This is a genomic window from Bradyrhizobium neotropicale (assembly GCF_001641695.1).
GTDB classification, from domain to species: Bacteria; Pseudomonadota; Alphaproteobacteria; order Rhizobiales; family Xanthobacteraceae; genus Bradyrhizobium; species Bradyrhizobium neotropicale.
On record NZ_LSEF01000064.1, the window covers coordinates 30,336 to 87,221 of the forward strand.

At 64.6% G+C, this 56,886-nt stretch carries 52 protein-coding genes, 2 pseudogenes and 1 riboswitch (1 of these 55 cut by a window edge); of the genes and pseudogenes, 17 read left to right on the top strand and 37 right to left on the bottom strand.

The window, feature by feature from the left end; genetic code table 11:
* The 7 genes and pseudogenes from AXW67_RS44870 to AXW67_RS22540 all read right to left on the bottom strand — a co-directional run.
* A pseudogene (locus AXW67_RS44870) lies at positions 1-591 on the bottom strand (TonB-dependent receptor); the annotation flags it as partial.
* A gap of 110 nt (positions 592-701) precedes the next feature.
* Positions 702-898, bottom strand: a riboswitch (cobalamin riboswitch).
* Between the two features lie 66 nt (positions 899-964).
* Positions 965-1,387 carry a response regulator gene (locus tag AXW67_RS22515; RefSeq protein WP_347336756.1) on the bottom strand — a complete coding sequence of 141 codons (423 nt, stop codon included), beginning with the start codon at positions 1,385-1,387 and terminating at the stop codon, positions 965-967.
* Positions 1,380-4,742: a response regulator gene (locus tag AXW67_RS22520; protein ID WP_145927786.1), complete on the bottom strand. Its 3,363-nt coding sequence runs from the start codon at positions 4,740-4,742 to the stop codon at positions 1,380-1,382. The genes AXW67_RS22515 and AXW67_RS22520 overlap by 8 nt, the downstream gene beginning before the upstream one ends.
* A gap of 137 nt (positions 4,743-4,879) precedes the next feature.
* Positions 4,880-5,101 (bottom strand): hypothetical protein, encoded by a 222-nt coding sequence (locus tag AXW67_RS22525; protein WP_063679613.1) that lies wholly within the window; start codon positions 5,099-5,101, stop codon positions 4,880-4,882.
* Positions 5,102-5,570: 469 nt separating this feature from the next.
* A complete protein-coding gene (locus AXW67_RS22530) occupies positions 5,571-5,780 on the bottom strand; it encodes a hypothetical protein (RefSeq protein ID WP_063679614.1) in 210 nt (69 codons plus the stop codon).
* A gap of 157 nt (positions 5,781-5,937) precedes the next feature.
* A complete protein-coding gene (locus AXW67_RS22535; protein WP_027550763.1) occupies positions 5,938-6,117 on the bottom strand; it encodes a hypothetical protein in 180 nt (59 codons plus the stop codon).
* 125 nt (positions 6,118-6,242) lie between these two features.
* Positions 6,243-7,979 (bottom strand): adenylate/guanylate cyclase domain-containing protein, encoded by a 1,737-nt coding sequence (locus tag AXW67_RS22540; RefSeq protein ID WP_063679615.1) that lies wholly within the window; start codon positions 7,977-7,979, stop codon positions 6,243-6,245.
* A 337-nt stretch (positions 7,980-8,316) separates the two neighbouring features.
* On the opposite strand from AXW67_RS22540, the gene AXW67_RS22545 reads away from it, so the two are divergent.
* On the top strand, positions 8,317-10,521 hold the full coding sequence (locus AXW67_RS22545) for a transglycosylase SLT domain-containing protein (protein ID WP_063679616.1): 2,205 nt from the start codon (positions 8,317-8,319) through the stop codon (positions 10,519-10,521).
* Between the two features lie 83 nt (positions 10,522-10,604).
* Here the strand turns inward: AXW67_RS22545 and AXW67_RS22550 are convergent, their stop codons facing one another.
* The 3 genes from AXW67_RS22550 to AXW67_RS22555 all read right to left on the bottom strand — a co-directional run bounded on the left by AXW67_RS22550 (position 10,605) and on the right by AXW67_RS22555 (position 11,569).
* On the bottom strand, positions 10,605-10,919 hold the full coding sequence (locus tag AXW67_RS22550) for a hypothetical protein (protein ID WP_245315679.1): 315 nt from the start codon (positions 10,917-10,919) through the stop codon (positions 10,605-10,607).
* Positions 10,920-10,985: 66 nt separating this feature from the next.
* Positions 10,986-11,174 carry a hypothetical protein gene (locus AXW67_RS40700; RefSeq protein WP_082907978.1) on the bottom strand — a complete coding sequence of 63 codons (189 nt, stop codon included), beginning with the start codon at positions 11,172-11,174 and terminating at the stop codon, positions 10,986-10,988.
* Positions 11,171-11,569, bottom strand: a complete 399-nt coding sequence (locus AXW67_RS22555) for a hypothetical protein (protein WP_027550760.1) — start codon at positions 11,567-11,569, stop codon at positions 11,171-11,173. The genes AXW67_RS40700 and AXW67_RS22555 overlap by 4 nt, the downstream gene beginning before the upstream one ends.
* A gap of 718 nt (positions 11,570-12,287) precedes the next feature.
* Between AXW67_RS22555 and AXW67_RS22560 the strand changes: the two genes are divergently transcribed.
* From AXW67_RS22560 to AXW67_RS22570, 3 genes are all read left to right on the top strand, one after another.
* Positions 12,288-14,717, top strand: a complete 2,430-nt coding sequence (locus AXW67_RS22560) for a PAS domain S-box protein (RefSeq protein ID WP_063679618.1) — start codon at positions 12,288-12,290, stop codon at positions 14,715-14,717.
* Positions 14,714-15,385 (top strand): response regulator transcription factor, encoded by a 672-nt coding sequence (locus tag AXW67_RS22565; protein ID WP_063679619.1) that lies wholly within the window; start codon positions 14,714-14,716, stop codon positions 15,383-15,385. Before AXW67_RS22560 ends, AXW67_RS22565 begins: the two co-directional genes overlap by 4 nt.
* A 95-nt stretch (positions 15,386-15,480) precedes the next feature.
* Positions 15,481-15,861, top strand: coding sequence for a response regulator transcription factor (locus AXW67_RS22570; RefSeq protein WP_145927800.1), 381 nt, complete (start codon positions 15,481-15,483; stop codon positions 15,859-15,861).
* 71 nt (positions 15,862-15,932) lie between these two features.
* Here the strand turns inward: AXW67_RS22570 and AXW67_RS44215 are convergent.
* The 18 genes and pseudogenes from AXW67_RS44215 to eno all read right to left on the bottom strand — a co-directional run.
* A partial coding sequence (locus tag AXW67_RS44215) for a tripartite tricarboxylate transporter substrate-binding protein (protein ID WP_249762077.1) occupies positions 15,933-16,440 on the bottom strand: 508 nt, incomplete at its 5' end.
* A 4-nt stretch (positions 16,441-16,444) separates the two neighbouring features.
* Positions 16,445-16,903 (bottom strand): annotated as a pseudogene (locus AXW67_RS44220) (tripartite tricarboxylate transporter substrate-binding protein); the annotation flags it as partial.
* Between the two features lie 84 nt (positions 16,904-16,987).
* On the bottom strand, positions 16,988-18,229 hold the full coding sequence (locus AXW67_RS22580; RefSeq protein WP_063679621.1) for a threonine synthase: 1,242 nt from the start codon (positions 18,227-18,229) through the stop codon (positions 16,988-16,990).
* A 230-nt stretch (positions 18,230-18,459) separates the two neighbouring features.
* Positions 18,460-19,881 (bottom strand): dihydrolipoyl dehydrogenase, encoded by a 1,422-nt coding sequence (gene lpdA, locus AXW67_RS22585; RefSeq protein WP_063679622.1) that lies wholly within the window; start codon positions 19,879-19,881, stop codon positions 18,460-18,462.
* Positions 19,882-20,523 carry a hypothetical protein gene (locus tag AXW67_RS22590; protein ID WP_145927789.1) on the bottom strand — a complete coding sequence of 214 codons (642 nt, stop codon included), beginning with the start codon at positions 20,521-20,523 and terminating at the stop codon, positions 19,882-19,884.
* A 16-nt stretch (positions 20,524-20,539) separates the two neighbouring features.
* Complete coding sequence (locus tag AXW67_RS22595; RefSeq protein ID WP_063679624.1) at positions 20,540-21,895, bottom strand: pyruvate dehydrogenase complex dihydrolipoamide acetyltransferase; 1,356 nt, start codon at positions 21,893-21,895, stop codon at positions 20,540-20,542.
* A 63-nt stretch (positions 21,896-21,958) separates the two neighbouring features.
* Positions 21,959-22,411 (bottom strand): nucleoside deaminase, encoded by a 453-nt coding sequence (locus tag AXW67_RS22600; RefSeq protein ID WP_082907980.1) that lies wholly within the window; start codon positions 22,409-22,411, stop codon positions 21,959-21,961.
* Between the two features lie 2 nt (positions 22,412-22,413).
* Positions 22,414-22,719 carry a DUF5076 domain-containing protein gene (locus AXW67_RS22605; RefSeq protein WP_063679625.1) on the bottom strand — a complete coding sequence of 102 codons (306 nt, stop codon included), beginning with the start codon at positions 22,717-22,719 and terminating at the stop codon, positions 22,414-22,416.
* Positions 22,720-22,722: 3 nt separating this feature from the next.
* Positions 22,723-24,099, bottom strand: coding sequence for a pyruvate dehydrogenase complex E1 component subunit beta (locus AXW67_RS22610; protein ID WP_063679626.1), 1,377 nt, complete (start codon positions 24,097-24,099; stop codon positions 22,723-22,725).
* A 29-nt stretch (positions 24,100-24,128) separates the two neighbouring features.
* The gene (gene pdhA, locus AXW67_RS22615) at positions 24,129-25,151 is read right to left on the bottom strand and encodes a pyruvate dehydrogenase (acetyl-transferring) E1 component subunit alpha (RefSeq protein WP_027550748.1); all 1,023 of its coding nucleotides are present in this window, start codon (positions 25,149-25,151) and stop codon (positions 24,129-24,131) included.
* 170 nt (positions 25,152-25,321) lie between these two features.
* Positions 25,322-26,719 carry a glycerophosphodiester phosphodiesterase family protein gene (locus tag AXW67_RS22620; protein ID WP_245315681.1) on the bottom strand — a complete coding sequence of 466 codons (1,398 nt, stop codon included), beginning with the start codon at positions 26,717-26,719 and terminating at the stop codon, positions 25,322-25,324.
* A gap of 229 nt (positions 26,720-26,948) precedes the next feature.
* Positions 26,949-28,466, bottom strand: coding sequence for an aldehyde dehydrogenase (gene adh, locus AXW67_RS22625; RefSeq protein ID WP_063679627.1), 1,518 nt, complete (start codon positions 28,464-28,466; stop codon positions 26,949-26,951).
* A gap of 301 nt (positions 28,467-28,767) precedes the next feature.
* Positions 28,768-29,727 carry a helix-turn-helix domain-containing protein gene (locus AXW67_RS22630; RefSeq protein WP_063679628.1) on the bottom strand — a complete coding sequence of 320 codons (960 nt, stop codon included), beginning with the start codon at positions 29,725-29,727 and terminating at the stop codon, positions 28,768-28,770.
* A gap of 209 nt (positions 29,728-29,936) precedes the next feature.
* On the bottom strand, positions 29,937-30,254 hold the full coding sequence (locus AXW67_RS22635; RefSeq protein ID WP_027550744.1) for an FtsB family cell division protein: 318 nt from the start codon (positions 30,252-30,254) through the stop codon (positions 29,937-29,939).
* A 209-nt stretch (positions 30,255-30,463) separates the two neighbouring features.
* Positions 30,464-31,015 (bottom strand): NADPH-dependent FMN reductase, encoded by a 552-nt coding sequence (locus AXW67_RS22640; protein WP_027550743.1) that lies wholly within the window; start codon positions 31,013-31,015, stop codon positions 30,464-30,466.
* A gap of 183 nt (positions 31,016-31,198) precedes the next feature.
* Positions 31,199-32,194 (bottom strand): MBL fold metallo-hydrolase, encoded by a 996-nt coding sequence (locus tag AXW67_RS22645; protein WP_063679629.1) that lies wholly within the window; start codon positions 32,192-32,194, stop codon positions 31,199-31,201.
* Positions 32,195-32,306: 112 nt separating this feature from the next.
* On the bottom strand, positions 32,307-33,446 hold the full coding sequence (locus AXW67_RS22650; protein ID WP_063679630.1) for a zinc-binding dehydrogenase: 1,140 nt from the start codon (positions 33,444-33,446) through the stop codon (positions 32,307-32,309).
* Positions 33,447-33,479: 33 nt separating this feature from the next.
* The gene (eno, locus tag AXW67_RS22655; RefSeq protein WP_063679631.1) at positions 33,480-34,763 is read right to left on the bottom strand and encodes a phosphopyruvate hydratase; all 1,284 of its coding nucleotides are present in this window, start codon (positions 34,761-34,763) and stop codon (positions 33,480-33,482) included.
* 176 nt (positions 34,764-34,939) lie between these two features.
* Between eno and AXW67_RS22660 the strand changes: the two genes are divergently transcribed.
* The 3 genes from AXW67_RS22660 (at position 34,940) to AXW67_RS22670 (ending at position 37,340) form a co-directional block, all read left to right on the top strand.
* Positions 34,940-35,917, top strand: a complete 978-nt coding sequence (locus tag AXW67_RS22660; protein WP_063679632.1) for a Vgb family protein — start codon at positions 34,940-34,942, stop codon at positions 35,915-35,917.
* 147 nt (positions 35,918-36,064) lie between these two features.
* Complete coding sequence (gene queF / locus AXW67_RS22665) at positions 36,065-36,526, top strand: preQ(1) synthase (protein ID WP_145927801.1); 462 nt, start codon at positions 36,065-36,067, stop codon at positions 36,524-36,526.
* Positions 36,527-36,542: 16 nt separating this feature from the next.
* Positions 36,543-37,340 carry a substrate-binding domain-containing protein gene (locus tag AXW67_RS22670; protein WP_063679633.1) on the top strand — a complete coding sequence of 266 codons (798 nt, stop codon included), beginning with the start codon at positions 36,543-36,545 and terminating at the stop codon, positions 37,338-37,340.
* A 25-nt stretch (positions 37,341-37,365) separates the two neighbouring features.
* Here AXW67_RS22670 and AXW67_RS40710 read toward each other — a convergent pair whose 3' ends face one another.
* The 4 genes from AXW67_RS40710 to AXW67_RS22690 all read right to left on the bottom strand — a co-directional run bounded on the left by AXW67_RS40710 (position 37,366) and on the right by AXW67_RS22690 (position 40,397).
* Positions 37,366-37,860: a GNAT family N-acetyltransferase gene (locus AXW67_RS40710; RefSeq protein WP_082907982.1), complete on the bottom strand. Its 495-nt coding sequence runs from the start codon at positions 37,858-37,860 to the stop codon at positions 37,366-37,368.
* Positions 37,861-37,884: 24 nt separating this feature from the next.
* Positions 37,885-39,096: an MFS transporter gene (locus AXW67_RS22680; RefSeq protein ID WP_027550735.1), complete on the bottom strand. Its 1,212-nt coding sequence runs from the start codon at positions 39,094-39,096 to the stop codon at positions 37,885-37,887.
* On the bottom strand, positions 39,096-39,947 hold the full coding sequence (gene kdsA / locus AXW67_RS22685) for a 3-deoxy-8-phosphooctulonate synthase (RefSeq protein WP_063679635.1): 852 nt from the start codon (positions 39,945-39,947) through the stop codon (positions 39,096-39,098). Before kdsA ends, AXW67_RS22680 begins: the two co-directional genes overlap by 1 nt.
* Before the next feature lie 123 nt (positions 39,948-40,070).
* Positions 40,071-40,397 carry an NIPSNAP family protein gene (locus AXW67_RS22690; RefSeq protein WP_027550733.1) on the bottom strand — a complete coding sequence of 109 codons (327 nt, stop codon included), beginning with the start codon at positions 40,395-40,397 and terminating at the stop codon, positions 40,071-40,073.
* Between the two features lie 197 nt (positions 40,398-40,594).
* Between AXW67_RS22690 and AXW67_RS22695 the strand changes: the two genes are divergently transcribed.
* The 3 genes from AXW67_RS22695 to AXW67_RS22705 all read left to right on the top strand — a co-directional run bounded on the left by AXW67_RS22695 (position 40,595) and on the right by AXW67_RS22705 (position 43,404).
* Entirely contained in the window at positions 40,595-41,269 is a 675-nt protein-coding gene (locus AXW67_RS22695) for a response regulator transcription factor (protein ID WP_027550732.1), read from the top strand.
* Positions 41,266-42,642 carry a sensor histidine kinase gene (locus tag AXW67_RS22700; protein WP_063679636.1) on the top strand — a complete coding sequence of 459 codons (1,377 nt, stop codon included), beginning with the start codon at positions 41,266-41,268 and terminating at the stop codon, positions 42,640-42,642. Before AXW67_RS22695 ends, AXW67_RS22700 begins: the two co-directional genes overlap by 4 nt.
* Before the next feature lie 102 nt (positions 42,643-42,744).
* Positions 42,745-43,404, top strand: coding sequence for a class I SAM-dependent methyltransferase (locus tag AXW67_RS22705; protein ID WP_063679637.1), 660 nt, complete (start codon positions 42,745-42,747; stop codon positions 43,402-43,404).
* On the opposite strand, the gene pyrG is transcribed toward AXW67_RS22705, so the two are convergent.
* The 3 genes from pyrG to tpiA form a co-directional block, all read right to left on the bottom strand.
* A complete protein-coding gene (gene pyrG / locus AXW67_RS22710) occupies positions 43,371-45,002 on the bottom strand; it encodes a CTP synthase (RefSeq protein WP_027550729.1) in 1,632 nt (543 codons plus the stop codon). The two genes, AXW67_RS22705 and pyrG, sit on opposite strands and share 34 nt — an antisense overlap.
* A gap of 166 nt (positions 45,003-45,168) precedes the next feature.
* Positions 45,169-45,555: a preprotein translocase subunit SecG gene (gene secG / locus AXW67_RS22715; protein WP_063679638.1), complete on the bottom strand. Its 387-nt coding sequence runs from the start codon at positions 45,553-45,555 to the stop codon at positions 45,169-45,171.
* 140 nt (positions 45,556-45,695) lie between these two features.
* On the bottom strand, positions 45,696-46,451 hold the full coding sequence (tpiA, locus tag AXW67_RS22720) for a triose-phosphate isomerase (protein ID WP_063679639.1): 756 nt from the start codon (positions 46,449-46,451) through the stop codon (positions 45,696-45,698).
* Between the two features lie 212 nt (positions 46,452-46,663).
* Here tpiA and AXW67_RS22725 point away from each other — a divergent pair, with 212 nt between their 5' ends.
* From AXW67_RS22725 to moaC, 4 genes are read left to right on the top strand one after another with little or no spacing between them, the layout of a single operon-like run.
* Positions 46,664-48,562 (top strand): SurA N-terminal domain-containing protein, encoded by a 1,899-nt coding sequence (locus AXW67_RS22725; RefSeq protein ID WP_063679640.1) that lies wholly within the window; start codon positions 46,664-46,666, stop codon positions 48,560-48,562.
* 16 nt (positions 48,563-48,578) lie between these two features.
* Positions 48,579-49,592, top strand: a complete 1,014-nt coding sequence (gene trpD, locus AXW67_RS22730; protein WP_027550725.1) for an anthranilate phosphoribosyltransferase — start codon at positions 48,579-48,581, stop codon at positions 49,590-49,592.
* A 7-nt stretch (positions 49,593-49,599) separates the two neighbouring features.
* Positions 49,600-50,421 carry an indole-3-glycerol phosphate synthase TrpC gene (trpC, locus tag AXW67_RS22735; protein ID WP_063679641.1) on the top strand — a complete coding sequence of 274 codons (822 nt, stop codon included), beginning with the start codon at positions 49,600-49,602 and terminating at the stop codon, positions 50,419-50,421.
* Between the two features lies 1 nt (position 50,422).
* Positions 50,423-50,962, top strand: coding sequence for a cyclic pyranopterin monophosphate synthase MoaC (gene moaC, locus AXW67_RS22740; protein WP_063679642.1), 540 nt, complete (start codon positions 50,423-50,425; stop codon positions 50,960-50,962).
* A gap of 1 nt (position 50,963) precedes the next feature.
* On the opposite strand, the gene AXW67_RS22745 is transcribed toward moaC, so the two are convergent.
* Entirely contained in the window at positions 50,964-51,557 is a 594-nt protein-coding gene (locus AXW67_RS22745; RefSeq protein WP_063679643.1) for a CGNR zinc finger domain-containing protein, read from the bottom strand.
* 134 nt (positions 51,558-51,691) lie between these two features.
* Here AXW67_RS22745 and AXW67_RS22750 point away from each other — a divergent pair, with 134 nt between their 5' ends.
* Complete coding sequence (locus AXW67_RS22750; protein ID WP_082907987.1) at positions 51,692-53,107, top strand: amidase; 1,416 nt, start codon at positions 51,692-51,694, stop codon at positions 53,105-53,107.
* Positions 53,104-54,360, top strand: coding sequence for an MFS transporter (locus tag AXW67_RS22755; RefSeq protein ID WP_063679645.1), 1,257 nt, complete (start codon positions 53,104-53,106; stop codon positions 54,358-54,360). The genes AXW67_RS22750 and AXW67_RS22755 overlap by 4 nt, the downstream gene beginning before the upstream one ends.
* Here the strand turns inward: AXW67_RS22755 and AXW67_RS22760 are convergent.
* The gene (locus AXW67_RS22760) at positions 54,341-54,505 is read right to left on the bottom strand and encodes a Flp family type IVb pilin (RefSeq protein WP_027550719.1); all 165 of its coding nucleotides are present in this window, start codon (positions 54,503-54,505) and stop codon (positions 54,341-54,343) included. The two genes, AXW67_RS22755 and AXW67_RS22760, sit on opposite strands and share 20 nt — an antisense overlap.
* A gap of 315 nt (positions 54,506-54,820) precedes the next feature.
* On the opposite strand from AXW67_RS22760, the gene AXW67_RS22765 reads away from it, so the two are divergent.
* Positions 54,821-56,886: the 5' portion of a bifunctional diguanylate cyclase/phosphodiesterase gene (locus tag AXW67_RS22765; RefSeq protein WP_063679682.1), read on the top strand. 652 nt of this gene lie beyond the right edge of the window; 2,066 of the gene's 2,718 nt are visible here — the first part of the coding sequence; its start codon is at positions 54,821-54,823; its stop codon lies beyond the right edge, outside the window.

The window sequence follows — 56,886 nt, forward strand, 5'->3', positions numbered from 1 at the left end:
GCCGTAGAGACCGCTCTGCGGCCCGCGCAGCACTTCGAGCTGCTGGATGTCGGCGGTCAACAGATGCGCGAAGTCGAAGGCGCCGTTCGGCGTCGAGGGATCGCCGACATCGATGCCGTCGACGAACACCTTGGTGTGGTTGGAGTTGGTGCCGCGCATGAACACCGAGGTCTGTCCGCCCGGCCCGCCGGTCTGGACAACGTTCAATCCCGGTACCGTGTTCAGCACGTCGGGCACGGTGCGGTACTGCTGGGTCTGGATATCACTATCAGTGACCACGGTGACCGAACTCGCCACCTGCCCTGCCGGGGTTGCAATGCCGGCCGGGCTGATGACCAGAGGCGATGCGGTGATTGCAGGCGCTTGTGGCGGCTTGCGCGCCTCGCGCCGCGGGCGCGACTGCGGTTGATCCGGCGCCGGTGATTGCGCGGTGCCCGCGACTGGCCTGGACGGCGCGATCTCGACCGGAGGCAACAGATCGGGCGAGGCCGATTGCTGCGCGAGAGCAGCGGGCGGGCTCAGTGAAATCAGGGAAACGGACGCGAGAAGGCCGGCGCGCAGGCGCCTGGCGGCAAAGACAATACGGGACACAGTTAGAACCTCGGCGAGACGTCAGTGGCACGTCACAGCGAACGAGGTTTCACGACGGAGCTATTGCCCCGGTGAAGCTAATGTCTGTACTCCCCGACCGACATCTTCGCGTGTGACCACGGCTGACGGCAGGTCTCCTGGCTCGCGGGTCGCTACCTTGCGTCGCCTTCCCAGGACCGAGATTCCCAGTGGCATATGACGAAAGATTCGCCGCTTACAGTTGCGGGGGCAGCCGTGGCGTTGGGACAACCCCGCACCACGTTCCCTTTTGATCTCCGTGAGGAGAACCGTCGGCGAGAATGTTACCGGCTCTCCAGAGCCGGAGTCAATCCGATCGTCGCATGGCGCCGTTGTCGCACGTTACTGACGAGGCTCAATCGATCGAATGAAGGTCCTCCCAGGGCGCGACGACATTGCCCTCGCCCGTTCGCCTCGAGAGCGCAAGACGTAGCGCGGCCTCAAGATCCTGTTGCTGGAACGGCTTCTGCAGGATCGGAACGTTGTGAAAATTCGCGAGCAGGCTCGCAGCGCCGTAGCCGGTTGCGAAGACGAGGGGAATGCCGCGCTCCGCAATGCGGCGCGCCACGTCGAAGGTCTGCCGTCCGTTGAGATTGACGTCGAGGACGGCGACGTCAAAGCTGAACGAGGTGGCCTTCTCGAGCGCATCGTCGACGCGCGCGGCGACGCCGGCGATCTCGCACCCGGCGTCGAGAAGGCTGTCCTCAAGCAACATCATGACCAACGCCTCGTCTTCGATGACGAGGATCCGCTGACCGGCGAGATCGATTTCAGACATCGTCATTCCCTCCGTCAGCGGTGGCTTCATCATGCGCGGCAAAATTGGCGCGGATTTCGTGCAGCGGCGCGCGAATGACGCAGACGACGCCCTCGCGCTCGAACCCCAGCTCGACCTGCGCGCCGCCGAATTCGTGGGGAAGGCCCTGCTGTATCAATCGCGTACCGAAGCCGCGTCGCGACGGGACCACAACGGTGGGACCGCCGCGCTCGATCCAGCGCAGCTCGAAATGCTCGCCGACGTCCCATCCGACCTGGATCTTTCCAGAGCCTCGGGACAACGCGCCGTACTTCACCGCATTGGTCGCGAGCTCATGCAGCGCCATCGAGATCGCGAGCGCCGCCGTAGGCTTGATCCGCAAGTCGGGACCGGCGATCGCGATCCTGCCGTCGGCCCCCTCGGCGTAGGCGCCGAGGGCCTCGATCACGACCTCGCGCAATTCCGCCGACTCCCAGTTTTCCCGCACCAGTACGTCGTGTGCCTTCGAGAGCGCGATCAGGCGGGCGTCGAAGGCCCTGCGCCCCTCGCCGAGGCTCGGCGCATTGCGCAGGGTCTGGAGCGCAAACGACTGCACGGTGGTCAGCGTGTTCTTGACGCGGTGATTGAGCTCGTTGACGAGCAACTCGCGATGGCGTTCCTGGCGCTTGCGCTCGGAAATGTCGATGGCTGCGCAGACCGCGCCCTGAAACTGTCCGGTCACATCCACGATCGGCGAGGCCTGGAAGATCGCGGTTGCGGACCCGCCGTCGGCGAAGCGGATCTCCAGCTCCTCGTTGCCGACCTCCTCGCCGCGCGCGGCGCGCTGCAACGGCAACTCGGACGCCGCAACCTCGCGGCCGTCGCGAAAGATGCGGCAGGCCGGACGCTCGGGCGGCGGTGCCGACAGCGACATGTTCGCATCGGGCCGGACCCGCAGCAGGCGCGCACCATAGGCATTGCCGAAGATGTGCTCGGCGCTCCGATCGTGCGTGAACCACACTGCCGTTGGCACCGTGTTGACCACGGCTTCCAGCCGCGCCGCCTGCTGGCGCTGCGTCTCTTCGGCCTCTCGCCGGATCCGCGCCAGCTGCAGATTGGCGCGCACGCGTGCCAGCAATTCGCGCGCCGAAAACGGCTTGTTGACGTAGTCGTCGGCCCCGGCCTCGAGGCCCTCGACACGCGCCTCCTCGCCGGCCCGCGCCGACAACAGGATGACGGGCAATCCCCGCAGCTGATCATCGCCGCGCAGTTCGGCGAGCAGCCCGATGCCGTCGAGACGCGGCATCATCACATCGGAAAGAACGAGGTCGGGCCGCTGCCGCCGAGCGGCCTCGAGGGCCCCCCGCCCGTCGGAAAATACCTCGACCCGATAGCCCTGCGCGTCGAGCAGGCGTTTGACGTAGTCGCGCAGGTCGGCATTGTCGTCGGCCAGGATGATCCGCTCGCCACCGTCGCTCGTCAACGCGTCCGGCGTCTCCGATGCGCTCTCGACGGCGAGGTCGCCACGCAGATCCGTCTCGGTCGCGTCGTGCGGAAGCCAACGCAGCGCCTCCTGGACATAGGCCTCGACGCGGCTTCCGATCGGCAGCGACGCGATCGCGCATTCGGCGACCTGCTCGGCGGCAAGATGCGCGCGCCCGAACGGGATGGTCACAGTGAAGGTGCTGCCGCGGCCGAAATCGCTGTCGACCATGATGGCGCCGCCGTGCTGCTTCACCAGCTCGTGAACCAGCGCAAGGCCGATGCCGCTGCCCTCGAACGTCCGTCCCCTCGCCCCCTCGATACGATGGAAGCGCTCGAACAGATGCGGCAGCTCATGAGTGGGGATGCCCGTTCCGGTGTCGAGCACCCTGAACTCGGCCGCAGTCCCGTCGGCGCTTGCGCGCATCCCCACCGTGATCTCGCCCTCGAACGTGAACTTGAACGCGTTCGAGATCAGGTTGAGGACGATCTTCTCCCACATCTCGCGATCGACGTAGACCGGCTGCGGCAGCGTCGGACAGGCGATGGTCAGGCGCAGGCCTGCCCGATCAGTCGCCGAGCGGAAATTGGAAGCGAGCTCCGCGGTGAAGGCGGCAAGATCGCTCGGCGCGAAACTGGCACGTACCCGACCCGCCTCGATACGGGAGAAATCGAGGAGGCTGTTCACGAGTCTCAAGAGCCGCAGCGAATTGCGATGCGCGGTGTCGAGGCGCTCGCGCTGGACCGGATGCAGCACCGTCTGCGAGGTGTCGTTGAGCGCATCCTCGATCGGTCCCAGCATCAGGGTCAGGGGCGTGCGGAATTCGTGGCTGATGTTGGAGAAGAATGCAGTCTTGGCGCGATCGATCTCGGCCAGCGCCTCGGCCCGCCGACGCTCCTCCTCATAGGCCTGCGCGTTGGCGAGGCTCGCGCCGATCTCGCCGGCGGCGAGCTCGAGGAAACGGCGGTAATCGTCGTCGAACAGGCGGAACGGATTGAGGCCCGCGACAAGCACGCCCTTGCGTGCAGTCTCGCCGCGCGCCGGGATCGGGATCACGGCCGCCTGCCGCGGGCTCTGGTCCCAGACGCCGCGCGGAAACTCGGCCCCGAACCGCGACGCAAGGTGAGACACCACCTGCGACTTCTGCTCGCGAATGACTTCAGCGAGCGGCCAGGGCGACGGCGCGTCGAGCGACAGCCTGGTGATTGCAGCGGGATGGTCGCCGGCAAAGCCGGACGAGCCGACCAGCGCGATGTCGCGGCCGTCGGGCTCGACAATATAGATCAGGGCGAACGGCAGGTCCTTGGCGTCGGTTGCAAGCGCAAGACCGGCGCGACGGCAGGCGCCCCGGAGCGTGCGGGCCTCCGCGGTCGCTACCGCAAGCTCGCGCAGCAGCGCAAGCTGCCGATCGCCGATGACGCGCCGCGTATCGTCGGTGTTGGCGCAGATGATGCCCCCGGTCGTGCCGTCATCGTCGGGAACGGGGCTGTAGGAGAACGTGTAGTAGGTCTCCTCCTGGTAGCCGCTCCGCTCCATGATCAGGAGTTGCTCCTCGACGTAAGTGCCCTCGTCGCCGTGCATCGCTGTCGCGAGCATCGGCTCGATTTCAGTCCAGATCTCGCGCCAGATCTCCGCCGTCGGCCGGCCGAGAGCCCAGGGATGCTTGCCGCCGATGATCGATTTGTAGGCATCGTTGTAGAGATAGATCAGCTCGCGCCCCCAGCCGATCCAGATCGGCTGGCGCGACGTCAGCATGATACGCACGGCGGTCTTCAGGCTGCGCGGCCAGGACGACGGTTCGCCGAGCGGACCTTTGGTCCAGTCGTGAGCGCGCAAGCGCGCGCCCATCTCCCCTCCGCCGGACAGGAAATCTGCGGGAGCCCGGGCCTTCGTTAGCTCGTAGACGCTGCTCAAATGAGGCTCCGATGCCGACAACAAGCCGAAGCGAACGTCACTCCACCGCGTTCGCGGTGCATCAACACCGCGCTCGGGACTTCCTGATCGTGCATGATCCTCTGGGCGAGCCGCCGCACACTCTTTTGGACCATGCGCTAGGCGGACTTCCTTTCCGTGCCCATCTGGACAACGGCCCGCTCGCCGGCATCGACGAGTTGACCGAAGCCGGTGCGTCCCGTCAGCGCGCAGCGAATGATGTTCTCGGCAATCGCCTTGCGGAAACGGTGGCTCTCGCCATCGGGGCGATTGCGGCAAATCCGATCCAGCGCCAGCTTCATGTTGATCCGTGTACGGGTATCGAAATGCTCGCCGATCATTCGCCCGGCCTCACTCAATTGTTGTCCGGGCACAAACGTCCGACGACCCGGCCGAGTTCCTGAGAACGGAAAAGTGCAGGCGCGCGCGAAGCTCGATGCGCCACAGAGAGCGCGGCGCAGCTTACGTCCGCCCTCTTATGCGCTGCGCCTGCGCCCACGCCATCTCACCCCCCCGAGGCGGAGCATCCAGCCGCCGGATCGGGGTCAGCTCGCCGGATGCCGAGATGATCGCGGTCTCCTCGCTGCGGCAGCGCGGGCAGACGAAGCGAACCTCATGCGGGGATGCGGACCGACCGGAACGTTTGACGTTGGCCGCCATCGGCCAAGTCTCGCAATGCGAGCAGGATACCAGGAACCGACCGGGATCGAGCATACCCATCTCCAACGGCCTCCGGCCCTGCCCGCCTCCTCAATGATTAACCCATGTGAATCGTTCCGGAGCCTGATACCGCCGCGAGAGGCTCGCGCTTCAGTGCGCGCCCTTGAGCGTGCAAGAGGTCGTGCAAGTGACCGTGGTGCCGTGATCGCACGTCTTGCAGGCGTTGACACATTGGTTCATGTCGCGCGGATTGTAGCTGTAATTCCGCACCGGGCAGGCCGCGGTCGAGCCGGTAATGTCCTGCTCCGGCTCGCCGGCCGCTGTCATGAGCGCAAGCAAGATGACCGCAAGAACCCGCATGGGATCGCCCTGTAAGACACTGGCGCAAGCAACGTCCGCGGGGCGCGCGTCGCACCGGCAACCGACCCCGGCATTCCCATTGGAAGCAATCGCAAATCACGACGCTCCACATCCATGAGGATGCGCGCGAAATATTAAGAACGGATTGCAGCGGGCGTCAGGCCGCGGCCTTGTTGCTTGCAATCACCTGCCGCATATCGGCCGCGAGCTGGTAATAGTGGCCGGCAAGCTTGAGATAAAATTCCCGCTTGGCGGTATCGGTGGCGAGCTTGGCGATCAACTCGCATTCGGCGGTGAGTGTCTCGAAGCGTTCCAGCCTGTCCTGATGCTCTGTCATCGCCGTGTCCCCATTTTACGCAACAAGGACGATCAACCTAAGCCCAGGAAATAGGTCACGGCCAACATCGTTATTTGATAGCATCAATTTTTGCCGGCGCGGGCAGCGCCGGCCGTCGCGAACAGCTATTTGCTGTCCATTCGCCACGCGCCGTCCCAATCGGCCGCCGGCGGATTTACCTCGAGCTGCGCGATGCGGGCAAGCATCGTGCGCGACGGCCCATCGCCGGGTACGCTCTCCAAGGCAGCGTTGAACGCGGCGCCTGCAGCGCCGAAGCTGCGCGCGCGATAGGCGGCAAGGCCCTCGGCATAATGCTTGCGCAGGGTCTCCTGCGCTACGGTCAGCGCGCCGGCCCTTCCCAGCACTTCGAATACGGGCTGCGGCACGCTCTGCCCCACGACAGCGAGACGATCGATCTCGCGCAACTCGAAGCGCGGTCCGATCGCATCCGCGGTCGCCTGCGCGATCAGGATGCGAGTACCGTAAGCCTTGTTGACCGCCTCCAGCCGCGAGGCGAGGTTCACCGCGTCGCCCATCACGGTGAAGCTCATCATCAGATCGGAGCCGATGCTGCCGGTCAAAACCTCGCCGGTGGCGATGCCGATCCGCAAATCGCACGGCGCCGGCATGGCGCGAATGCCGAGAAGGTCCGGCAGCTGCTTCTGCAGCTCGGGCACCTGATCGGCCATGTCGATGGCGGCCAGACATGCAAGTTCGGCCTGCTCCGCCTCCTCAATGAAGGGCGGGCCCCAATAGGACATGATGGCGTCGCCGATATATTTGTCGATGACGCCCCGATTGTTCCTGATCGGACCGGACATCACCGTGAAATAGTGGTTCATCACCTTGACGAGGCCGCGCGGGGTCATGCCCTCGCTCATCGAGGTGAAGCCGCTCATGTCGCAGAACATGATGGTCATCACCCGGCGCTGGCCGTCAATGGCGACCTCCGGCCGATCGATCAGTCCCTGCACCACCTTGGGATCGATGTAGCGGCCGAAGGTCTCGCGGATACGCTCGTTCTGGCGGAGCTGCTCGACCATGCGGTTGAAGGCGGAGGCGAGCTCACCGATCTCGTCCTGGGTCGAGACGGTGATGGGCTTGTCGAAGCGGCCCGCCTCAACCTCGCGCGTGCCGGCGAGCAACAGCCGCACTGGCCGCGTGATACCGCTGGACACAAGCAGCGCAAAGGTAAACCCCACGACTGCTGCGAGAACGGTGACGACCCCTGAGATGATGATCGCCTGGTGCTGGTGGCGGATCACCTGCGACGTGCTGGCGTAGACCTGCTTCAGCATGTCGGCGCGGATCACATCGATCTTCTGGTTGAACTGGTCGCGTATCGCGTCGAGGTGCTCCAGCGTGCTGCGAGCCTCCGCCGCCTGCTTGGCGTCGACTTGCTTGAGGAGCTTCGCGTGGTCCTCGTTCATATCGCGGCGCAGCTCGGTGACGGCGGTTTCGATGCGGGTCTCGATCCGCGCCAGCGTGGCATTGTCCGAAGGCGTCCTGGGATCGTCGATGATCGCGTTGATGAACGCGCGTGCGCGCTCGGCCTCTTCCTCGATCTTCCGGTCCGCTTCCTCGAACTCGCGCAGGCGCGCTGCATAGGCCTCCTCGTCCGAGGGCGACTGCATCTTGGTCATCACCATTCGCCGCAGCGCCACCGCCCGTTCCAGCGACCGGATATTGGCGCGCGCCAAGTCTCCGTAGGCCGGGATGTAGCGGTTGGTCAGTTCGTCGAGCAGGACACCGACCTGGCTGGACATCACCATCGACAGAATCGCGGTGACCAGCATCAGGACGATCAGTCCGAGGGCGATGCCGACAATCTTGCGCCGGATCGACTGGTTGAAAATCGGCATTGGTGCGGGCAAAGGGTGAGTGTAACGGCTCGGGAACCTCCATACACCGGTTTTGGCCGCGGGAACACGCGCAATCTGGGCTTCTCGAGGGTGGTGGGTCGTCCTGAGCCGGCGTAACCGACGTGCCAGCCCTATTCCTTAACGAGAATTAAACGAGACGCCCTGTACTCTCGCCGGAAAGTTCCCGTCCGTTCCATTCCGTATTTTGCCGCATTGTTGCGAGAGCGTGACCAATGCGAAGCGTTGCCATATCATCACTGCCGCATCGCTTCTGAGTCTCAAGCCGCATTCGGATCGCGGACCTTGGTTTGTAGTGGTTTCGCAGGGGGACCATGGAATGAACCAGTGCCTACGCTCGCTCGCGTGTGTCATCACCGTTGCCGCACTCGCCCTCCTCTCGACAGAAGCGGCGGCGAAAAGCGGTCACAAATCATCCGCACCGAAGAAGACGCATGAGGCCAAGGCTGGCAACAAGGCTGGCAAGCAGCGTCACGCCGCAGCCGCCAAGGCGCGGCACGGAAAACATGCCGAAGCCAAACGCAAGTCGAAGAAGCCGGACGACGAGTCCTCGGACAAGCCGGCGCCACCGCCGCTGACCGGCGACCTCGCCGTGCTGAAGGACGCAATCGACCTTGCGCGCAAGGGCAAGACTGCCGATGCCACCGCGGCGCGCGATCGGATCACCGACCCCGCCGGACAGAAGCTTGCCGAATGGTTCATCCTGCGCCACTCCGAGACCACGGCAGATTTCGAACGCTACGCGGCCTTCATTGCGGCCAATCCGGACTGGCCGAGCCGCGCGCTCTTGCGCCGCCGCGCAGAAGCGCGGCTCTGGCAGGACAAGAGCGATGCGGCTACCGTGCACAAATTCACGATGGACCGGCCGACCACGGCCAAGGGCAAGCTTGCGCTCGCCCGCGTGCTGCTCACTGAGGGCGATCGCGGCCGCGCGCAAATCCTCGTCCGCAATACCTGGCGCACCGAGGAACTGTCGGAGCGCAGCGAGGAGGACGCCTATGAAGCGTTCCGCGATCTCCTGACCGCGGACGACCATCGCGCGCGCATGGACAAGCGCCTGGGGGTCAAGGACTACGCCGGAGCGAAGCGCGCGGCCAAGCGGCTCGGCGACGACGAGCTTGCGATCGTCAAGGCCTGTGCCGCGGTCACCGGCAAGGCCAACAAAGCCAAGGATTATCTCGACGACGTGTCGACTGAAGCGCGCCGCGATCTCGGCTATGTCCTGTGCCGCGCGCAGTGGCACCTCCAGAAGGACCGCATCGATGATGCGGCCGAGGTGATCCTCGCCGCCGCGCCCGATACCATGGCGGCCCAGGACACCGACGCCTGGTGGCGCGAACGGCGCCTGCTCGCGCGCAAGCTGCTCGACCAGGGCAAGTCCAGGACCGCCTATGACGTGGTGCGGGCGGCCGCAGTGCCGGAAAAGGAGGTCTATCGCGTAGACTACCACTTCATGTGCGGCTGGATCGCGCTGCGCTATCTCGACGATCCCAAGACCGCGATGATGCACTTCGCCTCGATCGACGAGGGCTCGGCCAATCCGATCGCATTGTCGCGGGCCCATTACTGGCGCGGTCGCGCCGCCGAGGCGATGGGCGCGACGGCTGATGCCCGCCTGAGCTATCAGGCGGCGGCACGCTATTCAACGGCCTACTACGGCCAGCTCGCCCGCGCCAGGCTCGGCCTCGACCGGATCGAGCTACGCGCACCCTCGCCCGTAGTGCTGGCCTCGGCCGACGCGCCGCCTGCGGACGAGCGCGTGCGCGCGGCCGACATGCTCTACGCCGTCGGCGAGCGCGACGTTGTCTTCTATTACGCCGAGGATTTTGCCGAGCAGAGCAGCGATGTCGCCGCCCTCGAAGCGCTCGGCGAGCTCGCGGGCCGGCGCAACGATGCCCGTACGATGCTCGAGATCGGCAAGTCGGCGCTGGCGCGCGGACTCGCGCTCGACCATTACGCCTTCCCGACCATCGGGATTCCGGCTCACAAGCAGGTCGCGCCCGAGATCGAGCAGAGCGTAATCTATTCAGTGGCGCGCACCGAAAGCTCCTTCGACCAGCGCGACAAGTCGCCCGCCAACGCCGTCGGGCTGATGCAGGTGACGCCGGAAGCGGGACGCGACACGGCCAAGCGCTTCGGCGTGCCCTATGATTGGGACCGTATGGTCTCCGATCCCGTCTACAACACGCAGATGGGCGCGGCCGAGTTGAGCGCGCTTCTATCGGAATACCGCGGCAACCAGATCATGACCTTTGCCGGCTACAATGCCGGCCGCGGCCGGGTGCGCGAATGGGTGCAGGCGCATGGCGATCCCCGCGATCCCAAGGTCGATCCCGTCGACTGGGTCGAGCGCATTCCGCTGTCGGAGACGCGCAACTACGTGCAGCGCGTGATGGAGAATGTGCTGGTCTACCGCGCGCGCTTCGAGGGCAGCGGATTGGTCACGGCGAAGTCCGAGCAGCGTGTCCCGACGCACGAAGTGAGCGCGGCACCGACGGCATCGGCCGCAGCCCCGGCGCCCTAGGTTCGCACCGCCGGGGCTGGACACGGCGCGAAGCGGGACGCGGTGACTGCGGCCGACGGTTCTGCGCGGCCTGCATCATTCAGCTAGCCGTCACCTCCTTCCGCTTCCGCGGTCAGAAGGTCGTGCGCGCGCAGATATGCCTCGGTCAGCGAGCGCGAGAGCGCGCCCATCTGCATCATCAAGCTCCAGCTCGAAATGGCCGCCAGCACAGTGACCGCCTCGAGCGAACTTTGGTAAGGCCAGAGCATTCCCATGGCCGTCTGCTGATACCGACGGTAGCAATCGTAGTCGCAATACCGCTCTTGCTTGGATACGTGCCGGACATAACTCGAGCCAAGCGGCCGGGCGCAGGCGCTGCAGGAGGCGCCGTGGCGGGGTCGTTCCTGATTGACCAGCATGAACCTCAACGCCGTTTCCTCTCCTGCCGAAGGCACATCCGCCCGATCACCTCGACCGCCTGTCGCTCAAGACGCTGCTCGCGCGCGCCCACCGATCGACGACACAGCGTCGTGATGACGCGCGTAGCACTCGTGGTCGCAATAGGGCAGCAGCGTCCTGACGTCGCGCAGATAGCCGCCGCGGATCTCCTCACAGCACCACAGACAAAACGTCTTGCGGAAGGGGGTCCTTCCGTTCACCAATATAAATTTCACGTGGCTCCTCCCAGCGCGAAGCAGTAAACCGTGTCGACCAGAGAAGCGGACGGCGGAGGCGCGCAGAGATGGTTGCGGCCGTCGGGATTGTCTCTGTTGCGCTCGACTTTCTGGGACGGGATCAGGATGTACTTCCCGTCTTCCCGCCGCCGCGCGTAGATCCTGCCGTCGATGTAGCGTACCTCGGTCGGGTAACAATCTGCGCTGTTGCAGCAGCTCAGCACCGGATTGTCCGGCATGTGCCAGCTCGAGTAGAACTTCTCGTGCAACAGCTGATCCTGGGGCGGATGGTGACGATGTGCAGCATCCTGGCCAGCCTCCTCGGCCTCCACGCCCGTCATCAGCGGAAGCGGCAGCGCGATCGCCAAGAGGAGCTTGCAAGCACGGTTCGACACGCAGCCTCCTGATTCAGAAATTGCCTGACGGGGCGGATGCGGCGGTTGATCCTCACGCCGCCTGGAATCGGAACAGCCAGCGGCGGTCGCGCTCGCGACGGGCCCTGAAATGGTCGAGACATTTCCTCGAGCAGAGCGGGCTTTTCCACGAATAGTATCGGATCAGGCCAAACTTCCCGCCGCAGACTGCACAGCCTTTGGAGTCACTGTCGGGGCGGCGCTCGGAGCACTCGGACCTATCGCACATAATCCTCTCCTCTTGACCTCTTAGGGGGCCTGGCTTCCTTTGCACAAATGCACGGTCACCATGGTCGTCATGGAAAATGCGGCTTCTCAAGCGTGACTCGCCAATTCATCCGGCAAGTCAGGGCGGCGGACGCAGAGCTTGGCTCTTTGTGGGCTGCCCGCGGAGCTTCTCGGCTATTTGTGCTCCGCAATCGACTCTCCCCGATTGGCCGCAAGACTAGTCCTCGCGCAACGGCTCGCTCAATTGTACGGAGGTAAATGCGCGCTAGAACTAGGGATGCGCGAGCTATACGTAGGTTTGTCCCGTAGTTTTCCGGACCTTCGCCGACCTGCGCAACGAGACGGCGCAACGCTCGCAAGCTGCACGGCGACCGCGAGTTTCGCGCGGAATCCTACTTTGGTCAGAGGGAATTGCCCCTGTTATTGCAAAGTGCTCTACTCGCCACGACGCCAGCGAGCCGGGACGCTTGCGATGATGCCTGGCCAGATTGCAAAATTTGGGAATTCGGCCGCACAATTTCTGCTCGGCGGCCTTGCGGCGCTTCGGTCATTTGGCAACGGAGAGAAGAATCGGTCCGCGGTCAGAGACGACTTGCGGGAGGACACCGATCTGCGCGATGCCGTGAAGCAATGGCGCGAGGTGTTCGAGCACAATCCGGTCATGTACTTCATGGTCGATCCGGCCGGAACGGTGCTCAACGTGAATACATTTGGCGCCGCACAACTGGGCTACACGGCGGCCGAACTGATCGGCAAATCAGTGCTGAACGTCTTCTTCGAGGAGGACCACGACGCCGTCCGTCGGTGCGTCGCGTTGTGCCTTAAGACCTTGGACCAGTCGCACACTTGGGAGATTCGCAAATTCCGGAAGGACGGCTCGGTACTCTGGGTCCGCGAAAACGCCAAGGCGATGCTGCGCGGCGACGGAACGCCGATCGTGCTAATCGCCTGCGAAAACATCACCCAGCGCAAGGAGACGGAGGATGCGCTGCGGCAGAGCGAGGCCTACCTCGCCCAGGCGCAGGAGTTGAGTCACACCGGCAGCTTCGGCTTGAGCCTCGCGACGGGCGAGGCCGTCTGGTCAAGGGAGACCTTTCGCATCTTCCAATGTGACCCGGCGACGAAGCCGACCCTCAACTTCGTTTTTCAGCGCATCCATCCGGAAGATCGCGAGACGGTCAGAAGGACTCTGGATCGGGCTTACCGCGAAGCTGAGGATTTCGACCACGAATATCGCCTGCTGATGCCGGATGGATCCGTCAAATATCTCCATTCCGTGGCGCGCGCGGTACGACGCGCATCTGGGCGCATCGAGTTTGTCGGGGCCGTGACCGATGTCACGGTTGCAAAGGAGGCTGAGCAGAGGCTGCGGCGCAGCGAGGCCTACCTGGCCGAAGCTCAGCGCCTCAGCCATACGAGCAGCTGGGCCTGGGACGTGCATCGTCAGGAATTCGCATACCGATCGGCCGAGCTCTACCGCCTATTCGGGTTTGAGCCGGACCAGATTGATGTACCGGCGCGGGCGTTCCAGCAACGAATCCTGCCCGAAGACTTTCGACGGATTGCTGAAGTGGAACGTGAAGCGGTCCGGCAGAAGGGAGCCTTCCAGATCGACTTTCGGATTGCGCGTCCTGACGGCTCGATCACACGTGTCCATACGGAAGGACATCCCGTCATAGGCAGCGACGGCGAGGTGATCGAAATCATCGGCACCCACATCGACGTCACCGAGCAGTTCGCGGCAAAAGAGGCGCTGCAAAAAGCATTCGACGAGCTCAAGACATCGGAGCAGCGGTTTCGCGACTATGCCGAAACCGCATCGGACTGGTTCTGGGAGACCGGTCCGGATCACCGCATCACGCGGATATCGGAACACGCCGATACGTCCACTGCTCCGCCAACGGGCTTGATCGGCCTGTCCCGTTGGGACATTCCGCCTGATGCCGAGTTCGAGCCAGAGAAATGGGAGCAGCATCGTGCGGCGCTCGATGCCCACCTTCCCTTCCGCGATCTCGTCTACCACAGCCGGGATCGCAACGGACATCCAATTTATGTGCGCACCAGCGGCAAGCCCTTCCATGACGGAAACGGCAATTTTCTCGGCTATCGCGGCGTCAGCAGCGACGTGACGGCGGCGATCCGCGCCGAGCAGGCGGAAGAGGCGCTACGCAAAGCGCAAGGCGAGCTTGCCCATGTCACGCGCGTCACGACGCTCGGCGAACTCACCGCCTCGATCGCCCATGAAATCACCCAGCCCCTTGCCGCCGTGATCTCCAATGCGGACGCCTGCATCGGCTGGCTCGACCGCGAACCTGCCGACCAAAAGGCCGCGCGCCGTTCAGCTGAATGGATTGTCGAGGACGCCAATCGGGCCAGCGAGGTGATCCGCCGGATCAGGGCGCTGGCGAAGAAGACCGAGATCGAGGTAGTTTCACTCGACATCAATGAGGTCGTCAGGGAAGCGGTGGCCCTCGTTCGGCGCGAGCTCGCAACCCATGCGGTGTCGGTGCGAATGGAGTTGGCGTCCAACCTGCCCAGGATTTGCGGCGACCGGATCCAGCTCCAGCAGGTGCTGATCAACCTGGTGATGAACGGCATCGAGGCCATGCAGGCCAATGTCGACCGCCCGCGTGAGCTCGCGATCCGCTCCAGCCAGGCGGACGAAGACGGCGACGGCCTGCTCCTCACCGTGACGGATCGCGGTGTCGGCCTTGGCAAGGAGGTGACGCAGCGCATTTTCACACCTTTCTTCACCACTAAATCGGGCGGCCTGGGGATGGGGCTGTCGATCTGCCGATCGATCATCGAGGCGCACGCGGGCCGGCTTTCGGCCTTTCCCAATGACGGCGGCGGTGCGACATTCCAGATCGCCCTGCCCTTGCCGCACAAGGACACCTCGTGACCGACCACGCCAAGCCGACCCAAGCGCAGGCGAGCGCCGATGATCCGATCGTCCTGATCGTCGATGACGATCCGTCGATGCGCCGAGCGCTCACCAATCTCTTCCAATCGGTCGGCCTTAAGGTCGAGGCCTTCGGCTCGGCGGCGGAGATCATGGAGGCCAAGCCGCCGGCGGCCCCCAGTTGCCTTGTGCTCGATATTCGCCTGCCGGGCTCGAGCGGCCTCGACCTCCAGGCGGATCTCGCCAAGGCCAATATTCACACGCCCGTCATCTTCATCACCGGTCATGGCGATATTCCCATGACCGTCAGGGCCATGAAGAGCGGCGCCGTCGATTTTCTGACCAAGCCGGTGCGCGACCAGGACATGCTGGATGCGGTCCAGGCTGCGATCGAACGGGATCGTAAGCGGCGCGATGCGGAGAAGTCGGTCTCGGGCGTGCGGTCTCGCTTCGAGAGCCTGAGCGCGCGCCAGCGCGACGTCCTCAGCCTTGTCGCATCCGGCCTGATGAACAAGCAGGTCGCCGCCGAGCTCGGATTGGCCGAGATCACCGTGAAAATCTACCGCGGGCAAATCATGCGAAAAATGGGCGCTAAGTCATTGGCCGATCTCGTCAGAATGACCGACGCGCTCGGAATCCCGCGCGCCAGGGGAAACCTGCAAACCTAAGTATGCTTTCCAATCTCGCTCCGGGGGCCCACCTTCCCGATGGGCGGCTGCGCCGCAGCCCGTGGCTCCCCCGATCAGGAGCGATCATATTGTCAGTGTCTTCGATTGTTTCCGTCATTGATGATGATCCGTCCGTTCGCCTTGCGACGAACAACCTCCTGACGTCGCGGGGATACACGGTCTACACCTTTGGCTCCGCTCACGAATTTCTCCAATCCAGCGAACTCAACACGACCTCCTGCGTGATCGCGGATGTGCAGATGGCGGTCATGAGCGGCGTTGATTTGTTGATGCATATGCGCGGCCTCGGGCACCTCACGCCCTTCATCTTCATGACGGCTTTTCCCGACGACGCCGTGCGCGAGCGTGCGCTGAGAGCCGGCGCGATCTGCTTTCTCGCCAAGCCGTTTTCCACACCGGCCCTGATTCAATGCCTGGAGGCGGCGCTGTCCGAGCCCGGTGAAGCCACGATGTGATACGGCCGCGCCGAGCCTTCGCCGCTCCTCAAGGCGAGGCGGCTTTCGCATTGCGGCCGCGGCAAAGCGCCTCAATCCACCTTGATGTTGGCGGCCTTGATGATCGGCCACCATTTTGCGATCTCGGCTTTCTGACGCGCGCCGAGGGCTTCGGGAGTGAGCAGGTCCTTGGGCGTCATCTCCAGGCCCTGGCTTTCGAGCTGCTTCTTCACCGCGGGATCGTTCAGTGCTTCCACGGCCGCGGCGTTGAGCTTGGTCACGATCTCCTTCGGCGTGCCCTTGGGCACCCACATGCCCGACCAGAGCGTCATGTTGAAGCCTTTCAGCCCCGCCTCCTCCGCGGTCGGAATCTCCGATGCCGAGGACAGGCGCTTGTCATCGCTGATCGCATAGGCGCGGATGGTGCCGGCGCGGACCTGGTTGATGGAGTTGGAGGTCTGGTCGACGATGATGTCGATCTGCCCGGCGATGAGATCGTTCAGCGCGGGGCCAGTGCCGCGATAAGGCACGTATTGCAACTTGATGCCGGTGACGCTCTCGAAATAGACGCCGGCGATGTGGCTGCCGGAGCCCGCGCCTNNNNGCCGGCGGTCGCCGGCGACGGCCGCGACTTGAGCCACGCCAGCAGATCCTTCAGCGAGGTCGCGGGCACCGCGTTCTTGCTGACGACGATCATCGGGTTGCTTGGCAGCAGCACCACCGGCTCGAGATCTGCGACGAGATCGTAATTGAGCTTGTAGACGGCGCCGTTGGCGACATGGGTGCCGAGATGGCCGAACGAGATGGTGTAGCCGTCCGGCGACGAATGCACCGCACGGCCGACGCCGATCGAGCCGCCGGCACCGGTGACGTTCTCGATCACCACGGCCTGCCCGAGCGTCACCCGCATCCGCTCCGCCAGCACCCGCGCCATCGCGTCCGACGGACCGCCGGCCGCAAACGGCACGATGATGGTGATGGGGTGTGAGGGAAAATCGTCGGCGAACGCAACACCAGTGAACGCGAGAATCCCGATCAGCCCGGCCCAGACGGCCTTCTTCATTGCCTTCTCCCCAGCGATGTCATCGTTATTCTTTGCCCTCTGCCCGCGTACGGGAAGAGGGATCGTTCGTGACGAAATGACGCGCTAGAACTGCGAAAAGTCGATCGGCTTGTGGCGATCGAGCGTGCGGGTGACCGGCGGCAGCGGATATTTCAGGCCGGTCGCGCAATTGAACAGCATCACGCGGTCGCTCTTGCTGACGCGGCCGTCGGCGAGGCTTTCCTTATAGGCGGCGTAGGTGGCGGCGCCTTCGGGGCACAGCAAGAGCCCCTCCTCGCGCGCGACCTCGCTCAGCGCCGACGAAATCTTGTCGTCGTCGACTGCGATGGCAAAGCCCTTGCTTTCGCGCACGGCGCGCAGGATCAGGAAATCGCCGATCGCCTGCGGCACGCGGATGCCGGAGGCGATGGTGTGGGCGTCCTCCCAGCGCGTCGCATGCTCGGTGCCGGCCTCGTAGGCGCGCACCATCGGCGCGCAACCGGACGCCTGCACCGCGACCATGCGCGGACGTTTGCTTCCGATGAACCCAATCCTCTCGAGCTCATCGAACGCCTTCCACATGCCAATCAGGCCGGTGCCGCCGCCGGTCGGATAGAAGATCACGTCGGGCACGTGCCAGCCGAGCTGTTCGGCGAGTTCGAGGCCCATGGTCTTCTTGCCTTCGATCCGGTACGGCTCCTTCAGCGTGGAGGTATCGAACCAGCCGACCTTCGCCTTGCCCTCGCCGACGATCTTGCCGCAATCGTCGATATAGCCGTTGACGCGGTAGACGGTCGCGCCCTGGAGTTCGATCTCACTGACATTCACCTCAGGCGTATCGGCCGGGCAGAAGATCGTGGTCTTGATGCCACAGGCCGTAGCATAGGCCGCGAGTGCCGCACCGGCATTGCCGTTGGTCGGCATCGCCATGTGCTTGATGCCAAGCGCCTTGCCCATCGACACGGCCATCACGAGCCCGCGCGCCTTGAACGAGCCGGTCGGCAAGCGTCCCTCGTCCTTCACGATGATCTCGCCGCCGCCGAGCTTTGCCCCAAGCTTCGGCAGCCGGATCAGCGGCGTGGTCACCTCGCCGAGCGAGACGATGTCCTTGCATTTGCGCACCGGCAACAGCTCGCGGTAGCGCCACATGTCGGCGGGACGTTGGCTCAGCGCGTCCTTGGTCAGCGCCTTCTTCACCCCGGTGAGGTCGTAGCGAACAAGCAGCGGCTTGCCGGCCTTGGAGAGGTTGTGGACCTCATCGGCCGGATAATGGTCGCCTTCCATCGCGCATTCGAGATGGGTGACGAAGGTCGGGCGTTCGATGGTGAGGTTGTCGTTGTCTCGCATGGGTTTGTCCCTCTTGTTGTTCTGGTCTTTTCAGTATTTGGTCCCGTCACCCCCGCGCAATGGTGAAGCCATTGTCGCTGGAGGTGCCGGAGCGAAGCGGAGGCCTCGAAGGGCGACGGGCCCGGCTGCTGCATCCCGGCCGTTCATCCTTGGAGACTCCCTGCGCGGTGCGATGCACCGCGCAGCTCGCGCCTCAGGATGACGGGTCGGCGGGTGCCGCCGCTCAATCGTCAAATATTCAGCACCCGCCCGTAGGCATCGAGCACGGCTTCCTTCATCATTTCCGACAGGGTTGGATGTGGGAAGACCGTGTGAATCAGTTCTTCCTCCGTCGTCTCCAGGTTCATGGCGACGACGTAGCCCTGGATCAGCTCGGTGACCTCCGCGCCGATCATGTGGGCGCCCAGGAGCTGGCCGGTCTTCTTGTCGAAGATCACCTTGACCAGACCCTGGTCCTCGCCGAGTGCGATCGCCTTGCCATTGCCAACGAAGGGGAAGCGGCCGACGCGGATCTCGCGACCGTTCTCCTTGGCCTTGGCTTCGGTCAGACCGACCGACGCGACCTGCGGATGGCAATAGGTGCAGCCCGGAATCATGTTCTTGTCCATGGCGTGCGGATGCAGGCCCTTGATCGCTTCGACGCAGATCACACCCTCATGCTCGGCCTTATGAGCGAGCATGGGCGGACCGGAGACATCGCCGATGGCATAGATGCCGGGAACGTTGGTTTTGCCGTAGCCGTCGATCACGATGCAGCCGCGGTCGGTTTTGACGCCGAGCTTCTCCAGGCCGAGATTCTCGATGTTGCCGACGACGCCGACCGCCGAAATCACGCGCTCGAACTCAGTGGTGACGGGCTTGCCCTTGCCATCGTCGATGGTGGCGACAACGCTGTCGGCCTTCTTCTCCAGCTTCGTGACCTTGGTCGAGGACATGATCTTGATGCCCATCTTCTCGAAGCGCTTTCGCGCAAGGCCTGCGATCTCTGCATCCTCGACGGGCAGGATCTGCGGCAGCACCTCGACCACGGTCACGTCGGAGCCCATGGTGTGGAAGAAGGAGGCGAACTCGATGCCGATCGCGCCGGAGCCAACGACGAGGAGCGACTTCGGAATCCGCTCTGGCACCATCGCCTCAAAATAGGTCCAGACCAGCTTCTTGTCGGGCTCGAGCCCCGGCAGCACGCGCGGCCGCGCGCCGGTCGCGACGATGATGTGCTTGGCTTGATAGGTCCCCTCGCCGAGCGCGCCCTTCGGGCCCTCGACGTCGGACTTCTTCACGGTGACCTTTCCGGGCGCATCGATCGAAGCGGCGCCCCAGATGATGCTGACCTTGTTTTTCTTCATCAGGAAGCCGACGCCGTCGTTCAGCCGCTTCGAGACGCCGCGCGAGCGCTGCACCACGGCCTTCGGATCGAACGACACCTTCTCCGCCGACAGACCGTAATCCTTGGCATGCTGCATGTAGTGGTAGATCTCGGCCGAACGCAGCAGCGCTTTCGTCGGAATGCAGCCCCAGTTCAGGCAGATGCCGCCGAGATACGATTTCTCGACGATCGCGGTCTTGAAGCCGAGCTGAGCGGCGCGGATGGCGGTGACATAGCCGCCCGGGCCGGAGCCGATGATGATGATATCGAAAGACGTGTCGGCCACTCAAACCTCCGCCTGAACCGGTAAACGTAAACGACGCGCGCGCAGCGCGAACTCGATGACAGCAAGAACGACGAGAACCGCAGCAGCGACCACGGCCACGAAACGCCAGAGGCTGGCCAGCCAATCAGTCGCCGAGGGGGCGATCGCTGAACCGACGACCTCGATGCCGAGCGGATTGAACACCAGCACGAGGCCCGCGCCGATCGTGAACCAGGGCCACAGCGTTCGCGCATCCTGCCCCAGCGCCTTGCGATATGCGCGGACCAGAAGGCGCCACAGCACGACCAATCCGGCAAGGCACGGCGCTAGAAATTCGAGCACGATCTGCGCATCGCGATGGCTGCTCGGATAGGGATTGCTCGAGCGCGCCTCGACCGCATCCATCCAGACCGGCCAGCCCGAGAACATCAGCGTGGCAAGTGCGACCCCCAGCACGCTCAGCGTCATCACGCGCTCGCTCCCGAGCTTCGAGACGACGAACACCAGAATTGCAAAGCCGATTGCGAGATCGGCTGTGATCGCGCCCATGACCAACCCAAACTCGTCCGAGGTCCGAAAGGTCAGCACCATCTGCACAGCAATCAACCACGCCACGCCAAGCGCTGCGATACCGGCAGCAGCAAAGGCTTGGGTGTGCGGCATCGCCACGCTCCGCGGCTTAGACCATCATCATGACGGGGTTTTCGATCAGTTGCTTGAAGGCCCCGATCAGCTCGGCGCCGAGCGCGCCGTCGATGGCACGGTGATCGCAAGACAAGGTCACGCTCATCATCTGCGCGATCTCGATCTTGCCATTGCGCACAACCGGGCGTTCTTCGCTGGTGCCGACCGCGAGGATGGTGGCGTGCGGCGGGTTGATCACGGCGGTGAAATCCTTGATGCCGAACATGCCGAGGTTCGACACCGCGGTGGTGCCGCCCTGGTACTCCTCCGGCTTCAGCTTGCGCGAGCGGGCGCGGGTCGCAAAGTCCTTCATCTCGTTGGAGATGGTCGAGAGCGTCTTGGTCTCGGCCTTGCGGATGATCGGCGTGATCAGGCCGCCCGGCATCGCCACGGCGACGCCGACGTCGGAATGGTGATGCTTGACCATGCCGGATTCGGTCCAGCTCACATTGCAGTTCGGGATCTTCTGCAGGGCGACCGCCATCGCCTTGATGACGAAGTCGTTGACCGAGATCTTGTAGAGCGGCTTCTTCTCCTTGTCCTTCGGAGCCGCCGCATTGATCTCCTCACGCGCGACGAGCAGTTTGCCGATGTCGCAGTCGATGGTGAGGTAGAAGTGCGGGACATTCTGGATCGACGCGGTCAGGCGCTGCGCGATGGTGCGACGCATGCCGTCATGCGGGACGATGTCGTAGGAGCCAGGTTCGAACAGCGCCAGGATCTGCTTGTCCGACATGGTCGGCGCAATCGAAGGTCCGGCGGACGGCGCGGCTGCCGGCGCCTTCAGGCCCTTGCCAGACTTGGCCTGCTCGACGTCGCGCGCGACCACGCGGCCGTGCGGGCCAGTGCCGGTGACCATCGCAATCTCGATGCCGGCGTCCTTGGCGAGACGGCGCGCCAGCGGCGATGAGAACACGCGGCCGCCCTGGCCGTTGCCCTGCACGGCGGGAGCCGCGGCCTGCGGCGCCGGTGCGGCGGCAGGCGGTGCAGCCTTCGGCGCGGCAGGAGCTGGTGCAGCCGGCGCTGCAGCGGGGACTTCGGTGGCTTTCGGTGGCGCAGCAGAGGCGCTGGGCTTCGCAGCGCCTGCGCTCGCGGCCTTCACGTCCTCGCCCTCGCCGGCGAGCACCGCGATGACATCGTTGACCGCGACGTCCTGCGTGCCCTCGGGCACGAGGATCTTGGCGATCGTGCCTTCGTCGATGGCCTCGACCTCCATGGTGGCCTTGTCGGTCTCGATCTCGGCGATGACGTCGCCGGATTTGACCTTGTCGCCCTCTTTCTTCAGCCACTTGGCGAGGTTGCCCTTCTCCATCGTCGGCGAGAGAGCTGGCATCAGGATGTTGATGGGCATGCTGACCTCACGAAGAACTTCTCAAAATGTCGTCTCCCACACTGAAAGACGAACAGACCAGGTTTAGTTGCCGATGTCGCCTTGCCACAGGCGCTCATTGGCGGGATTGGAACGCCACGTCTTCATCATGGTGATGGAGCGGTCGTCGGCAAGATCGATCCAGGGGATGCCGAACTTGTCGAGGATGTCCTTGGAGCCCGGGAACGTGACGGACTCCCCGATCAGCACCAGCGAGACCTTGAACAGGCCGAGCGCGCCGGCACACATCGAGCATGGCGACAGCGTGGTGTACATGACGGTGTCGTGGAACGAGATCACGCCGGCGTCGCGCAGGCAACTCATCTCGCCATGCAGGATGACGTTCTTTTCCTGCACGCGATTGTTGTGGCCGCGGGCGATGACCTTCTTCTCGCGCGTCAGCACGGCGCCGATCGGCAGGCCGCCCTGCGCGATCGAAGCCTCCGCCTCGCGGATCGCCTCCAGCATGAAATCGTAATGATAGGATTCCACCGCCACGCTCAGTGCCCCTTCTGCCCGCGTGGCGTGGTGGTGCCGATGTCGGTCGGCCGTTCGATCTCGGCCCGGAACATCTCGAGGATCCGGTCCAGCGCCTCTTCCTCGGTGTATTCGCTCTCGCGAGCATAGGCGCGCGCGGCGTGGCGGGCGAGATCGACAAGCAGCAGGCCCCACATGTCTGGCTCTTCGAAGGCGCGCTGGAACGCCATCGACAGCCCGCCGTCCAGCACGAACACGCGCAGGATCTCGACCGCGTCCTCGCGGGCGATGACGTCGGGCGGCAATGGCTGCTCCTTCGGGCCTGCCATGGTCTACCTGTAGCAGACGGCTTTGGCGGCCTCGACCACTTCAGCCGCCGAGGGCAGCGCGAGCTTCTCCAGGTTCGCGGCATAGGGCATCGGCACGTCCTTGCCGGAGACGCGCGTCACCGGCGCGTCGAGATAGTCGAAGGCATGCTCCATGATGCGCGCGGCGATCTCGGCGCCGACGCCGCTCTGCGCCCAGCCCTCCTCCACCGTCACGGCACGGCCGGTCTTCTTCACCGAGTTGACGATGGTCTCGGTGTCCATCGGCCGCAGCGTGCGCAGGTCGATGACCTCCGCCTCGATGCCGTCCTTGGCAAGCTCGTCGGCGGCCTTGAGCGCGTAGGTCATGCCGTTCGACCAGGAGATGATGGTGACGTGGCTGCCCGAACGCACGATGCGCGCCTTGCCGATCGGGATCACGTAGTCGTCCAGCTTCGGCACCTCGCCGGTGTGGCCGTAGAGCACCTCGTTCTCGAGGAAGATCACCGGATTGGGATCGCGGATCGCGGCCTTCAGCAGGCCCTTGGCGTCGGCCGCCGAATACGGCGCAACGACCTTCAGGCCCGGGATATGCGAGTACCAGGAGGAGTAATCCTGGCTGTGCTGGGCGGCGACGCGTGCGGCAGCGCCGTTCGGCCCGCGGAACACGATCGAGCAGCCCATCTGGCCACCGGACATATAGAGCGTCTTGGCGGCGGAGTTGATGATCTGGTCCATCGCCTGCATGGCGAAGTTGAAGGTCATGAACTCGACGATCGGCTTCAGACCCGCCATCGCGGCGCCGACGCCGATACCGGCAAAGCCGTGCTCGGTGATCGGCGTGTCGATCACGCGCCTGGCGCCGAATTCCTGCAGCAGACCCTGGGTGACCTTGTAGGCGCCCTGATATTCGGCAACTTCTTCGCCCATCACGAAGACGTCGGCATCGCGACGCATCTCCTCGGCCATGGCGTCGCGCAGCGCTTCGCGGATGGTCTGCGTCACCATCTCGGTGCCGGCGGGCACTTCCGGATCAGGCTCGGCAACGGCCTGCGGCGCAGCAGACTTCGGCTGCGGCGCCTCGGCCTTCGCGGCGGCAGGCGGCGCTTCCGCCGCAGGCTTGGCGGGCGCGGGCGCCTTCGCAAGATCGGCAGCGCTCTCGCCGTCGGCGAGGATCGTCGCGATCGGCGTGTTGACGGCAACGTCGGTGGTGCCTTCGGGGATCAGGATCTTGCCGAGCGTCCCCTCGTCGGTCGCCTCGACCTCCATGGTCGCCTTGTCGGTCTCGATCTCGGCGATCACGTCACCCGACTTGATCTGCTCGCCCTCTTTTTTCAACCATTTGGCGAGGTTGCCCTTTTCCATCGTGGGCGACAGCGCGGGCATCAGCACTTGAATTGGCATATCGGCTCCAAAAGAAAGCTTGCGCGCGTTCAGCGATAAACGTCGGTCCAGAGCTCGGACGCATCCGGCTCGGGATCATGCTGGGCAAAGTCGGCAGAGGCGTTGACGATGTCGCGAACCTCGGCATCGATCGCCTTGAGATCCTGTTCGCTCACCTTCGCCGCGAGCAGGCGGTTACGCACCTGCTCGATCGGGTCCTGGTCATGACGGACCTTCTCGACCTCCTCCCGCGTGCGGTATTTTGCGGGATCGGACATCGAGTGGCCGCGATAGCGGTAGGTCTGCATTTCCAGGATGACCGGGCCCTTGCCCGCGCGACACCAGGCGACCGCCTCGTCGGCGGCGGCCTTCACTGCGCGGACGTCCATGCCGTCGACCTGATGACCGGGGATGTTGAAGGAGAGACCGCGCTTGGAAAAATCCTGCTGCGCCGAGGCGCGCGAAACCGCCGTACCCATGGCGTAGCGGTTGTTCTCGATGACGAAGATCACCGGCAGCTTCCAGAGCTCCGCCATGTTAAAGCTCTCATAGACTTGGCCCTGATTGGCCGCGCCGTCGCCGAAATAGGTGACGGCGACGTTGTCATTGCCGCGATAGTGATTGGCGAAGGCGAGCCCGGCGCCGAGCGAAACCTGGGCGCCGACGATGCCGTGGCCGCCGTAAAACTTCTTCTCCACGCTGAACATATGCATGGAGCCGCCCTTGCCCTTGGAATAACCACCGCGACGTCCAGTGAGCTCGGCCATCACGCCGTTGGCTTCCATGCCGGTGGCGAGCATGTGGCCGTGGTCGCGGTAGCCGGTGATGACCTGATCGCCCTCTTTCAGGGCCATCTGCATGCCGACCACCACGGCCTCCTGGCCGATATAGAGATGGCAGAACCCGCCGATCGCACCCATGCCGTAGAGCTGGCCGGCTTTCTCCTCGAACCGCCGAATCAGGAGCATGTCGCGGAGCGCCTTGAGCTCCTGCTCCTTGGTGAATTCCGGGGGCGAGCCGCCGTTGGTCTTGTCTTGTGGAGCGCTTGCGGCGGCTTTCTTGGGTGCGGCCATGGGAATTCCGGGTCAGAGAAAACTTCAGCCCTCTCTAACCCAAGTCAAACGCGTGTGAAAGCGCTGGGGTGCCATGCCACGACTTTCATTATGCCGCACTGCAACGTGGCCGAAATATTGCAAAATCTTTGCCACCGATCAGGCAACATTTGCTCGCCGCGAAGCCGGCCTCACCAGCCCAGCTCGCGCAGATAGGCTGCGCGGGCGCCAACTCCGGTATGCGTGAAGTCGGTAAACACCCCATCGACGCCGAGACGGAAGAACTTGAGATATTCCAGGCTTGGATCGCCGTGATAGTCCGCAGCCAGATATTTCTTCTCGTTCCGGAACGTGAAGACATGCACGAACAGGCCGAGCTTGTGCGCGTCGGCAACGAGGCTGGTTGCTTCCTGCGTCGATGCCTCAGGCGTCGATCCCTTGAAGGGCGTGCCATCGGCGTTGCTGTCCCTCCAGGGAGAGATCTTGAGCGGAACGATGTAAGCCTTCCACGGACCAATGCCGTCGGCATAGGTCTTGATCTCCGCGAGGCCCTCGGGGGTTAGCATCGCATCATACAAGCGTTGGTCACCCGAAACGGTCCAGTCGAACGGACGCGAATTGGTGATGTTGTTGAGGAGCACCTTACCCGTCTTGAAGTCGATACCGTTGCCATCGATGAGCTGGACCTGCCGCGTCTCCAGGCCATGGCTGCGCATGTATTTCAGGCTGCCGGGCTCGAAGCTCTGCACAAAGATGGGAGCGTCCTTCGCATTGAGGCCGTTGTCCTTGATGATCTTGATCAGGGCATCCTCGAGCGGGTGGCTGCCGGGCGCGCCACAGCCATTTGCGATCGCCTGCGCATTGTTCCAGGTCGGATTCTTGGTTTCCGGATAGACGGCGATGGGACGCCCCGTCTCCTTGCTCTTGGCCTTGGCGATGTCGATGACGTCCTGAAAGCTGATGATCGGGAACTTGCCGTTGAATATCTTCGGCCTTTCGTTGGCCGCATCATAGGCGGTGCCGGCGATCCAGTCCTTCAGCTCGGCCATGGTGAAGTCGGTGATCGACCAATCATTGGTATGATCTTCGCCGTCCACGATCAGCGATTTCAGCACCGATTTGGGGTCGGCCGGATCGGTGAGATCAGTGAGGTATTCAGCAGGCCCGCTGGTGGGAGACTGGGCCCATTTCACTTTGACCTTCACACCAGGCACCGTGCGCTTGCGGGCCGCAACCACCGCATTGGTTTTCGCCACCTCGGCAATGTTGGTATTGTCACTCAGCCACGGGTTGTGACGTGCGACCAATACGCAATCCCTGGTCAGGTGCAGGTCCTCTTCGAGCGCGTCGGTCCCGAGGGCTGCGGCAAGGTCATACGATGCCTCGGTCTCTTCAGCCACCAGCCCCGGCACGCCGCGATGCCCGAGGATCAGTGGCGGCTTTCCGTCAAGGGTCAGGAAGTGCTTGGCGCCGGCGGGAGTCGACCCGGTCTGTGCGAAGGTTATCGATTGCGGGAAGAACGCCAAGGCTGCCGCGCCGAGCATCATCGCTCCAGCACGCATCTTCCGCCGTGAACGACTGTTCTTCATGACAAGCCTCCGTCATTTGGCGAGCATCGCTTCGAATGCCACAAGGGCCGAACCGAATAGTGTCGGCGCTTCTTGTCTCAATTCTCTGACAGATGGATGACGGCAGGCCGGTTAGACAAAAGCTCCCGAGATGCAGGGGACAAGTGCGGATTGGAGAACGCTTCCAGGCGTCCGCGCCTTCGCATTGGGCGGAACGGGCGGCGCGAGGTTGCGCCGCCCTCTCCGCCGATCAGAAGAAGCCGAGCTTCTTCGGGCTGTAGCTGACCAGGAGGTTCTTGGTCTGCTGATAGTGATCGAGCATCATCTTGTGGGTCTCGCGTCCCACGCCCGATTGCTTGTAGCCGCCGAACGCCGCGTGCGCAGGATAGGCGTGGTAGCAGTTGGTCCAGACCCGGCCCGCCTGGATGGCACGACCGAAGCGGTAGCAGCGATTGGCATCGCGGCTCCAGACGCCGGCACCGAGGCCATAGAGCGTGTCGTTGGCGATCGCGAGTGCCTCATCGTCGGTCTTGAAGGTCGTGACCGAAACCACGGGTCCGAAGATCTCCTCCTGGAAGATCCGCATCTTATTGTGGCCCTCGAACACGGTCGGCTGAACATAGAAGCCGCCGGCCAGATCGCCGCTCAGGCTCGCGCGCCCGCCGCCGGCCAGGACCTTCGCGCCTTCTTTCCTGCCGATGTCGATATAGGACAGAATTTTCTCCAGCTGCTCACCGGAGGCCTGGGCGCCGATCATGGTGTCGGCCTCGCGCGGATCGCCCTGCTTGATGGCGGCGACGCGCTTCAGCGCCCGCTCCATGAAGCGGTCGTAGATGTCCTCGTGAACCAGCGCGCGGCTCGGACAGGTGCAGACCTCGCCCTGGTTCAACGCAAACATGACGAAGCCTTCGATCGCCTTGTCGAAGAAGTCGTCATCTTCCGCCGTGACGTCCTTGAAGAAGATGTTCGGCGACTTGCCGCCGAGCTCGAGCGTGACGGGAATGAGGTTCTGGCTGGCATATTGCATAATCAGGCGGCCCGTCGAGGTCTCACCGGTGAAGGCGACCTTGGCGATCCGCGGGCTCGAGGCGAGCGGCTTGCCGGCCTCGATACCGAAACCGTTGACGATGTTGAGGACGCCGGGCGGCAAGAGATCACCGACGATCTCGGCCCAGACCATGATCGAGGCCGGTGTCTGCTCGGCGGGCTTGAGCACCACGCAATTGCCGGCGGCGAGCGCAGGCGCAAGCTTCCAACACGCCATCAGCAGCGGGAAATTCCAGGGAATGATCTGACCGACCACGCCGAGCGGTTCATGGAAATGGTAGGCGATGGTGTCGTGATCGATCTCGCCGATCGAACCTTCCTGGCCGCGCACGACGCCGGCGAAATAGCGGAAGTGATCGATCGCGAGCGGCAGGTCGGCGGCACGGGTTTCGCGGATCGGCTTGCCGTTGTCCCAGGTCTCGGCAATCGCAAGGCGCTCCAGATTCTCTTCCATGCGGTCCGCTATCTTGTTCAGGATCGCGGCACGCTCGGCGACGCTGGTGCGTCCCCAGGCGGCCTTGGCGGCGTGCGCGGCGTCGAGCGCGGCCTCGACGTCCTGATGGTCGGAGCGCGCGATCTTGCAGACGATCTGGCCATTCACCGGCGAGGCATTGTCGAAGTATTTGCCGGAGATCGGCGCAACAAACTTGCCGCCGATGAAATTGTCATAGCGTGCGGCGAACGGAACTTGGGTGACGTTGAGGAATTCCACCTTGTTCATTGATCACTCCCGATGTTGCTGTTTGCGCAATTCGTCGCGTGCGTTTGCGCCTGTGCGACTTGCGCCAACGATGTCGCGGGAGTGTTTTTCTGTCAGCCCGGGCGGAAGCGATGGTCAGACCGACCTGTCGCAGTTCTGCGACAGCTGACGCGGCCACCACGCATTCCGACCTCATCCTGAGGGAGAGCGCTCGCGCCGCACCGTCATTGCGAGCGTAGCGAAGCAATCCAGAGTCCCTCCGCGGAAAGATTCTGGATTGCTTCGCTACGCTCGCAACGACGATTGAGAAAAAAATCGAAGCTCAGTGCTTCAGCTCAAAACGCTTGAGCTTCCTGTGCAGCGTGGCGCGGCTGACGCCGAGGGCCTTGGCGGCGGCCGAAACATTGCCGCCTGCGCGCAAGAGCGCCCGCTGCAACACCGCACGCTGACCGCCGGCAAGGTGATCGTGCGCTGCATCGCCGCCGAGAAGATCGGCCGCAGGCACCGGCTGCAATGGGCGCCCGGGCGCGATCCCGAGTCCCACCCGGGCGGACCGGGTCGCGCCTATCACGAGATCATCCGCATCGACCGCGACAAGGCCACTGCATTGGCCGTCCGATGCAGGCGTCAGCACGATGCGGGCATGGGCAAAGGCGCGGCGAAACAGATCGGCTTCGATACGCTTTGCGGCTTCGCCAGCCGCAAGCGCGATCAGACTGGAGAAGGCGTCGGTCCGGTCGGCGCGGCAGGAGGAGACGTCGAGCACACCGGCAAGCATCCCGTCATGGTCGTAGATCGGAACGGCCGTGCAACTCAGCAGCGTGTTGCGGGTGAAGAAGTGCTGGTCGCGGTCGATCGTCAGCGGCCGCTGCTCGACGAGGCAGGTGCCGATGCCGTTGGTGCCCTCGTGCTCCTCGCTCCACAGCGCGCCGGTCCACAGGCCCCAGGATTGAAATGTCGCGTCGTCAGCCGGGGTGCCGCGACGATCGACCGGAACGCCCTCGCCGTCGGCGAGCAGCACACAGCAGCCGGCCGCGCCGACCGCCTGATAGAGCCGGTCCATCGCCCCCTGCGCGGCAGCCAGAAGCGGCGCGATGCGTTCACGCGCCTCGCGCAGTTCTGCTTCGCTCAGCCGCAGCGGCAGGTTGCGGCCGGCAGGATCCAGATGATGCAGTCGGGACGACCGGCGCCACGAGGCCACCAGCGCGGAACGCGCCGCCTGGCCTGACGTGATGGCGGCCTCAACGCGGGCCGCGTGATGCCGGGACATTGGCCCATTCATCACTGGTTTCCTCCGGGAAGCAGTCTAGGCGGTACCCGCACGGCCCAGTTGATCTGCGTCAACTTTAGGCAACCCTGCGCTCGGCCAAGCCATGCCCCCGTCACCGCGCTGCCGTCAAGGCGGCAATCTGGCCGCGGTCCTACAAATTTCAGTGCGATGGCAGCCACGCCGCGAGGTTTCGGCGCCGGTTTCGGAAGCTTCGGAAAGCGTCAGTTCGTCGGGTTCATCCGAACCAGATCATGCGGATTGGCGTAGTCGAGCTGAAAGCGCGCCCGCTCGTCCAGCATGTCGGGATCGAGCTTTTGCGAGCGGAGCAGCGACACCCGCTGCTCGCTCCTGGTGCGCTCGCGCTTGAGCTGCGCCAGCTCGCTGGTCAGCGCGATGATCTCCTGGTCGAGTTCCTGGCGCGCGTTCAGGCCGTATTTGCCGGTATAAGCGTTGATGCCGAAATAACCGACGATCGCGGCGGCCATCGTGTAGAGGGCAAGGCCGGTCAGGATCGATTTGAGGCGCGCACGGGTGACCATGTCCGTCAAGATGGGACAGGTTGGTTAAGGGAGTGCTAATTCCCTGCCCCCCGCCCCGACGACGCTGGCAGACCCTCATGGTGAGGCGGCGCGCAAGCGCCGTCTCGAACCATGAAGGCCCTGGTGTTTCCCGCGGCCATCCTTCGAGACGGCCGCTACGCGGCCTCCTCAGGATGAGGACCTCCGGTGTGTTCCGAAGGGTAGACGGATCAGCCCTGGTTCTTCGCCACGTGTGCGGCGAAGGCGTCGATGTACTGCTGCAACACGGTCTTCAGGGAGTCCTTGGTCAGGTTGCCCGCGGCGTCGAAGGCGTCGCCGACGCCGTTCAGGTAGATCTCCGGCTGCTGCAGGATCGGGCCGGCAATACCGGGCAGGATGTTCTGGAGATGCTTGGCCGCGCTGACGCCGCCGAGCGGGCCCGGCGAGTTGGAGATGATGCCGACCGGCTTGCCGTTGAAGGAGCTCTTGCCATACGGCCGCGAGGCGACATCGATGGCGTTCTTCAGCACGCCCGGGATCGAGCGATTGTATTCGGGGGTGATGAACAGCACGCCGTTCGACTTCTGGAGTTTTTCACGGAAGGCGAGCCAGTCGGCTGGCGGCGCGCCCTCGAGGTCCTGGTTGAAGAAGGAGATGCCCGCGGGCGTCACCACTTCAAGAGAGAGCGAGCTCGGGGCAAGCTTTGCGAGAGCATTGGCGATCTTGATCGAGAAGCCCTCTTTGCGCAGGCTGCCGACGAGCGTGACGATGTGATAGGCCATGGGTTGTCCTTGAACCTCTAAGCGGGAAACGGGCCCGCGCACTTAATCCACCTCCTCGGGAGGATGCAAGTGCATGAACCGTTCCGATTTGGAAACGCTGCGTTCGCGGAAATGAACCGTCTCCCAAAAGCAATCAGGCCGCCAAGAGGCGGCCCGATCTTTCGTGCAAATCTCCAACCGGGATCAGATCGTCGGATTCCAGGCCGACGGGATCAGGCGATATTTGGCACCGTCCTTCTCGACATGGCCGACCGAGGGGAAGGTGAAGTGGAAGCCGACCACGGTCGCCTTCTCTGCCGCCGCCATGTCGTAAAACTTGTGGCGGGTCTCCTGCGCCAGAGCGCCGTCGGTGTCGAACGCCACGTGCCAGTCCGGATTGCGCAGAAAGAGTTCCGGGATGTTGGTGACGTCGGACTGGATCAATACCTTGGAATTGCCCGAGGCCACCGCGAACGAGGTGTGACCGGGCGTGTGGCCGGGCGTCGCGATCGAGGTGATGCCGGGCGCGAGCTCCTTGCCCCAGTCGAACTTCGTCACCTTGGACTCGAGGCCGGCGAACGTCTTCTTCACGTTGGCGAAGTAGTTCTTCATCATGTCGCTGGAGGCCTTGCCCGCGTTCTCCTCGCTGGCCCAGAACTCCCAGTCCTTCACCGGCACCATGATCTCGGCATTCGGGAAGGCGAGCGAGCCGTCGGCCAGGCGGATGCCGTTGGTGTGGTCGGGATGCAGATGCGACAGCAGCACGATGTCGATGCCCTTCGGATCGACGCCGGCGGCCGCGAGGTTTTGCAGGGTGCGGCCGACCGCGCCCTTGCTCGCCTCGAAGTTCGCCACGCCGTTGCCGCTGTCGATCAGCACCAGCTTTGAGCCGGTGTTGATGAGCTGCGGATTGAACGGCACCGTGACCATGCCCTTCGGCATGTAGGCGGCGTCGGCGGCGGCGAGCGCCTCCTCCTTCGGGATGTTGACGACGAACTTGTCGGGCATCGGGAAGCTGCGCGCCCCGTCATTGATCGAGGTGCATTCGTAGTTGCCGACCTTGTAGCGGTAGAAGCCCGGAGCCTGCGTCCCGTTCTGCGGCACTGCGGCATTGGCGATGGTCGGTCGGAGGCCGGTCACGGCGGCCGCGCCGATGGCTGCCGCGCCCGCGAGCAAATGGCGGCGATTCAGATCAGTCATGGAAGAGTCCCCTTCTCTGCGTGCGGTTGCGCCCCGCATTCAATTGCGGCGCGAATGTTCTCCCGCTTCGCTCAGAAGGCAAGACCTTCTTTGGGCGACGTGCCGGCACACATCACGAAGATTTATTTGGGTTGATGAGGAATTTTTCGCCGGTGGCACGTTTGGCGTACGCCGCGATGTTGGCCGGATCCAGCGCCTCCTGGAGCGAGACCACCTTGGTGTAGTGGCTGGCAAAGGTCGTCTTCAATTCGTCGACCACACGCTGGCGCAGCTTGGCGGCATCGGCCTGCCCGATCTTCATCAGGAACGGAAACAGCAGCCAGCCGCCGACGCCCCAGGCCATGCCGAAGCCGCGCGGAAGTTCGATCGGGCGCGTGTCGAGCGCGCCATAGACATAAACCTGCTTGTGTACATTAGAGCCGTAGCGGCTGTACTCCTTCGCGGTCTTGTTGATCGCTGCTTCCATGCAATTGAGGATGTCGCCGGCGAGCTTGCCGCCGCCGATGGCGTCGAAGGCGATGGTGGCGCCGGTCTCGACCAGCGCGTCGGTGAGATCGCCGAGAAAGTTCGGTGCGGTGGAGTCGACGACGTATTTGGCGCCGATCTTCGTCAAAATGTCCGCCTGCTCCTTGCTGCGCACGATATTGACGAGCGGGACGCCGTCCTTGATGCAGATCTTGTTCAACATCTGCCCGAGATTGGAGGCCGCCGCGGTGTGCACCAGCGCCTTGTGGCCCTCGCGCCGCATGGTCTCGGTCATGCCGAGCGATGTGAGCGGATTGACGAAGCAGGACGCGCCGTCGGCAGGTGTGGCGCCGGCCGGCAGCGGCAGGCACTCCCTCACCTTCAGCGTGCGGTATTGCGCATACATTGCGCCGCCGATCATCGCCACCGTCTTGCCCATCAGCGCCTTCGCGGCATCCGATGAGCCCGTCTTGATCACGACGCCGGCGCCTTCGTTGCCGACCGGCAGCGACTCGTCGAGTCGGCCTGCCATCGCCCGCATCGCGGCTGCCGGCACCTGCGCGGTGATGACGGGCGACGCTTTGCTGCCCGACGCCTTGGCCGTGCTCATGTCGGCGGCGCCGACGAGCAGGCCGAGGTCCGACGGGTTGATCGGCGTCGCCTCGACGCGGACGACGACCTCGTCCGCGGCGGGTTCGGGGGTCGGCACGTCGACCAGCGAGATTTCGAGCTCACCGCTCGCCTTGATCAGCGAACGCAGTTGCAGTCCGGTCTTGCCATCGCTCATGTCTATCCTCCCCTGTTCTGTCAAAGCGCCGGCTTATGCCAGCGCCTTCAATGCCGCCTTGCCGGCATACAGCGCCTGCTTGCCGAGTTGCTGCTCGATGCGCAGAAGCTGATTGTATTTGGCGGTCCGGTCGGAACGCGCAAGGGAGCCGGTCTTGATCTGCCCGCAATTGGTGGCAACGGCGAGATCGGCGATGGTGGAATCCTCGGTCTCGCCGGAGCGGTGCGACATCACCGATGTGTAGCCCGCCTTGTGCGCCATCTCGACGGCGGCGAGCGTCTCGGTCAGCGTGCCGATCTGATTGACCTTGATCAGGATCGAGTTGGCACGGCCGGCCTTGATGCCTTCCGACAGGCGCTTGACGTTGGTGACGAAGAGATCGTCGCCGACGAGCTGGCATTTCTTGCCGATGAGGTCGGTGAGCTCCTTCCAGCCGTCCATGTCGTCTTCCGACATGCCGTCCTCGATGGTGACGATCGGATAGCGCGAGACGAGATCGGCGAGATATTTGGCCTGCTCGGACACCGAGCGGGTCTTGCCCTCGCCCTCATAGACGTACTTGCCGTCCTTGAAGAACTCGGTCGAGGCGCAGTCGAGGCCGAGCACGACGTCGGAGCCAGCCTTGAAGCCAGCCTTGCCGATCGCATTCATGACGAATTCGAGCGCGGCATCGGCCGACGGCAGATTCGGCGCGAAGCCGCCCTCATCGCCGACATTGGTGTTGTGACCGGCCTTCTTCAGCTCGGACTTCAGAGTGTGGAAGACTTCCGCGCCGTAGCGCAGGCCTTCCGCAAAGGACGAGGCGCCGACCGGCAGGATCATAAATTCCTGGAAGTCGATCGGGTTGTCGGCATGCACGCCGCCATTGATGATGTTCATCATCGGCACCGGCAAGAGCCGCGCCGAGGTGCCGCCGACATAGCGGTAGAGCGGCATGTCGAGCGATTGCGCGGCCGCCTTGGCGCAGGCGAGCGAGACGCCGAGGATGGCGTTGGCGCCAAGCCGGCTCTTGTTCGGCGTGCCATCGAGATCGATCATGATCTGGTCGACCTGGACCTGGTGCTCGACATCGATGCCGCTCAAGGCCTCGAAGATCTCGCCGTTGACGGCGCCGACCGCCTTGGAGACACCCCTGCCGAGATAGCGGGCCTTGTCGCCGTCGCGTAGTTCCACCGCCTCATGGGCGCCGGTGGAGGCGCCAGACGGCACGGCGGCGCGGCCGAGCGAGCCGTCTTCCAGCACGACGTCGACCTCCACGGTGGGATTGCCACGGCTGTCCAGGATTTCGCGGCCGATGATGTCGACAATGGCGGTCATGATGTGCACTTCCGTTCGTTGGAGCTGATCGGTTCGCCGCGCGTCTTACACGGAGCGCAAGCAAATGTGAACGCTTGGGCGAGCCGCTTCGACTGACGCGTGAAGCGCCTCAGATTAAGCTCGACGTCGCCTGATCTGCGCGTCCAACCTCAATCTGAAACAGTCGGGGTAACGCCATGAATCGCCGCCAGTTTCTCGCCTCGAGCACCGCCCTCCTCGCGGTCCGCCCAAGTTTTGCCCAAGAGGGCCCGTTCCGGACAAAATATTTCCCGATCAGTCCCGGCATCGGCCTGCACGACCTCACGCCCGCCGCCGACGGCACCGTGTGGTTCACCGCGCAGGGCAAGGGCATGCTGGGCAGGCTCGATCCCAAGAGCGGCACCTTCAAGACGGTCAGTCTCGGCCAGGGGGCCGCGCCGCATGGCGTCACGATCGGTCCCGATGGCGCTCCCTGGATCACCGAGGGCGGCCAGAATGCGATCGCGCGCGTCGACCCAGGCGACCTCAAGGTCACGCTGTTCCGCCTGCCCGAGAAATTCGCCTACGCCAATCTCAACACCGGCGTGTTCGACAAGACCGGGATCTACTGGTTCACCGGACAGTCCGGCTATTACGGCCGCCTCGCGCCGAAGTCGGGCGAGATGAGCGTGTTCAAGGCGCCGAAAGGCGTCGGCCCCTACGGGATCGCGGTGACCCCCAAGGGCGACATCTGGTACGCCTCCCTCGCCGGCAGCTATATTGCAAGGATCGATCCTGCGAGCGGCAATGCGGCTGTCGTCGAGCCGCCGACGCCGAACCAGGGGTCGCGGCGAGTCTGGTCGGATTCGAAAAGCCGGCTCTGGGTCAGCGAGTGGAACAGCGGGCATGTGTCGGTGCACGATCCAGCCGATGGCTCCTGGAAGACTTGGAAGCTGCCGGGCGAGCGCCCCCGCGCCTACGCGGTCTATGTCGACGACAAGGACAAGGTCTGGCTGACCGACTTCTCGGCCAATGCGATCGTCCGGTTTGATCCTGTGACCGAGCAGTTCAACGTGTTCGCCAGCGACAAGGCGAATGCCAATGTCCGCCAGCTCGACGGACGGCCGGGCGAGCTCTGGGGCTGCGAATCCGGCAACGACCGGATCGTCATGATCCAGACGATCACCGCCGGTTGACGGCGGCGGCATTTGCGTCCATCCCGGCATCCTCTAGAGCGCGATCTTATCGCGCTCTAGCTCTTTTTGATTGAGCATGATCTTTCGGAAAACCGGTGCCCACTTTGCGCTAACGCGGCCCTCCGGGTCCGGATCATGCTCCAAAGGATGCAGACGATGGCGAAAAAATCCCTCCAGCTCGGCCGTGCGGTCGAATGGCCACACACACCGGAAGAAGCCCAGCTCGACCGCGTGCCCAATCCGCAAAAGGGCACGGATTATCTGGTGCGGTTCACCGTGCCGGAATTCACCTCGCTCTGCCCGGTCACGGGCCAGCCGGATTTCGCGCATCTGATGATCGACTACGCACCGGGCCAATGGCTGCTGGAGTCGAAATCGCTGAAACTCTACATCGCAAGCTTCCGCAATCACGGCGCCTTCCACGAGGATTGCACCGTGATGATCGGCAAGCGCATCGCCGCCGAGATCAAGCCGAAATGGTTGCGCATCGGCGGCTACTGGTATCCGCGCGGCGGCATCCCGATCGACGTGTTCTGGCAGACCGGCCGCGTCCCGAAGGGCCTCTGGGTGCCGGAGCAAGGCGTGGCACCCTATCGCGGGCGGGGTTAGCTGGAGACGAATGACCATGAAATCAATATCCGCAACATTCCGCGGCCTTGCTTTGGGCCTTCTAGGCGTGGTGTCGCTGGCCGGCGCGTCCGACGCAGCCGAGGTTCGGGTGATGATTTCGGGCGGACTGACGGCGGCCTATCAGGCACTCGTGCCGGAGTTCGAGAAGGCCACCGGCAACAAGGTGCTGACGTCGTTCGGACCATCGATGGGCACCACCACCAATGCGATCCCGGTTCGGCTCGAGCGCGGCGAGCCGGTCGATGTCCTGATCATGGTGGGCTATGCACTCGCCGACCTCGCCAACAAGGGCAAGGTCGTTGCCGGCAGCCAGGTCGACCTGACCAGATCGCCGATCGGGATTGCCGTGAAATCGGGCGCGCCGAAGCCGGATATCAGTTCGGCCGAGGCGGTCAAGCGCGCGCTGCTTGCGGCAAAAACGATCGCCTATTCCGATAGCGCCAGCGGCGTCTACGTCTCGACCGAGATGTTTGAAAAGCTCGGCATAGCCGAAATCATGAAGGACAAGGCGCGAAAGATTCCGGCAACTCCGGTCGGCGAGATCGTCGCTCGCGGCGAGGCCGAACTCGGCTTTCAGCAAATCAGCGAACTGAAGCCCGTCCAGGGCATCGATATCGTGGGACCGCTGCCGAATGAATTGCAGAAGATCACGGTCTTCTCAGCCGGGATCGCGACCGTTTCCAAAGAACCTGAAGCTGGTCGGGCCTTGATTAAGTTCCTCGCCTCCCCCGCCGCCCGCGACGCGATCATCTCGAGCGGTATGGAGCCGATCTCGGCTGGTGGAACGAAGTAACGGCGACCATGCTCGTCACGCGATACTACGACAAGCTGGCGGCAAGGTAGCGCACGGTTTTCGAGCCATCTTCGATGGCTGCTCTTCCAACTTCGGCAAATCCAAGAGCTGCATGAAATCTGTCCGATACCGGGTTCGGCGGATCGAGGTTCACCTCGCAAACGACGCGGCTATGCCCAAGCTCCACCGCCCGCTTCAACAGATGGGCGTAGAGCAAGCGGCCCATACCACGGCGTCGATGCTCCTCGGCAACGATAACCCGATCAACATACAGAAATTTGTCGAACCGATCGCGAAACCAAAGGAAGTGACCACCGTCGTAACAGTCGGATTGCTCAAATGCCAGTAGAAGTGCGGCGGCGGGTCGAACGACCAGCGCCAGTCTTGCGCAGCCGATCAATTGGTCTAACCGCTCCGGCGTGAGCAATGAAGTCTCTCGTGCGCTCGCATTGTTCAGGCGCAGTAGCGCATCTCTCCCCGACACGCCGTGAAGGCCTTCGATCTCAAATCCTTCCGACATTGGTACTTTCGAACCCTCGGCTGTTCAAACGCGCGCGTCGGACGGTGCACGCGGCTTGAGCAGACTGGCGCAGACGAGGCCAAGCACCACCATGATCACCGCGCTCGCGACCAGGGTCGGCGCCTTGCCGGCATGAGCAAGGCCGCCCCCATAGGCGAGCGGGCCGATGGTCTGCCCCATGAAGAAGAAAAACGAGTGCAGCGACATCGCTGTCGCCCGCGCCTCGACCGACAACTCGCTGGCAAACACCTGCAAGCAGCCATGGATCATGTAGAAACCCCAGCCCATCAGCAGCATGATGACGAATTGCAGCTTCCAGCCAGGACCAAGAGCGAGCAAGGCGAGTTGGAGCGCGACGAGGCTGGCTCCCGCGATCATCATGCCCTTGACGCCGAGCAGCGGCAGGAAGCGCGATACCGTGAAAGTATAGAACAGCCCGCCGACTGCAAACCCTGCGATCACGATACCGGCGATCGACAGCGAGGTCTCGCCGAGATCGAACAGCAAGGCGGCGATGAAGGGAAACAGGCCGAACACGCAGCAGCCCTCGACGAATACGGCCGAGTAGCAATAGCGCGCGTTGGGATTGGCGAGGATGGTGCGGTAGCCCTGCCGCAACGTCTTCAGGTCGGTCTTGGGCGGCGCAGTCAGCGCGGTACCGCGAAAGCCCGCCGCGACTGCGACGGCCGCGATCAGGCCGAGCGCACCGATGATCACAAGGACGCCGCGCCAACCGATGAGATCGCCGATGATGCCGGCGGCAGTCGCGCCGAGCAGATTGCCGGTCATCGAACCCGCCAACGTGCGCCCGATCGCGACCTGCCGCTTAGCCGGCGCGACAAGGTCGGCGGTCAGGCCGAGCGCAACCGGAAACACGCCGCCCGCGGCAATGCCGGCTAGGATGCGGCTCGCGAACAGGCCCGAGAAGGAGGTGGAGAGCGCGCCCAGAATGCAGGCAACGCCGAGCAGCGCCAGGCACATCGTCATCAGCCGCGCCTTGCCGAACAGATCGGCTGCCGCGCCGATCACCGGCTGAATCAGCGCGTAGATCAGGGCATAGCCGGCGGCGATGCTCGCGGCCGTGGTGATGCTGATCGCAAATTCCTCCGCAATATGCGGCAGCACGGGATCGAGCGCACGCGTCGACAGCGCGGCCGAGAAGCTGGCGAGCGCGATGATATTGATCGCGGGCGGAAACTTCTGGTCGGACGGCGGCCTGGCCACAGGCTCATGCATTAGCGCGCTGGGCCCTTTGCGATCGCGTCAAACGCCATCAGCGTGCGGATCAGGCCTTCGAACTCGCGCAGCGGCACCATGTTGGGCCCGTCCGAAGGCGCGTGGTCGGGATCGGGATGGGTCTCGATGAAGACGCCGGCGACGCCGACCGCCACCGCTGCGCGCGCCAACACCGGCACGAATTCGCGTTCGCCGCCCGACGAGGTTCCCTTCCCGCCCGGCTGCTGCACCGAATGGGTGGCGTCGAAGATCACCGGCGCACCGGTTGTGCGCGCCAGGATCGGCAGCGCGCGCATGTCGGAGACGAGCGTGTTGTAGCCGAAGGATGCGCCGCGCTCGGTGACGAGCACGTTGGGATTGTTTGCGCTCGTGATCTTGGTCACGACATTGGCCATGTCCCAAGGCGCTAGGAACTGGCCCTTCTTGACGTTGACGACCTTGCCGGTCGCGGCGGCGGCAAGGAGAAGATCGGTCTGCCGGCACAGGAAGGCCGGGATCTGCAGAATGTCGACCGCCTGCGCGACCTCGGCGCATTGCGTGGCCTCGTGCACATCGGTCAGCACCGGCAGGCCGAGCGAAGAACGGATCTCGGCGAAGATCGGCAGCGACTGTGCAAGCCCGAGGCCGCGCGCAGCGGATGCGCTGGTGCGGTTGGCCTTGTCGAAGGAGGTCTTGTAGACGAGGCCGGCCTTCAGCCGCGCGGCGACCTCCTTCAACGCAGAGGCCACTTCGAGCGCGTGCTGTCGACTTTCGAGCTGGCACGGCCCGGCAATGATCGAGATCGGCAGATCATTGCCGAATTTGACCGTGCCAATGCTGACGACCGGCGCTGCTGACGTTGAAGAGCTCAAGGCGAATTTCCCCTCGTTTCGGCGCGACCATAGCGGCGATGAGGGTCCGATCAACCCTATTCGGCCCCGAGCCGGTCGAATATCAGGGTTGCGCCCGGGCTGCGCGCGCCGGCAGGCCCGAGGTCACTTCACCGTCGAGAAGGCGGTCGGCGTCAGGAGCTGGCTGACAATGTTAGCGACGATCTGGCCGTCCGCTTCCGATTTTGCCCGCGCATCGAGCCAGTCCGGATCGGTCATGAACGCGCCCCACTTCTTCTCGCGCTCGGCCAGCGACTCCCAGGCCAGGAAATAGGTCAATTCCTGATTGGATTCGCCGATCAGCGTGGTGAAGAAGCCGGCCTGGCGGATGCCGTGCTTTTCCCACAGCTTCAGCGTGACCGTCTCGAACCGCTTGAGCAGCGCCGGCAGGCGGCCGGGCACGCAGCGATACTGACGCATTTCATAGATCATTCTGGTTCCTCCCTGATCAGGTCCGGCGGTTATAACGGCCGGCCATGTCGCTGTCTTGAGCCCCATCCGGCCGCCCCGGCGGCGTTCCGCGCATGGCTGGCGGCCCGCTGCGGTGACTTCGTCGCAGCCAGTTCCCGCAATGCTGCCGCAATGATAGGGCCGCTAGAACGGCTCGGTTGAGGTTGAGGTGCCGGATCATGCGGATTTTGCTCGTCGAGGATGAAGCGGAGATGGCCGGCGCGCTGGCGTCGGCGCTAACGCGCTACGACATGGTGGTGGACCATGTGCCGACGCTGGCCGAAGCGGAAGAAGCGATTTCCGCCGACGTCCACGCCGCCGTCCTGCTCGACCGCCAGCTCCCCGACGGCGACGGCCTTGCGTTGATCCCGAAGTTGAGGGCGCGCGCAGACGGCGTGCCCATCATCGTCCTGACCGCCCGCGGCGAGCTCGCCGACCGCGTCGCCGGGCTCGACAGCGGTGCTGATGATTATCTGGCAAAGCCGTTCGCGGTCGAGGAATTGCTGGCGCGCTTGCGCGCCGTGCTGCGGAGGCCCGCGGGTCTCACGCCGGACGTCATCCGGGCAGGCCGCCTCGCCTTCGATGTCGGCCATCGCGAGGCTAGCATCGATGGCTGCCCGTTCGAGCTGCCGCGCCGCGAGCTTCTGGTGCTCGAAGCCCTGATCCGCCGCATGGGCCGCACCGTGCTGCGTTCGGCGCTGGAAGAGGCCGTCTACAATTTTGACGACGAGATCCAGTCGAACGCGCTGGACACCCATGTGTCACGGCTGCGCCGCAAGCTCGCCGAGGCCGACGCGGGCGTCGAGATTCACGGCATCCGCGGGGTCGGCTATCTCCTGAAGAAGCTGCCGTGAGCAAGCACGCTGATCCCTATTGCCTGCGCTCGCGGTTGAGCTGGCGCCTCCTCTCGCTCCAGGCCGCGCTGCTGGTTGCGCTGGTTATGGTCGTCATCCTGGCGCTGTGCGCGTCAGGATTCGTGCTCGCCGAACGGGACGAAGATCGCGTCATCGACGTCGTCCAGCATGCGCTCGTGCGCGATACGCAGGGCGGCCTGATCCTGCGCTCGACGGCAGAGCTGAAACAGTTGCGCACGGGGACGCCCGACCTCTGGTTCCTGGTCCGGGACAGGCAGGGCCATTCGCTCAGTGAGGGCGCCGTGCCGGCCGAATTCGCCGCAATCGGCGGCGCGCTCGACCAGATCAGCCAGGCGCGGCTCGGCTGGCAGCTTTTCGAGGACGATCCGCGCAAAGCTCCGGCGCGGCTGAAGCGCGTCGACACCGATGCCGGCAACGTGCAGATCATCACGGCGACGCAAGGCAGGCTCACCGGCGCCAAGGCCGTGCTCACGACCTCGCTGATGTTCCTCGGCATCGCCCTACCCGGTCTGCTTTTGATGGGAACAGCGACGCTCATCGCAACCCCGATGATCGTGCGGCGCGCCTTCAAGGGACTGGACACGACGGCAGACCAGGCGCGGCGCATCGACATCCATCAGCGGGGCGCGCGGCTCTCGGTGGACCACATCCCGCTGGAGGTCGTGCCGCTCGTGACCGCGGTCAATGACGCGCTGGCGCGGCTCGACGAGGGCTATGCCCGCCACAAGCGTTTCGTCGCCGATGCCGCACATGAGCTGCGCACCCCGATCGCGATCCTCACTACGCGGCTGGAATCGCTGCCGCCGGGACCAGCAAAGATCCGCCTGCTCGAAGATGCCGCGCGGCTCGCCACGCTCGCGGAGCAGCTGCTGGACATTCAGCGGCTCGACCGCTGCGGGCATCCATTCGCGCGCGTCGACCTCGTCGCGATCGCCCAGGGCGTCGCCGCCGAGCTCGCGCCGCTGGCGATCGCCGCAGGCTACGAACTGGCTCTCGACGCACCTGAGACACCGATCGAGACGCTCGGCGACACGGCAGCATTGGAGCGCGCGCTGACCAACCTCGTGCAGAACGCCATCCAGCACGGGCCGCGCCGTGGCACGATCGGCATCCGCGTCAGCAAGCCCGCATGCATCGAGGTCACCGATGAGGGCGCGGGCATTCCGCCCGATCAACGCGAGATGATCTTCGAGCCGTTCTATCGACTGACGCCGCTCGACCGCGGCGCCGGCCTCGGCCTCAACATGGTTCGCGAGATCGTGCTGCTGCATCGCGGCCACGTCTCGGTGCTGGACGGAGCGAATGGCGGCGCCTGCTTCAAGATCACCCTGCCGCCGATCCGCGTGAGTTGATTTTAGTCCGCATCGCGCAATGCTGTCGCAATGCACCCCCGCGACATTGCAAGCGCCTCACCTCTGATTTGCGAGGCACAAAGCAAAAATGCCGGAGTGCGCATGCCCAATGATTTCCTCTCCTTCTTCCTCGCCTGGATGTCGTCTCCGCGTCGGGTCGGCGCGATCGCGCCTTCGGGCGCAGCGCTCGCCGATCTCATCACGCGGGAAATCACCGCATCGACAGGCCCGATCCTCGAGCTCGGCCCCGGCACCGGCGCGTTCACCTACAAGCTCTTGAAGCGCGGCGTCCGCCAGGAAGACCTCACGCTCGTCGAATTCGGCTCCGACTTCATGAAGCTGCTGCAAGTGCGCTTTCCCGGCGCGCGCGTGCTGTGGATGGATGCAGCGCGGCTCGCGGCGCATCGTCTCTATGATGGAGCGCCGGTCGGCGCCGTCGTCAGCGGATTGCCGCTGCTCAACATGTCGACGCGCAAGGTCGTTTCGATCGTCGGCGGCGCGTTCAGCTACATCCGCCCCGGCGGTGCCTTCTACCAGTTCACCTATGGCATGAGCTGCCCGGTGCCGCGGCCCGTGTTGGACCGGCTGGGCCTGCGCGCCAAGCTGGTGGATCGTGCGGTCATGAACGTGCCGCCCGCCGCCGTCTACAGACTGACGCGGCGGCCGCAGATGAAGCTTATCACCGGATCGCTCGCGCCCGACGCGTCAACGCCGGTCGCGCCGGGACGTCAGACCAGCCGCGACTGCACCACCGCCGCCTGAATGAACGAGGCGAACAGCGGGTGCGGCTCGAAGGGGCGCGACTTCAGCTCGGGGTGGAACTGGACGCCGATGAACCAGGGGTGATCCTCGTACTCGACGATCTCCGGCAGCACGCCGTCGGGCGAGAGGCCCGAGAATTTCAGGCCGTGCTGCTCGAGGCGATCCTTGTAGGCGGTGTTGACCTCGTAGCGGTGACGGTGGCGCTCGGAAATCTCGGTCGCGCCGCCATAGACCTGCGAGACGCGGCTGCCGCGGTTGAGCGCCGCGGGATAGGCACCAAGTCGCATCGTGCCGCCGAGATCGCCGGCTTGCGTGCGCTTCTCGAGCTCGTTGCCGCGCAGCCATTCCGTCATCAGGCCGACCAGCGGCTCCTTGGTCGGGCCGAACTCGGTGGAGTTGGCCTCCTCGATGCCGACGAGATTTCGCGCGGCTTCGATGACCGCCATCTGCATCCCGAAGCAGATGCCGAAATACGGCACGTCGCGCTCGCGCGCGAACTGCGCCGCACGAATCTTGCCTTCCGCGCCGCGCTGGCCGAAGCCGCCGGGCACCAGGATGCCGTTGACGTGCTCGAGGAACGGCGCGGGATCTTCCTTCTCGAAGATCTCGCTCTCGATCCAGTCGAGATTGACCTTAACCTTGTTGGCGATGCCGCCGTGCGAGAGCGCCTCGATCAGCGACTTATACGCATCCTTCATGCCGGTGTATTTGCCGACGATGGCGATGGTGACGTTGCCCTCGGGATTGCGGATGCGCTCGTTGATCTGCTGCCAGCTCTGCAGCGCCGGCGGAATCCGCGAGCCGATGCCGAAGGCGGCGAGCACTTCGTCGTCTAGGCCGGCGGCGTGATAGGCCTCAGGCACCGCGTAGATGTTGTCGACGTCGCGCGCCTCGATCACGGCGCTTTCGCGCACGTTACAGAACAGCCCGAGCTTGCGCCGCTCCTCCTTCGGAATCTCGCGATCGGTGCGACAGAGCAGGATGTCGGGCTGGATGCCGATCGAGCGCAGCTCCTTGACCGAATGCTGCGTCGGCTTGGTCTTCAATTCGCCGGCGCTCGGGATGTAGGGAAGCAGCGTGAGATGAATGTAGACGGCGTGATCGCGCGGCAGCTCGTTCTTGAGCTGGCGGATCGCCTCGAAGAACGGCAGACCTTCGATGTCGCCGACGGTGCCGCCGATCTCGACCAGCACGAAGTCGTAATCGTCATTGCCGTCGAGGACGAACTCCTTGATGGCGTTGGTGACGTGCGGAACCACCTGGATGGTCGCGCCGAGATAATCGCCGCGCCGCTCCTTGGTGATGATGTTCTGGTAGATGCGGCCCGTCGTGATGTTGTCGGCTTTTGTCGCTGGACGGCCGGTGAAGCGCTCGTAGTGACCGAGATCGAGATCGGTCTCCGCGCCGTCGTCGGTCACGAACACTTCGCCGTGCTGATACGGCGACATCGTTCCGGGATCGAGGTTGAGATAGGGGTCGAGCTTACGGAGGCGGACCTTGTAGCCCCGGGCCTGCAGCAGAGCACCGAGTGCCGCTGAAGCCAGACCCTTGCCGAGCGAAGAAACCACGCCGCCGGTGATGAATATGTACCGCGCCATGGGACTTAACCTTTAATCTCCCGAATACGATTCGCCAAAGCGATTCGTCTTCCGCCCCAAAGATTCTGCGGGCCTGTGGGTGAGCCAAAACGAAGAGTGGTGACAGTGCCTTGATGGGGATTGTTGATGCAGGACGGTAGCCGTCGCCCCGCATGGCCCCCCTGCTTTATTGCGACCGCGGCACCTGCGGGCCGGCGGGCGCCTGGTTCTGCTGCTGCTCGTCAGCCTTCTTCAGCGTATCCAGGATACCGCCCGAGGTCGGCGGGGCGATCGGCGCGCCTCCGGCCGGCTGCGTCTGCGACGCGGGCTGGCCTATGATGGACGACGGCTTGCGGTCGTAGCCCGCATACCAGGACAGGAACAGGCTGGTGAGGAAGAAGCCGACCGCCAGGATCGCGGTCGTCCGCGTCAAAAGATTCGCGGTGCCGCGGCTCGACATGAAGCCCGCGCCGCCACCCATGCCGAGGCCGCCGCCTTCCGACTTCTGAAGCAGGACGGCGCCGATCATCACGGCGACGATCATGAGGTGGATGACGATGACAACAGTCTGCATTGTACCCTTCCGTCACAAGCCGACAGCGCCGAGATCGGCGGCCCATCGCGCTTCGCGGGTTTTCCTGAAGTTGCGCGGTGTTACACGATCGGAACGGGCATTGCCACCCCCGATCGGTCCGGATCGCGCTTCGCCTTTAGCTAGGGGCAGCCCTTGGCAATCGCAAGGAAATCGGCCGCCTTCAGGCTGGCGCCGCCGACCAGCGCGCCGTTCACGTTCGGGACCGCCATCAGCTCGGCCGCGTTCGAGGGTTTGACCGAGCCACCATAGAGAATGCGCATCCTGGCCCCCTCGGATTTGAACCGGGAGGTCAGGAGTTCCCGGATAAAGCCATGAATCTGCTCGACATCCTTGGCCGTGGGGGTCAGGCCGGTGCCGATCGCCCAGACCGGTTCATAGGCCACGACCAGATTGGCGGCGTTCGACCCGTCCGGCAGCGATCCGTTGAGCTGACCGCGCAGGATATCGAGGGTCTGGCCGGCATCTCGCTGGGCCTGGGTTTCACCGACGCAGACGATCGCGATGACGCCGGCGCGCCAGGCCGCCTCCGCCTTCTGTTTCACGAAGAGGTCGCTCTCGCCATGATCCGCGCGCCGCTCGGAATGGCCGACGATGACGGCGGTTGCCCCCGCATCCGCCAGCATTTCGGCGGCGATATCGCCGGTGTGAGCGCCGGACGCCTTGGGATGGCAATCCTGAGCCCCCACGGCCACCGCTTTTCCGCGCACTTTCTCCGCAAAAGCCGCAACCAGGGTCGCAGGCGGACAGACCAGCAGATCGGCCTTCGCGGTCACTTCTGCCGCACCGGTGAGCATGGCGTCGAATTCGGCACTTGAGGCCTTGAGGCCATTCATTTTCCAGTTGCCGGCGATCAGAGGTCGGATGGCGTCGGTCATGTCAGATTCCAGCGAAATTGGGTTTGCCATGCGCTAGCAGAGCGAGCGCCTCAGTTCCAGAGACCACAGCTCGTTAACACAGCTTAAGGACACGGCAGGTTGCGGGGGAAAAGCCGCCACTTTATGATGCCATATCAATTCGGTGACGCCCTTTCGCGGAATCTGCTTTAAGGCGCGCTCCGGTTCCCTTCCTGCCAAACAAGTTGGACCCAATGCTTCGAGGAATGCGCAAGGCCTCATCAAACTGGCTCGGCAAAACCATTATGGCCGTGGTGATGGGCGTGTTGATCATCAGTTTTGGCATTTGGGGCATCGCCGACATCTTCCGCGGCTTCGGGCAGTCCACGGTGGCCAAGGTGGGCAGCACTGAGATTTCGCTCAACGAATTCCGCCAGACCTACACCGATCGCCTGCAGCAGATCGGTCGCCAGATCGGTCGTCCGCTGACCCCTGACCAGGCGCGCGCTTTCGGGCTCGACCGCCAGGTGCTGCAGCAGACGATCGCGGAAGCAGCCCTCGACGAGGAGGCGCGCCGGCTCGGGCTCGGCCAGTCCGACGACCAGATCCGCCAGTTCATCATGAACGACCCGAACTTCAAGGGCGTCGACGGCAAGTTCGATCCCCAGCGCTTCCAGGCCGTGATCCGCAATTTCGGTTACACCGAGCAGCGCTACGTCGCCGAGCAGCGCAGGGTCTCGCTGCGCCGGCAGATCACCGGCACCATCGGCGCCGGCCTCGAGCCGTCGAAAGCGCTCATCGACGCACTCACGCGTTTCCAGAACGAGCAGCGCGCGATCGAATTCGTCAGGCTCGACGCAGCGCAGGCCGGCACCATCGATCCGCCCTCGCCCGAGGCGCTCGCCGCCTATTTCGAGGATCACAAGGTCCAGTTCCGTGCGCCCGAGTACCGCAAGATCGCTTTTGTCGTGATCTCGCCGGAGGAGATCGGCAAGTGGAGCGAGGTCTCCGACGAGGACGCGAAGAAGCTGTTCGACCAGCGCAAGGACCGGCTCGGCACGCCCGAGAAGCGCCAGATCCACCAGATCGTATTCCCGAATGCCACCGAGGCGCAGGCCGCGCGTGAGCGCCTGACCGGCGGGATGTCCTTCGAGGACCTCGCCAAGGAGCGCGGGCTGAGCGCCTCCGACGTCGATCTCGGGCTCGTGACCAAGTCGGCGCTCAATCCCGCGGTCGCGGACGCCGCCTTCACACTCCCCGTGGGCGAGATCAGCCAGCCGATCCAGGGCCCCCTCGGCACCGCGATCGTCAAGGTCGACAAGATCGAGCCGGGCGTTGAGGCGAACTACGCCAGCGTCGCAGCCGATTTGAAGCGCGAGATCGCGAGCGAGCGCGCGCGCGCCAAGGTCGCGGACCTCCGCGACAAGATGGAGGACGAGCGCGGCGGTGGTGCGAGCGTCATCGACGCAGCTCAGAAGCTTGGGCTCACCGCCGTGACCATCGACGCGGTCGACCGCTCGGGGCGCGCGCCGAACGGCCAGGCCGTTGCCAACATTCCGCAGGGCCTCGACGTGGTGTCGCAGGCCTTCAACAGCGACGTCGGCGTCGACAATGATCCGATCGCGTTCCAGGGCGGCTACGTCTGGTACGACGTGCTCGCTGTCACGCCTTCGCGCGATCGCAATCTCGACGAGGTCCGTGACCAGGTCGAGGCGCGCTGGCGCCAGGACCAGATCGCGACCAAGCTGAAGGCCAAGGCGACCGAGATGGTGAAGAAGATCGAACAGGGCAGCAAGCTCGCAGACGAGGCCGCCGCGATCGGCGCCAAGGTCGAGACTGCGACGGGCTTCAAGCGCGACGACTCGCCGGCCGGCGTGCCCTCGGCCGTCGTCGCCGCCGCCTTCCGCACCGCCAAGGATGGCGTCGCACAGACGCCTGTGAGCGGCGGCAGCGACGTGATCGTCTTCCGCGTGACCGAGATCGTCGATCCCGCGATCGACTTCGCCTCCGACGCGGTTAAGAAGCTGAAGGACAGCCTCGACCGCGCGGTGACCGAGGAGCAGGTCGCCGCCTACGTCAACAAGCTTGAAACCAACATCGGAACCAGCATCAATCAGGCCGCCTTCGCGCAGGTGACGGGCGCGAACCAGTAATCAGTGAAAGCACGCGATGGACGACCTGAAATCGATCATTGGAAAAGTGGCGACCGGCGCCAGCCTGTCGCGTGACGAGGCGGCAGCCGCCTTCGACGCCGTGATGTCCGGCGAGGCGACGCCCTCGCAGATGGGCGGCCTCCTGATGGCGCTGCGCGTGCGCGGCGAGACCGTGGACGAGATCACCGGCGCGGTCGCGGCGATGCGTTCCAAGATGCTCAGGGTCACGGCGCCCGACGACGCCGTCGACATCGTCGGTACCGGCGGGGACGGCTCGGGCTCGGTCAACGTGTCGACCTGCGCCTCCTTCATCGTCTCGGGCGCCGGCGTGCCGGTGGCCAAGCACGGCAATCGCGCGCTGTCGTCGCGCTCGGGCGCGGCCGACGTGCTGGCCTCGCTCGGGGTGAAGATCGACCTCAAGCCCGACGAGGTCGGGCGCTGCGTGAAGGAATGCGGCATCGGCTTCATGTTCGCCCCGGCCCACCATCCCGCCATGAAGAACGTCGGCCCGACCCGCGTCGAGCTGGCGACGCGCACGATCTTCAACCTGCTCGGACCGCTGTCCAACCCGGCCGGCGTGAAACGGCAGATGGTCGGCGTGTTCTCGCGGCAATGGGTGCAGCCGCTGGCGCAGGTGTTGAGGAACCTCGGCTCCGAGTCGGTCTGGGTCGTGCACGGCTCCGACGGCCTCGACGAGATCACCCTCACCGGCCCGACCTTCGTCTCGGCGCTCGAGAACGGCGAGATCAGGAATTTCGAGGTGACGCCGGAGGATGCCGGCCTGTCGCGCTGTGCGGCCGGCGCACTCAAGGGCGGCGACGCCGACGCCAACGCGACGGCGCTGCAAAGCGTGCTCGACGGCAAGCCGAGCCCATTCCGCGACGTCGCACTCATCAACGCTGCGGCCGCGCTGGTCGTGGCCGGGCGCGCCAAGGACCTCAAGGAAGGCGTCGCGATCGGCGCGAAGTCGCTCGACAGCGGCGCGGCAAACGCGCGGCTGAAGCATCTGATCGCCGTCTCCAACGACTGAAGGCGCCATGTCGGACATCCTGACCAAGATCGAGGCCTACAAGCGCGAGGAGATCGCCGCAGCCAAGCGCGCGCAGCCGCTGTCGGCGGTCGAGGCGAAGGCCAAGGCACAACCAGCGCCACGCGGCTTCGTGGGCGCGATCAGGGCCAAGCACGCCAGCGGCGATTACGCGCTGATCGCCGAGGTCAAGAAGGCATCGCCCTCCAAGGGACTGATCCGCGCCGATTTCGATCCGCCGCTGCTCGCCAAGGCCTATGAGGCCGGCGGCGCCGCGTGTTTGTCGGTGCTGACGGACACGCCCTCGTTCCAGGGTCATCTCGACTTCATGGTGGCCGCGCGCGCGGCAACGTCGCTGCCGGTGCTGCGCAAGGATTTCATGTTCGACATCTACCAGGTGGCTGAGGCCCGCGCGCATGGTGCCGACTGCATCCTGATCATCATGGCCGCTCTCGACGATGCCACCGCGAAGGATCTCGAAGACGCCGCTCTCTCCTACGATATGGATGTGCTGATCGAGATCCACGACCGCGCCGAGCTCGACCGGGCGCTGAAGCTCCGCTCGCCGATGATCGGCGTCAACAACCGCAATCTGCGCACCTTCGAGACGACGCTCGCGACCAGCGAGGCGCTGGCGCCGCTGATCCCGCAGGACAGGCTGATGGTCGGCGAGAGCGGCATCTTCACGCCCGCCGACCTTGCCCGGCTCGAGCGCGTCGGCATGTCGACCTTCCTGGTCGGCGAGAGCCTGATGCGGCAGGCGGACGTGACAACCGCCACGCGCGCGCTGCTCGCGCGCGAAGCTTCGGCGCGCGCAACTGGCACACGCTGACATGGCGCAAAAGCCTGCCAAGTCTGACAAGGCCAAGCCTGACAAGGCCAAGTCTGATGCCAAGGCGAAGCCAGCGCTCACCCATATCGGCGCCTCCGGCGAGGCGCGGATGGTGGATGTCTCGGACAAGCCCGCGACCGAGCGGGTTGCGGTCGCGGAGGGCCGTGTCGTCATGAGCAAGGCGACGCTCGATCTGATCCGCTCCGGCAATGCCAAGAAAGGCGACGTGCTCGGCACCGCGCGCATCGCCGGCATCATGGCGGCCAAGCGCACCTCGGAGCTGATCCCGCTCTGCCATCCGCTGGCGCTGTCGAAGGTCACGGTCGACATCGAGCCCGACGCGAAACTGCCGGGCTGCATCGTTCGCGCTACCGTGAAGGTGACGGGCCCGACCGGCGTCGAGATGGAGGCGCTCACCGCGGCGTCGGTCGCCTGCCTCACCATCTACGACATGATCAAGGCGGTGGAGCGCGGCGTCCGCATCGAGGGCATCCATCTCGTCGAGAAGATGGGCGGCAAGTCCGGCCACTACCGCGCCTGATCTATTTCGCCTCGCGCTGCCGCTCGCGATAGGCACGCGTCTTCATCCGATTGCCGCACAGCGTGGACATGCACCACCGCCGCGTCGATGGCTTCGACCGGTCGAAGAACACCCGGCGGCATTCCTCCGACGCGCACATCTTCAACCGGTCCAGCGTCCCCAGGAGCGTTGCGTCATGAAGCTCGATCGCAATCGTCGAGAGGCCCGCGAGCGCATCCACGCGCGCGGCCGATAGTATTGCGCCGCGCCCGGCGCGCGCCTCCACCCGCAACGGAAACGGCGCGAGCGCGTCGTCGAGCGCGCCGAGGACGTCCTTGTTCCGGCGTCGCTCGGCCGGTTCGCACTGCAGATAGGCGCGCAGCGCTTCGCGCAGACGCAATGCGGTCTCGAACATCGCCGGCGTGACACGTCCGGCGTCGCGGCCAAGTCCGCGCTCCTGCATCCAGTCCGCAAGTTGCTTCGGCCCGCCGAGCTCGTCGCTCTGCGGGTGCTCCACGCCGAAATGCGTGAAATGGCGGACATCCTGCGTGTTGGCGAAGTCGTAGACGTTCGCCAGCGCGTCGGGAACCTTGAACTTGCGGGACTCTTTCGACATCGGAACACCAGAAATGGAACACCAGTAAAACATATTTACTGGTTGACGGCAACCAAACACCTGTATCTTATTTATACTGGTGTCGATCTTGAAGATCGATCGCTATCGCGATAACAAGAATGGAGACGCGAGCCGTGGCCGACGCCCTGCACTATCTCGAACTCACCGAGCTCGCCGCACGCCTCGAGGCGCGCGACATCTCCGCGCTCGACGTAACGCGCGCGCAACTCGATCGCATCGACGCCCTGGACCGAGAACTCGGCAGCTACGTTCACGTGATGGAGGAGACCGCCATTGCCGATGCGAAAAACGCGGACGCCGAAATCGCACATGGCCGGTATCGGGGCCCGCTGCATGGCGTTCCGATTGCGCTGAAGGATCTGTTCTGGACCAAGGGCATACCGACGGCGGCCGGCACCACGCTTCATCGCGATTTTCGCCCCGGCGAAGACGCAACCGTCGTGCGCCGGCTCAAGGACGCCGGCGCCGTGGTGCTCGGCAAGGTGCAGCTCACCGAGGGCGCCTATTCCGATCACCATCCGCTGGTGACGCCACCGAAGAATCCGTGGAATGCCGCATACTGGCCGGGCATTTCATCCAGCGGCTCGGCAGTCGCGACGGCCGCCGGACTTTGCTTTGGCTCGCTCGGCTCCGACACCGGGGGCTCGATCCGCTGGCCGTGCGCCGCCAACGGCCTGACCGGGCTGAAGCCAAGCTGGGGCCGCGTCAGCCGTCACGGCACGTTCGAACTGGCCGCGACGCTCGACCATGTCGGACCGATCGGCCGCAGCGCAGCCGATGCCGGCGTGCTGCTCGGCGTCATCGCCGGACACGACCCGAACGATCCGACGTCGCTATTCGACCCCGTGCCCGACTATCTGGCCGCGGCCGCACAGGACGTGCGGGGCCTGCGGATCGGCGTCGACGCCACCTGGAACGGCGACGACGTCGACGTCGTGACGCAGCGCGTGTTGGCGGACGCGATCGACGTCTTCCGCGCGCTTGGCGCTGACATCGTCAGCGCCGGGTTTCCCGACGTGACGCAGGCGATCGCCGACTGGGCGCCGAATTGTGCGGTGGAAGCCGCGGTCGCGCATGAGGCGACCTATCCTGCCCACAAGGACGAGTATGGTCCGATCCTCGCCTCGGTGATCGAGGCAGGTCGCGCGCTCCCGGCACTCGATTATCAGAAGATCCTGCTGCGGCGGCTGGCGCTGCGCGGCCGGGTGACTGCACTGTTCGAGACCATCGACCTGCTGCTGATCCCGGTGCACCCGTTCCCGCCTGTGACACTCGCCATGATCCGGACGCTCGGCGAGCAGCCGGACCTTGTCGCCAAACTGCAGCGCTACACCTGCCCATTCGACATGACCGGTCATCCCACGATCACGCTACCGGGCGGTGCTGCGGCGGACGGGCTGCCGGTCGCGTTCCAGTTCGTTGCCGCTCATCTCGACGAGGCCGTGCTCGTGCGCGCCGGCGCTGCGTTCCAGCGCGCCACGTCCTGGCACCGTCGGCATCCTTCCCTCACCTCGCGGAGGCTACAATGACCGTTCAAACCGCGCTGGCTCCTCGGAGCATTTTCCATGGCTGGTTCGTTGTCGCGGCGGCATTCGCCGTCATGTTTGTCGGCTTCGGCTCCGCCTACACGTTCAGCGCCTTTCTCGAGCCGCTGCAGCGCGATTTCGGCGCCTCGCGCGGCTCGATCTCGCTGGTGTTCTCGATCGCGGGCTTCCTCTACTTCGCGCTCGGCCTCGTCAGCGGTCCCCTCGCTGATCGACTCGGCTCGCGGCCGCTTGCCGTCGCCGGCATGATCCTGGTCGCGGTCGGGCTCGCGGCCGCTAGCGCCGCGCACTCCCTTGTCGAGGTCTATCTCGCCTATGGGCTGGGTGTCGGCGTCGGCGTCGGCTGCGCCTATGTTCCCGCGATCGGCGCGGTGCAGCGCTGGTTCGTGAGGCGCCGCGGCTTTGCCTCCGGGCTCGCGGTCAGCGGCATCGGGCTCGGTACGCTGGCGATGCCGCCGCTCGCCTCATTGCTGATCGCATCGGTGGGCTGGCGTGGCGCTTATCTGGCGCTGGGCGCCATCACGCTGATACTGGGCGGCGGGCTCTCGCTGCTGATCGAGAACGATCCGAAGGATCGCGGCCTCGGCCCCGACGGCGATCCGATCCGCGACGTCTCGGGCGCAACCAGCAGCGACGGCGCTTCGGTGCGTGAGGCCGTGCGGTCGACACGATTTGCCGGCCTCTACGTGTCGTGTCTCGTCTGTTCCTTCGGCGCCTTCGTCCCGTTCGTCCATCTCGTGCCCTACGCGCGCGACCACGGGGTCGCGGCATCCTCTGCCGTGCTGCTGCTCGGGATGATCGGGGCCGGCAGCACGGCAGGCCGTTTCTTTCTTGGTGCGCTTGCCGACCGCATGGGCCGCGACCGCTCGCTGATCATGGTGCTGATCGGAATGGCGTTCGCCATGGCAATCTGGGCCGTTGCGAAGGAGGTCTGGGCCCTCGCCGCCTTCGCCTTCGTCTACGGCGTGTTCTACGGCGGCTGGGTCGCGGTGCTGCCCTCCGTGGTGATGGACTATTTTGGCGGGCGCAACGTCAGCGGCATCATCGGCATTCTCTACACCAGCGTTGCGTTCGGCACGCTGATCGGCCCGAGCGCCGCCGGCTTCGTCTACGACGTCAACCACAGCTACACGCTGCCGATCCTGCTCAGCGCCGCCGCCAATATCGTCGCGGCGCTGATCGTGGTGGCGATAGTGGCGCGCGGCGGAACGCACGCGGTCAGCGCAGCGACGCGCTGATCGATCCGAATTTGGCATTGAGCTTGGAGCCGAGGCCATTGACCACGGTGATGATGGCGAGCGCTATGCCGGCGGCGATCAGGCCGTATTCGATCGCGGTCGCACCGGATTCATCGGCCAGGAAGTTCTTGAGCGTGCTTTTCATGGTCTGTCCTCACTTGCATGACAAAAACGCAGGCTCGCAAATGACGTGCCAGTGCAGCCGGCCAGCATCGCCAGACGCTTAGATGGTTAAGCAACGGTTGATCGCCGCGCGGACCGGCAGGAATTGACCGGCAGGGCGGCCTCTTCGGCAATTCCTGCTCGCCTTGCGCGTCGCACTTCGCTTGCATTTGCGCGAGCCGATTCAGCCTGCATTAACCGCACTTCCTAACGTCGCCTCCATACCGTTCCCGTAAACCAACGGATGTTTCCAGGCTCAAGAACTGATCCTGGCGTGTGCACGACAGCGATCGAGATCATGACGAGATACGGCAGCCGCCTCCTCGACCAGGTATTCGTCCGCAGCGGACCGATCCGCTGGCTGGTCGTGGGCGGCGCACTGCTGATTGCGGCCATTGCCGTCGGCGCAACGCTCATGGCACAGAACTTTCGCGAACGCGCGTTGCGCAACAGCGGCCGCGAGCTGGAGAACACCGTTCTGCTGCTCGCCTATCATTTCGATCAGCAGCTGCAGGATTTCGCGGTCATCCAGAAAGACTTCATCGACCACGTGCGCCTGACAGGGATCACGACCGCGGAGGATTATCGCAAGCGCCTCTCCAGCCAGGACACCCACCGGCTGCTGCGCTCGAAGATCGAGGCGTTGCCCTATATGGGCGGCGTCAACGTCATCGACGCCGACGGCAATGTGATCAATTCGTCGACGGCGTGGCCGGCCCCGAAAGTCAACGTCGCCGACCGCGCCTATTTCCGGACCTTCAGGTATGATCCCAACTCGCCGGACGTGCTGATCGCGCCGTTGCACAGCCGGATCTCCGGCGCATGGACCATCCTGATCGTCCGCAGGATCGTGGGCCCGAACGGCGAGTTCATGGGCATGATCGGACGCGGCATCGAGCCTGCCAATTTCGAGAAGTTCTTCGAGTCCGTGCTGCTCGGCGAAGGCGCCACGATCTCGATGCTGCACCGCGACGGCACGCTGCTGGCCCGCTATCCCCATTCGAGCGAAATGATGGGGAAGAATTTCAAGACCGGCCCGTTCGAGCAGCAGAGGATCTTCGGGCTCGATCATTTCGCCGGGCGCATCACCAGTCCGGTCGACGGCGAGGACCGGCTGATCTCAGCACGCGCCCTGCCCCACTTCCCGATCCTGATGATGGCCACCACCACGCGCGCAGCGGCATTGACCGACTGGCGCGAGCAGATCTTCATCCTGATCTCGGTCGCGGGAGCCTCTGCGCTCGCCATCGCAGGCGTCCTGATCGCGATCGTGCGCAAGCTCCTGGAGCAGCACCGCCTCTCGCGCGAACGGCTGACGCTGGAAAAGCTGCGTCTGGACCGTGCCGTCAACAACATGACCCAGGGCCTGCTCTTGTTCGACGCGTCGCAGCGGCTCGTCGTCTGCAACCAACGCTACATCGAAATGTACGGCTTGTCGCCGGAGGTCGTGAAGCCCGGATGCAGCTTCCACGATATCATCGCGCATCGCAAGGCGACGGGGTCCTTCAGCGGCAATGCGGATCAATACGTCGCCCGCGTGCTGCGCGACGTCCACGTGCGCAATTCCATGGTCGTCGACACCTCCGACGGCCGCTCGATCCACATTCTCAACGAACCGCTCGCCGATGGCGGCTGGGTGGCGACGCATGAGGACGTCACCGAGCGGCGGCGCATCGAGGAGCGCATCACCCACCTCGCCCATTACGACGCGCTGACCGACCTGCCCAACCGCGCCATGTTCCACGAGCATCTGCGCGAGGCGCTGTCCGGCATCATCGGCGGCGAAGAGCTTGCGGTGCATTACATCGACATCGACGAGTTCAAGGGCGTCAACGACGCGCTCGGCCATCTCGTCGGCGACGAGCTTCTGAAAGCAGTCGCGGCAAGCCTCGACCGCTGTGCGGGGCCGACTGATTTCGTGGCGCGCCTCGGTGGCGACGAGTTCGCGATCGTGCAGACCGGAGTAACCTCGGTGGACCAGGTCAATGAGCTCGTCGCGCGCGTCTTCGCCGCGATCCGCACGCCTTTCGACTGCATGGGCCACCATCTCACCACCGACGCCAGCATCGGCATCGCGCTGGCGCCGCGGCACGCGACAGCTCTCGATCAGATCCTGAAGAACGCTGATATGGCGATGTACGCCGCCAAAGCCGCGGGCCGACGCACCCATCGCTTCTTCGAGCAGGCGATGGACGCGCGCGTGCGCGAGCGGCGGCAGCTCGAGATCGATCTGCGCCACGCCATCGCCCATGGCGGCCTCGAAGTCTATTACCAGCCCTGCCTCAGCCTGAAGGACGACCGCATCACCGGCTGCGAGGCCCTGGTGCGCTGGCGCCATCCCGAGCGCGGGATGGTCTCACCGGC

Excerpts from the sequence above, each read along its gene's own strand:
- AXW67_RS22515 (WP_347336756.1), bottom strand. The coding sequence starts at position 1,387 with ATGTCTGAAATCGATCTCGCCGGTCAGCGGATCCTCGTCATCGAAGAC.
- AXW67_RS22525 (WP_063679613.1), bottom strand. The coding sequence starts at position 5,101 with ATGATCGGCGAGCATTTCGATACCCGTACACGGATCAACATGAAGCTG.
- AXW67_RS22530 (WP_063679614.1), bottom strand. The coding sequence starts at position 5,780 with ATGCGGGTTCTTGCGGTCATCTTGCTTGCGCTCATGACAGCGGCCGGC.
- AXW67_RS22535 (WP_027550763.1), bottom strand. The coding sequence starts at position 6,117 with ATGACAGAGCATCAGGACAGGCTGGAACGCTTCGAGACACTCACCGCC.
- AXW67_RS22540 (WP_063679615.1), bottom strand. The coding sequence starts at position 7,979 with ATGCCGATTTTCAACCAGTCGATCCGGCGCAAGATTGTCGGCATCGCC.
- AXW67_RS22545 (WP_063679616.1), top strand. The coding sequence starts at position 8,317 with ATGAACCAGTGCCTACGCTCGCTCGCGTGTGTCATCACCGTTGCCGCA.
- AXW67_RS22550 (WP_245315679.1), bottom strand. The coding sequence starts at position 10,919 with ATGCTGGTCAATCAGGAACGACCCCGCCACGGCGCCTCCTGCAGCGCC.
- AXW67_RS22560 (WP_063679618.1), top strand. The coding sequence starts at position 12,288 with ATGATGCCTGGCCAGATTGCAAAATTTGGGAATTCGGCCGCACAATTT.
- AXW67_RS22580 (WP_063679621.1), bottom strand. The coding sequence starts at position 18,229 with ATGCGAGACAACGACAACCTCACCATCGAACGCCCGACCTTCGTCACC.
- AXW67_RS22590 (WP_145927789.1), bottom strand. The coding sequence starts at position 20,523 with ATGCCGCACACCCAAGCCTTTGCTGCTGCCGGTATCGCAGCGCTTGGC.
- AXW67_RS22595 (WP_063679624.1), bottom strand. The coding sequence starts at position 21,895 with ATGCCCATCAACATCCTGATGCCAGCTCTCTCGCCGACGATGGAGAAG.
- AXW67_RS22605 (WP_063679625.1), bottom strand. The coding sequence starts at position 22,719 with ATGGCAGGCCCGAAGGAGCAGCCATTGCCGCCCGACGTCATCGCCCGC.
- AXW67_RS22610 (WP_063679626.1), bottom strand. The coding sequence starts at position 24,099 with ATGCCAATTCAAGTGCTGATGCCCGCGCTGTCGCCCACGATGGAAAAG.
- pdhA (WP_027550748.1), bottom strand. The coding sequence starts at position 25,151 with ATGGCCGCACCCAAGAAAGCCGCCGCAAGCGCTCCACAAGACAAGACC.
- AXW67_RS22620 (WP_245315681.1), bottom strand. The coding sequence starts at position 26,719 with ATGAAGAACAGTCGTTCACGGCGGAAGATGCGTGCTGGAGCGATGATG.
- adh (WP_063679627.1), bottom strand. The coding sequence starts at position 28,466 with ATGAACAAGGTGGAATTCCTCAACGTCACCCAAGTTCCGTTCGCCGCA.
- AXW67_RS22630 (WP_063679628.1), bottom strand. The coding sequence starts at position 29,727 with ATGAATGGGCCAATGTCCCGGCATCACGCGGCCCGCGTTGAGGCCGCC.
- AXW67_RS22635 (WP_027550744.1), bottom strand. The coding sequence starts at position 30,254 with ATGGTCACCCGTGCGCGCCTCAAATCGATCCTGACCGGCCTTGCCCTC.
- AXW67_RS22640 (WP_027550743.1), bottom strand. The coding sequence starts at position 31,015 with ATGGCCTATCACATCGTCACGCTCGTCGGCAGCCTGCGCAAAGAGGGC.
- AXW67_RS22645 (WP_063679629.1), bottom strand. The coding sequence starts at position 32,194 with ATGACTGATCTGAATCGCCGCCATTTGCTCGCGGGCGCGGCAGCCATC.
- AXW67_RS22650 (WP_063679630.1), bottom strand. The coding sequence starts at position 33,446 with ATGAGCGATGGCAAGACCGGACTGCAACTGCGTTCGCTGATCAAGGCG.
- eno (WP_063679631.1), bottom strand. The coding sequence starts at position 34,763 with ATGACCGCCATTGTCGACATCATCGGCCGCGAAATCCTGGACAGCCGT.
- AXW67_RS22660 (WP_063679632.1), top strand. The coding sequence starts at position 34,940 with ATGAATCGCCGCCAGTTTCTCGCCTCGAGCACCGCCCTCCTCGCGGTC.
- queF (WP_145927801.1), top strand. The coding sequence starts at position 36,065 with ATGCAGACGATGGCGAAAAAATCCCTCCAGCTCGGCCGTGCGGTCGAA.
- AXW67_RS22670 (WP_063679633.1), top strand. The coding sequence starts at position 36,543 with ATGAAATCAATATCCGCAACATTCCGCGGCCTTGCTTTGGGCCTTCTA.
- AXW67_RS40710 (WP_082907982.1), bottom strand. The coding sequence starts at position 37,860 with ATGTCGGAAGGATTTGAGATCGAAGGCCTTCACGGCGTGTCGGGGAGA.
- AXW67_RS22680 (WP_027550735.1), bottom strand. The coding sequence starts at position 39,096 with ATGCATGAGCCTGTGGCCAGGCCGCCGTCCGACCAGAAGTTTCCGCCC.
- AXW67_RS22690 (WP_027550733.1), bottom strand. The coding sequence starts at position 40,397 with ATGATCTATGAAATGCGTCAGTATCGCTGCGTGCCCGGCCGCCTGCCG.
- AXW67_RS22695 (WP_027550732.1), top strand. The coding sequence starts at position 40,595 with ATGCGGATTTTGCTCGTCGAGGATGAAGCGGAGATGGCCGGCGCGCTG.
- AXW67_RS22705 (WP_063679637.1), top strand. The coding sequence starts at position 42,745 with ATGCCCAATGATTTCCTCTCCTTCTTCCTCGCCTGGATGTCGTCTCCG.
- pyrG (WP_027550729.1), bottom strand. The coding sequence starts at position 45,002 with ATGGCGCGGTACATATTCATCACCGGCGGCGTGGTTTCTTCGCTCGGC.
- secG (WP_063679638.1), bottom strand. The coding sequence starts at position 45,555 with ATGCAGACTGTTGTCATCGTCATCCACCTCATGATCGTCGCCGTGATG.
- tpiA (WP_063679639.1), bottom strand. The coding sequence starts at position 46,451 with ATGACCGACGCCATCCGACCTCTGATCGCCGGCAACTGGAAAATGAAT.
- AXW67_RS22725 (WP_063679640.1), top strand. The coding sequence starts at position 46,664 with ATGCTTCGAGGAATGCGCAAGGCCTCATCAAACTGGCTCGGCAAAACC.
- trpD (WP_027550725.1), top strand. The coding sequence starts at position 48,579 with ATGGACGACCTGAAATCGATCATTGGAAAAGTGGCGACCGGCGCCAGC.
- trpC (WP_063679641.1), top strand. The coding sequence starts at position 49,600 with ATGTCGGACATCCTGACCAAGATCGAGGCCTACAAGCGCGAGGAGATC.
- moaC (WP_063679642.1), top strand. The coding sequence starts at position 50,423 with ATGGCGCAAAAGCCTGCCAAGTCTGACAAGGCCAAGCCTGACAAGGCC.
- AXW67_RS22745 (WP_063679643.1), bottom strand. The coding sequence starts at position 51,557 with ATGTCGAAAGAGTCCCGCAAGTTCAAGGTTCCCGACGCGCTGGCGAAC.
- AXW67_RS22755 (WP_063679645.1), top strand. The coding sequence starts at position 53,104 with ATGACCGTTCAAACCGCGCTGGCTCCTCGGAGCATTTTCCATGGCTGG.
- AXW67_RS22760 (WP_027550719.1), bottom strand. The coding sequence starts at position 54,505 with ATGAAAAGCACGCTCAAGAACTTCCTGGCCGATGAATCCGGTGCGACC.